Origin of the sequence: Streptomyces albipurpureus (assembly GCF_023701525.1) — a bacterium.
In the GTDB taxonomy this organism is placed as follows: Bacteria; Actinomycetota; Actinomycetes; order Streptomycetales; family Streptomycetaceae; genus Streptomyces; species Streptomyces albipurpureus.
The window spans coordinates 157,052-213,506 of sequence record NZ_JAMQAW010000010.1; the positions used below are offsets into that span (position 1 = coordinate 157,052).

The following is a 56,455-nucleotide window of genomic DNA, read 5'->3' on the forward strand; positions in this document are numbered from 1 at the left end:
TGATCGGTCCGGTGCCCCCGGGCCGATGGCCTCGCCGACCGGTCCGATCCCGAAGCCGCAGGTTTGGGTGCTCGTATACGGCGGCGATATACACACCACGTACAGTGCTGCGCATGTCCATCGGTCACACCCTCCTCGCGCTCTTGGAGTCCGGACCGCGCCACGGTTACGACCTCAAACGCGCTTTTGATGAGAAGTTCGGACACGACCGCCCCCTGCACTACGGGCAGGTCTACTCGACCATGTCGCGCCTGCTCAAGAACGGCCTCGTCGAAGTCGACGGCATTGAGGCCGGAGGCGGGCCGGACCGCAAGCGCTACGCCATCACCGAAGCCGGGATCACCGATGTCGCGACCTGGTTGACCCAGCCGGAGAAACCAGAGCCCTACCTCCAGTCGACCCTGTACACCAAGGTCGTCATAGCGCTGCTCACCGGCCGTAGCGCCGCCGCCCTGCTGGACACCCAGCGAGCGGAGCATCTGCGGCTGATGCGCGTTCTCACGGACCGCAAACGGCGCGGAGACCTCGCCGACCAGTTGATCTGCGACCACGCCCTCTTCCATCTGGAGGCCGATCTGCGCTGGTTGGAGCTGACGTCCACCCGACTGGACCGGCTCGCCGCCGAGGTCCGCCCATGATCCCTGAGGGGTCACTCCTCATCGCCGAGGACCTTCACAAGACCTATGCCCACACCCCGGCGCTCGCCGGGGCCTGCTTCTCGATCCACCCCGGTGAGGTCGTCGCGGTGCTGGGCCCCTCCGGCTCGGGAAAGTCGACGCTGCTGCACTGCCTCGCGGGAATCGTCCAGCCGGACGCCGGACGGGTCCGGTACGCCGGACGGGATCTCACCGCCCTCTCCGACGCCGAGCGCAGCGCCCTGCGACGTACCGATTTCGGCTTTGTCTTCCAGTTCGGCCAGCTCGTACCGGAGTTGAGCTGTACGGAGAACGTGGCGTTGCCGCTGCGGCTCGCCGGGATCCGTCGCAAGGCTGCCGAGCAGGTGGCCATGGAGTGGTTGGAGCGGCTGGAGGTCGCCGACTCGGGGAGCAAGCGTCCTGGTGAGATCTCCGGCGGTCAGGGCCAGCGGGTGGCCGTCGCCCGGGCTTTGGTCACCTCCCCGCGGGTGGTGTTCGCCGATGAGCCGACGGGAGCCCTGGACTCCTACAGCGGCGAGCGGGTCATGGAGTTGCTGACGGAGGCGGCCCGGTCGTCGAACGCGGCCGTCGTCCTGGTCACCCACGAGACCCGGGTCGCCGCCTACTCGGACCGGGAGATCGTGGTGCGTGACGGGCGGACCCGCGATCCCGACCACTCTCTGTAGTCTTTGGGCCCTACCGTCCAGCCTCTCCCCACGCATTCCCAGCCTGCGATCCGGACCCCGCCATGACGCTCAGCGATACCCGAAAGGCCGCCTCCCCCACCCCCCAGGACAGTTACGTCCGCATCCGGAGTTGGCTGCGCGATCTGGCGTACGGTCTACGGTTCGCCGCCTTCGGTGGACGTGAGGGCTGGATCCGCAACGCGCTGACCGCCGCGGGGGTCGGACTGGGGGTCGCCCTGCTGCTGATCGCCTCGTCGGTACCCCACATCATGGACAACCGGGATCGGCGCGCCGAGGCTCGCGCCCCCTCCCAACAGCAGTACTACGGGCCCGATGGTGAGCGGCCCGGCGAGCCGTCGGACACCTCGGTGCTCTGGGCGGACGCCTCAACCGAGTACCGCACGGATATCGTCAACGGTCTGATCCTGCGCGCGGACGGCGCCCGGCCGAAGCTTCCCCCTGGCGTTGACCGGATGCCGGGCGCCGGCGAGATGTTCGCCTCACCCGCGCTGGCCGAGTTGCTGGCGTCCGATGAGGGGCGGCTGCTGGCCCAGCGCATGGACTACCGGATGATCGGCGCCATCGGGGACACCGGCCTCCTCGACCCCGGCGAGTACTTCTTCTACGCGGGCAGTTCCACACTGACTCTCGGTGACGGCGTGTGGAGGACCGCCAGTTGGGGTGGACCCGCGGCCGAGTCACTGCCGTACGACCCCGTCCTCATCGTGGTGATCACCCTTGCCTGTGTGGTGCTGCTCGTCCCGGTGGCCGTGTTCATCGCCACCGCCGCGCGGTTCGGGGGCGATCGCCGGGACCGCAGACTGGCGGCGCTGCGACTGGTCGGGGCGGATGCCTGGACCACCCGCCGGATAGCCGCGGGTGAGGCACTGTTCGGCTCCGCGCTGGGGCTCACGGTCGGACTCGCGGTGTTCGCGCTGGCTCGGCTGTTCGCCGGCTCGGTACGCGTCTGGGAGCTCAGCGCCTTCCCCGCGGATGTGGTGCCGCTCCCCCGTCTCGCGGCGGCGCTGCTGCTCGCCGTGCCCGTGACATCGGTGGCCGTCTCGCTGTTCGCGCTGCGTTCGGTGGTGGTCGAACCGCTCGGTGTCGTACGCAACACCGCGCTGCGCCGCCGCCGGTTCTGGTGGCGCCCCCTGGTGCCCCTGGCAGGACTTCTGCTGCTGCTGAACGGGAACACCTTCAACAGCCGCGATCCATCGGCCGAGGTCAGTCCGTTCCCCATCGCGGCCGGTGCGATCCTCACCCTTCTGGGCATCACGGCGATGCTGCCCTGGGTGGTCGAAGCCCTGGTGGGACGGCTTCGGGGCGGTCCTCTGTCCTGGCAGTTGGCCACCCGAAGACTCCAGCTCAGCAGTGGGGCGGCCACCCGGGCGGTGAGCGGGATCATGGTCGCGGTCGCTGGGGCCATCGCCCTGCAGATGCTGTTCGCCGGGATGCACGACTCGTTCAACAGGACCCTGTTCGAAAACCGCGTCTGGGACCAGCTCAATGTCAGCTCCGAGTACCCGAGCAAGGCGCTGGCCGATCGGATGACCGAGGAGTTGGGGCGGTCCAGGGGCGCAAAGGATGTGATCGCCACGATCAGGACGGTGGTGAGCCATCCCAACCGGGAGTCGACCGCTGGTCTGACCGTCGGCGACTGCACGGCACTGAGGAAGCTGGCCGAGATCACCTCCTGCGCGGACGGTGACACGTTTGTCGTCCACGCCCATGAGGACCGCAGACAGAATGACTGGATCGACACCACCGCCCGCAAGGGAGGAGTGGTCCTGCTCGGCGACGAGGAGCGGGCCGCCCCTTGGACTCTGCCCGTGCGCAGCCCCACGGTGCTCGGTAACAAGAATGCGGAGGGTTGGGAGAACACGGGCGTCTACGCCACCTTCGGGGCGATCGACGTCAGGGATCTGGCGTCGGGGATGACCCTGGCGCTGGTGCCGTTGAACGCCGGTGTCCCCGATGCCCCCGAACACATACGCAACGCGGCTGCCGGCATTGATCCCGCCCTACGGATCTGGTCCGTCCGGATGACCGAGCGGGACGCGCGGTACGAGAGCCTCCAGACCGGTCTACTGGCTGCCGCGAGCGCGACGCTCGGGCTGATCGCGGCCTCGATGCTGGTCTCCCAGATCGAGCAGTTGCGGGAGCGCAGGCGGCTGCTCTCCGCGCTGGTGGCGTTCGGAACCCCGCGCACCGTCTTGGCCTGGTCGGTGCTGTGGCAGACCGCGGTACCGGTGGTGCTGGGCACGGTGGTGGCCGTGGCGGGCGGGCTGGCGCTGGGGGCGGCGATGCTCGCCCTGATCGGCAAGGAGGTCACCCGCTGGTGGATCTTCCTACCGGTCGCCGGGGTGGGCGCGGGTGTGATTCTGCTGGTGACGCTGGTCAGCCTGCCGCCGCTCTGGCGGATGATGCGCCCGGAGGGCCTGCGCACCGAATGAGCGCTCGGTGCCCCGATCCGATGTGGCAGCTGGCGGAATACGGGACTCAGCGCACGATCCGCACGGGCAGCGGACGCAGGGACTCCCGCAGCGCTCCGGCGAACTCGGCGAACTCCCCCTGCCGGGCCGCGCCCATCCGCATGGCGAGGGCGATCCTCCGGGTGGGCGTCGGCTCCGCGAAGGACGCGATCCGCAGCCCGCCTCGTCCGGCCTCGACCGCGACGGCAGTGCGCGGCAGCAGGGTCACTCCCAGTCCACCGGCCACCAACTGCACCAGGGTGGACAGCCCGGCGGCGGTGGTGGTCACCGTGGTCTGGTCCCCGCGCCCGGCCTCTCGGCAGATGTCGAGCGCCTGGCCTCTCAGACAGTGGCCCTCGTCGAGCAGCAGCAAGGGCAGCCCCCGAAGGGTTTCTGGGGATATGTCCGATCGATCGCCCAGGGGGTGGCCGTCGGGGGTGACCAGGACGAAGTCCTCGTCGAAGAGCGGAAACTGGGTGAGCCCGGGCAACCCCAGCGGCAGCGCGAGCAGCAGCAGATCGAGCCGGCCCCCTGTCAGCCCCTCCAGCAGGGAGGCGGTCTGCTCCTCGTGCACCTGAAGATCGAGATCGGGATAGGTGTCGTTGACCAGCCGAAGGACCGTCGGCAGAAGATAGGGCGCGACGGTAGGAATCACCCCGAGCCGCAGCACCCCGGTAAAGGGCGCGCGTACCGCCTCGGCCTCCTCCATCAGCGCACCGACGGCCCGCAGAACGGTCGTGGCGCGGACGGCGAGCCGCTCCCCTGCCGGGGAGAGCAGGACCTTGCGGGTCGTGCGCTCCAGCAACTGCACCCCGAGGGTGTCCTCCAGCGCCGATACGGCTCCGGAGAGCGCGGGCTGGCTCATCCCGATGGCCGCGGCGGCGTCCCGGAAGTGCAGATGCTCGGCGACCGCGGCGAAGGCCCGCAGCTGGGTGAGGCTGGGCTGCTTGCCCCGCGGAGTGCCGGCCATTGATAGTGCTCCTCGATCAGTCCGGCTGAGTTTAATCGACATTTCACCCAGATCAGACCGGGGGGTGAATCCACCAGCCGGATGTGCGCCGTTCACTTCCGCTGGTCAGACCCACGGACTGACTGCCGCGTGAGCGTGACGCGCTGCCGTTTCGGGCCCACCCGGCAGGAACCCTCACGCACATGCCGGGTGGGCCCTTTTCACCGCCTCCCAGACAAGCAGGAGTCTGGGTGGCGGGAGCCAGAGGCTGGTGACAACACCGAGGGCCGCAGAAGCGCTGCGGGCAGGGTCGCGATCATCGCCTACCCGGTAGCGGTAGTGGCCGTACGCGATGTGAAGCCGGTAGGGGCTTCCGTACGGGGCGCACACTCAAAGCCCAGTCCGGCTGTCTGCGTTGGCCTTGATCACATCGGCCCTCATCGCGTCCGACTGCTCGGCGGGCGCGAGATCCTCGGCGGGGGCCTCCCACTCCACTCCACCGTTGAGGGGACGGAGCTGGTAGTGGGGACCTACCCGACCCATGACCCGCCCCACTCGACCCTTCTTGCGGATGTCCCGGACCACATCGCCGATTTCAGCCGCGATAGGGCGTTCTTCAGCTCCCGCCGAGCCTTCCACGGCGATACGGTCGTCCATGTCAGTCCTCCCAGACTGGCCGCACCCCCGGGCCGTTCACGCGGCTGCGGGGGTCCTTGCCTGTGCGGTGTTCCGCCCTCGCTCTAGGCAACCGCCTGGCTACACACAGCGGTACCGTTGAAGCGGCACCAGAGGGAAAGAGTCGTAAGTGGTGCATCGACATGAGGAGTTGATGACGCATGACTGCCCGGGAAGCCAACGATCACCTGGGGCGACTACACCGCGAGGCCGGATGGACTCAGCGCCAGTTCGTGCAGGCGGTCAACCGGATCGGTACGGAGCGCGGCACCCCGCTCATGTATCAGAGACCGTCCGTCAACCAGTGGATCAACGGCCATCTACCCAAGGGTGAGACCCGCCCGCTGATCCTGGAAGCGCTGTCGCGGAAGCTGGGACGTCCCATCACTCATTCCGAGGCAGGGTTCCCCACGCCCCCGCAGTCGTTGACCAGCCACCCGAATACGGTCGAAGGGCTAATAGACCTGGGGCGGCAGGACATGGAGCCTTCTCGCCGGAGCATTGTGGGTGCAGGCTTGTTCTCCGTTGCACTGGCTATTCCCGATTGGCCGGACGTCCTAGGCCGCATGGAAGCTGTGCAGTCGGACAAGTCCCTGCGTATCGGCATGGCCGATGTTGAAGTAGTGACCGAGATGACAGACCAATTGAACGCGATCTACAACAGGCGCGGCGGTCGAACCTCTCGCCCAATGGCAGCGGCCTTTTTAACCAATACCGTCATCCCGTATCTTCGCGCGAATGCTTCCGAAGAAGTCCGCAAGTCTATGATGACTGCTGCCGCATTCCTCTGCTATGTGACTGGTTGGATGGCGGTAGATGAAGGACTTCACGGTCTCGCGCAGAGGTACTACACCAAGGGATTGGAACTGGCAGGGGCGAGCAGCGACTACCTCACGTACTGCCATATCCTGCGAGGAATGTCAGTTCAGGCAGCAGACCTGGGCCACGGCCCCACTGCCACGCGCCTAGCTGATGCAGCCGCCTCCGCTGCCCCTACGACAGGGCCGCTCATGCGCGCTTTCATGGCGGGCCAGCAAGCGCATAGTTATGCCCTTGTAGGTGACCGCGCAGCCGCGATGCGTAGCATCAAAGAGACGGAAAGAGCAATGGATGCGGCCGGGAGCGGGAAAACCCAATTGGGCGGATACACTCCAGCCACTTTGGCATACCACAGCGCCCAGGTTCGCTACTCACTGGGGGATGTGGCAGGTAGCGTTGAATCCCTCAAACTGCACTTCAAATTGAGAGCACCCACTGACTCACAGGTGACCGAGCTTCGATTCCAATCCATGCTGGCCGAGAGACAGCTGGAGCTAGGCTATTTGGAGCTGGCTTGCAGCACTTGGAGTGAGGTGCTCGCAAAACACCCTAGCCTCCAATCTGGCGCAGTGGATCAGTTTGTTGCGGAGATCAGCCGCCGCCTCCGCCCCTACCGCTCGAATTCGGTCGCGAAGGCAGTCCACGAACGTTCCCTACAAGCCGCCTAGAGCTATCATCCCAAAGAGGGAAAGTACACGACTGGGCACTCTAGAATCCCTACTGATTCAACAAAATCGAGGTGCGTCTACCCCCATTCCGATGTGCTCTGGAATGGGGTTTCATAGCCTAGACAGGTCAAAGAAATGCCCGGAAAGCGCCGAGGCGGCCGAATGACCCTGGCTGCTTCACCGGCTATGCCTCCGGGGCTTGGGCGACAGCCCTACTCGGGCACCCGCACGACGGACAGCGTCGCCATCCCGTTGTACTCAAGGGCGATCGGGTCCAGCTCTACGCTTTGGACCAGGACACTCGGGAAGTCCTTGAATCGCGCCAGGGCGTCAGCGATGGCCTGTGTCATTGTCTCCGCCTCGAATGAGCAGGTGAACCAGGAGCGCTCAGGGGACTCGACCAGCGAGATCCTCCCGTCGTGAAAGCTGGCCAACTGTGCCAGCGCATCAGACTGCTCTTCGGTAACAACATCCTGCAAAACCAGGTTGAAGTACCAGCTGCGCGCAAGCGCGGTGTTGCCTGACGAATCCATCGATGTACCTCGCTTCTTCGCTCGGGTTCTGCGGCGTGCAGGACACCGTGCGCCGCTGGTTGCACGGACAGCACAGCACGTACCCCACTTGTGCCCGCCTGCTGTGCGCGTCACTTTGAGCCCAGCCGCCTCCGCCCTCTTGAGCGCCGCCTCGACATCCTTCTTCTGATGCCGATTGCCGAGTGCCATAGCCCTGGCGCTACGCGCCAACCGCGAGGAGGATACGAAAACCGCGCCGAATCCGCCCGATCGAGCGACCTCCGGCATCCCCGGCACCACCGCGACCCCAGGCATTGATCGGCCCACCGGATCACACTGACCACATTGATCAATTTCATCCGCGATCAAGGGTATGACAGGGTGCATTTGTCCAACACCCTCATGTACCTGGAGTAACACGTGCTCACTGTCGGCGACCAGTTCCCCCCCTACGAGCTCACTGCCTGTGTCTCCCTGGAGACCGGCAAGGAGTTCGAGGTCATCAACCACAAGTCCTACGAGGGCAAGTGGAAGGTCGTCTTCGCGTGGCCGAAGGACTTCACTTTCGTCTGCCCGACCGAGATCGCCGCCTTCGGCAAGCTCAACGATGAGTTCGCCGACCGCGACGCCCAGATCCTCGGCTTCTCCGGCGACTCGGAGTTCGTCCACCACGCCTGGCGCAAGGACCACGCCGACCTGCGTGACCTGCCCTTCCCGATGCTGGCGGACTCCAAGCACGAGCTGATGCGCGACCTGGGCATCGAGGGTGCCGACGGCTTCGCCCAGCGTGCCGTCTTCATCGTGGACCCGAACAACGAGATCCAGTTCACCATGGTGACCGCCGGTTCCGTCGGCCGTAACCCCAAGGAGGTCCTGCGGGTGCTGGACGCCCTCCAGACCGACGAGCTGTGCCCGTGCAACTGGACCAAGGGCGAGACCACCCTTGACCCCGTCGCGCTGCTGGCCGGTGAGTGACGGATGTCCCTCGACGCGCTGAAGTCCGCCATACCGGACTACGCCAAGGACCTGAAGCTCAACCTCGGTTCGGTGATCGGCAACAACGACAAGCTCTCCCAGCAGCAGCTGTGGGGCACCGTTCTCGCCACCGCCATCGCCTCCCGTAGCCCCATCGCCCTGCGCGAACTGGAGCCCGAGGCCAAGGCGAACCTCTCCCCCGAGGCGTACACCGCCGCCAAGGCCGCCGCCGCCGTCATGGCGATGAACAACGTCTTCTACCGGACCCGGCACCTGCTGTCGGACCCGGAGTACGGCACCCTGCGCGCCGGTCTGCGGATGAACGTCATCGGCAACCCGGGCGTGGAGAAGGTCGACTTCGAGCTGTGGTCGCTCGCGGTCTCGGCCGTCAACGGCTGTGGGCAGTGCCTTGACTCGCATGAGCAGGTGCTGCGCAAGGCCGGTGTGGATCGCGAGACGATCCAGGAAGCCTTCAAGATCGCGGCCGTGGTGCAGGCCGTGGGCGTCACCCTGGACTCCGAGGCGGCGCTGGCCCAGTAGCCGGCAGCCCACACCGTCCATCCAGAAGAAGGACCCCGCCGATGTGCGAACGGCGGGGTCCTTCCTCTTTCTGGATGGACGCCCGGCCTTCCGACCCGGTGGGTCAGCTCTGGAGCCTGGCCATCAGGGCCTTCAGATCGGCGACCATGGACGCTTTGATCCCCGCGATGTTGGTGGGCACGGCGCCGCCTTCCTCGCTGTACCCGTCAAGGGAGACGGTCAGGCTCAGCACGGCTTGGCCGTCCAGTACATGGAAGGTGGGCTCCACTCCGGTGCGTAGTTGGAAGAACGCCTTCTCGCCGAGCCCCTCGACGCGCTGCAGGGAAGTGGAGGGCTCATCGGGACCGAGTTGCGGCATCAACCCGGCTTCGAACTCCGGCCCGGGGTCGATCCTCTTGTGCAGGGTGTATCCGACGGTGGCAGTGGCCGGGAAGCGGCTCTCCGCCCCGCCCCCCGGAAACGAGAGGAAGCAGCCAGCCCGATGCTGGTCCTGGTGGACACGGGTGTGGGGGCTGGGGGACGTGGCTGCGCCCAGCTCCATCGTCAACGCCTTGAGCTGCGCGTCCACACAGAGGTTGCGGCTGACTCGCCAGTCGCCGGCATCAGGTTCCGGCTTCGGTGCGTCGTACACGTAGAGCCCGCCGGCCCAGATCGCGGACGCGGCCACCGCTCCGCCGATCGCCCAGAGCCAGGGCCGAGATCCCGCACCACCGGATGGCCGGGGCTCCCTGGGGGTGAGCGTTTCGGAGCGCTGTTCGGGGATCGCCCTCGTATCGGTGAAGGGCTGGTCCCCGTCGAACAGTTCTGGCTCGGATATCACGGCACTTCCCTCGTCGGCGGCTCCACCGGCACCGCTGGCGAGGAGCCCAGTGCCGTGGCGCCATGGGGTGAAGGCGTACCTTTCAGCACCTGTTCCTTGCTGTACGCCCTCAGATAGCCCACCACTGTATTGGTCACGGCGACGAGCGGGACGGCGACCACCGCGCCACCGATCCCGGCCGTCATCCCGCCCACCGCGACCGCGAGCACCACCGCCAGCGGATGCACCCGTACGGCACGGCCCAGGATGAAGGGCTGCAGCACATGGCCCTCGATCTGCTGTACCGCGAGCACCACGATCAGCACCATCAGCGCGCTGAACACCCCCTGGGTGACCAGGGCGACGACCACCGCCAGTGCGCCCGAGATCACGGCACCGACCAACGGGATAAAGGCGAACAGGAAGATGAAGACGGCGAGTGGAACAGCCATCGGAACGTCGAGGATATAGATGCCGAGGCCGATGAAGATGGCATCGATCAGGGCCACCAGCACCGTGCCCCGCACATAGGCGGTCAGGGTGCGCCAGGCGCGCGGGCCGGCGCCGGCAACGCCGTCACGGGCCTGTGCGGGGACCAGTTTGAGGGACCAGTTCCAGATGCGCTTTCCGTCGTAGAGCAGGAAGAGCGTGGAGAACATCGCCAGCAGCATCCCGGTGAGGATCTCCACCATCACGGTCACACCCTGGAGGCCCGCCGAGGTGATCTCCTCGGTGTTGGTGCCGATGGTGTCGCTGAGGTTCTTCGCGATGTCATTGATCTGGCTCTCGGTCACATGGAAGGGGCTGTCGAGCAGCCAGACCTTCAACTCGTCGATGCCGTCCCTGACCCGGTCGGAGAGATCGCCCAGATTCTCCAGGACCTGCCAGACGACGAACCAGCCGACCAGCCCCATGATGACGAAGCCGGCGATCGCGGTGAGCGCGGTGGCCAGCCCGCGCGGCAGACCGAGCCTTCGGAGCCGGGCCACGGTCGGTTGGAGCAGTGCGGTGATCAGCAGCGCGGCGACGAAGGCCAGCACCACCAGCTGCACGGCGCTGATGATCCGCATCAGCACCCAGAGGGTCCCCGCGAGGACCAGCAGTCGCCAGCCGGCCTCGGCCGCCACCCGCATACCCCACGGAATCGCCGCCACCGGATCGGGTCGGGGCAGCACCGCGGGCGCGTAGGAGGGCGGAGCCGGAACGTTTCTCGCAGCAGCCGGAGGGCCATCGCCCTCCGGCCTGTTCCGCTCGTCGGGCTCATCCATGTCGTCGGGCTCGTCGGGGCGTTCGCGACGTTCGTTCAATCGCTCGGACATCCTGGTGAGTCCCTCGCCCCATCCGGCGAGCCACCCTGGCACTTTTGACATGACTGTCCTTCTTCCCCCCATAACTCCTCCCGAGACCCCGGAATCGACGACGGTACACGCAACGGAGCCCCCCACCGTGAGGACGGTGAGGGGCTTGCCGAGGTTGAGCGGCCGTCAAAGCGAGCCGGCGGGCTCTCTGAGGCTTAGTACCAGCGGTTGGCCTGCCAGAACGACCAGGCACCACAGGGGCTGTCGTATCGCTCGTTCATGTACTTCAGACCCCATTTGATCTGGGTCGCCGGGTTGGTCCGCCAGTCGGCGCCGGCCGAGGACATCTTCGAGCCGGGCAGGGCCTGGACCAGTCCGTACGCGCCCGATGACGGGTTCTGCGCCAGATAGTTCCAGGTGGACTCTTTCTGGACGATGTTGCTGAAGCACTGGAACTGGTCGCCCGGAATCATCTGCCGGGCCATCGCCTTGACCTCGGCGACGCTGTACGAGCTCTTGACGGTGAAGCTGGAGGAATCGCGTACCGAGTCCCGGCTTGCGCGGTCCGCCTTCTTCTCGGCTTCGGCCTCTGCCTTGGCCTTGGCTTCGCGTTCCTTCTTGGCCTTGGTGTCGGCGGCTTCCTTCTTCGCCGTCGCCAACTGGGCGGCCTGGACGCGCGCGGATTCCTCGGCGGACTTACGAGCGGACGCCTCGGCGGCTGCCGCCTGTGCGTCTGCCTGCTCAGTCAGTGAGGAGACCTGGACCTGGGCCTGCTGACCCATGGGTATATCGGCGAGGAGGGTCGCGTCGGCTGCTGCCGTCTCCAGGCTGTCACCCGAGGGCTGGGCGTTACCCGAGGCGACACCTACGACGGCTCCGACGGTGGTGACCGCTGTAGCCGAAGCCACGGCGAATCCCCGGACCGAGATCCGGCTCACACGGTTTCCTTCCAGCATCGCCCGCACAGGTGACCCCGCGGGCGAATCGTGCCCCTGGCACTGGCCTCCACTGTCTTCGGTCACAGGAGGCGCGGGCCCGTGGTCAACTCCCCAGGGGAGAACCGGTAAAGCTCGCGGGCGGCATACGACGACAGTTCTTGAGTTGTGTGTTGCTAAGCACCACGGGTGGTGCCGATGTCGTATGCGGGGCCTGACGGAAGCAAGACTCTGCCCGAACAGAACGCCGCAAGGCAATTATTCGTTACGTGGGATAGCTCACACCCCGTTTGGCGCAGGACCTTCATGGAAACGTCAGCACAGCAGAGCGCCGCCCCGCTACGCTGCTGCGCTTCTGCGGGACGGCGCCAACTGGTCTTTTCCCTACTAGATCTGGCCTTCCTCCAGCATTTCGGTCACCAGCGCGGCGATCTGCGAGCGCTCGGAGCGGGTGAGCGTGACATGCGCGAAGAGCGGATGCCCCTTCAGCTTCTCGACCACGGCGACGACTCCGTCATAGCGACCGACCCGAAGGTTGTCCCGCTGCGCCACGTCGTGGGTGAGGACGACGCGGGAGTTCGCCCCGATGCGGGACAGCACCGTGAGCAGAACGTTCCGTTCCAGCGACTGGGCCTCGTCGACGATGACGAAGGCGTCGTGGAGCGAACGGCCCCTGATATGGGTGAGCGGAAGGACTTCCAGCATCCCGCGCCCCAGCACCTCCTCGATGACCTCACGGCCGGCGACGGCTGAAAGGGTGTCAAAGACCGCCTGCGCCCAGGGGCTCATCTTCTCGGCCTCGGTGCCGGGTAGATAACCCAGCTCCTGTCCACCCACCGCATAGAGCGGACGGAAGACCATCACCTTCTGGTGCTGCCTGCGCTCCAGGACGGCCTCAAGGCCCGCGCAGAGGGCCAGCGCGGACTTTCCGGTGCCGGCCCGGCCGCCGAGCGAGATGATGCCGACCTCCGGGTCGAGCAGCAGATCGAGGGCGATGCGCTGCTCAGCGCTGCGGCCGTGGATGCCGAACGCCTCCCGATCGCCGCGGACTAGCCGGACGTTGCCTTCGGAGGTGACCCTCCCGAGTGCCTTTCCGCGCTCGGACTGCAGGACCAGTCCGGTGTGGACGGGGAGTTCCGAAGCCTCGGGGACATAGAGCGTCTCCTCGCTGTAGAGCAGATCCACCTGGTCGGCGGAGAGTGACAGCTCCGACATCCCGGTCCAGCCGGAGTCGGTGATGGCCAGCTCCGCGCGGTACTCCTCGGCCAGCAGGCCGACCGAGGACGCCTTGATGCGCAGGGGCAGATCCTTGGAGACGACCGTGACGTCATACCCCTCGGCCTGGAGGTTCCTCGCCACCGCCAGAATCCTTGAGTCATTGTCACCGAGCCGGAAACCGGCAGGGAGGACCCCTGGATCGGAGTGGTTGAGCTCGACCCGGATCGTGCCGCCGAGGTCGCCCATCGGAATGGGGGCGTCGAGGCGACCGAACCGGATACGGAAGTCGTCCAGCAGGCGTAGCGCCTGGCGGGCGAAGTATCCGAGTTCTGGATGATGCCTCTTGGCCTCCAACTCCGTGATGACCACGATCGGGAGCACCACTTCATGCTCGTCGAATCGCGTCATGGCGCTTGGGTCGGCCAGCAGAACGCTGGTGTCGAGAACGTAAGTGCGCCTATCGGGCATCCGGCGCTTGGTGCTTTTCACCACGGAAGGACGTACCCCCTCGGATGAGGTCGGCGGTGCAACGCCGTCGCGGGCCTCGGTGTCTGGCGCCGAAGGGCGGCAGACAGGTCTCCCCGCCTTTGGCGGAGGAAGGGCCGGGCTGTAGGCCACCTTGCAGGGGCCGAGCACCGGCCCCTCACCAGGTCCGCACGAGGAGTGCGATCCATCGTGTGCAAAGGGCCTCCCGGGTGAGCGGTCACGGCCACTCACTGAGATACGACGTTCGTGGATCGGACGTCGACCTGCAAGGGGTATTCCCTCGAACACGCGTGACCATGCCGCGGAGGGGGACGACACCTGGATGAACAGTCGGTTATCGGCTCCGGCACGGGCGGCGTTCGAGTACCCCGCCCCATGGGCGTCAGGGGCCGCCGGACCCTGGGAGAGTCCCGGCGCCGGCGGGTCGGCCGCAGGAGCCGGCTGATTCAGCTCCCCGGGTGAGGGGAGCCGGGCCACAGGACCGCGGGGAGAGGGCCCTGGCCCGCACCGAATAGCTGACAGATGCACGGATCAGCTGTTCCAGGGGCGGGGTCCCTGTCGTGGATGTGCCCATGCGCCCCCGCGGAGCGCACGCACCACCGCGTGGGGCCGGGTCAGCTGCCGTAGCGGCGGTGGCGGGCCGCGTAGTCGCGCAGCGCCCGCAGGAAGTCCACCTTGCGGAAGGCGGGCCAGAAGACCTCGCAGAAGTAGTACTCGGAGTGGGCGCTCTGCCAGAGCATGAAGCCGGAGAGCCGCTGTTCACCGCTGGTACGGATGACGAGATCGGGGTCGGGCTGTCCGCGGGTGTAGAGATGCTCGGAGATGTGCTCGACATCGACGGTCTCGGCGAGCTCCTCGACGCTGGTGCCCTTCTCGGCGTGCTCCAGCAGCAGCGAGCGGACCGCGTCGGCGATCTCCTGGCGCCCTCCGTAACCAACGGCGACGTTGACCAGTATGCCGCCACGGATACCGAGGGTGGCCTCCTCGGCTTCCTTCAGTACGGACTGGGTGCGGGCGGGCAGCAGATCGAGGGTGCCCACGTGGTGCACCCGCCAGCGGCCATCGGCGGCCAGTGCGCGTACCGCGTCCTCGATGATCCCGAGCAGCGGGATGAGCTCCCCGTCGGGACGGTCGAGGTTGTCGGTCGAGAGCATCCAGAGCGTGACGACCTCGACATCGGTCTCGGCGCACCAGCCCAGCAACTCCTGGATCTTGCTGGCACCCGCCTTGTGGCCCGACTCGGGGGTGTTTCCGGACGCCTTGGCCCAGCGGCGGTTGCCGTCGAGGATGACTCCGATGTGCTTGGGCACCTGGTCATGGTCCAGTCGGCCTTCCACCCGGCGTGCGTAGAGCCTGTACACCAGGTCACGCAAGTTCACAGAGTTCACCTCTCGGTTCTGGCGGGCGTATCAAGCCCTGTGTGCCGGGGGTCCGGGGGTCCATTGCCGGGGTCCGTCTTCCTGAGCGGCACGGCGACCGGTACCGGCCCCCGCCATGCGGCAATTCGCCCGCGCCGTACGGCATCCCCTGAAGCGGCCACATTACTGCGCATGGGGCACAGTGGCCCAACCCGGTCTGTCACAAGTCCGTGATAAGCAGGCTGGTGTGACTGATTCCTCCGCGGTTCCTTCCCCCACGCTCTATCACGCCTCCACCGATCGCTATGACGCCATGGAGTACCGGCGCAGTGGCCGCTCCGGGCTCAAACTGCCGGCTATCTCCCTCGGCCTCTGGCATAACTTCGGTGACGACCGCACTCTCGATTCCCAGCGCGCCATCCTGCGACGGGCCTTCGATCTGGGAGTGACCCACTTTGATCTGGCGAACAACTACGGTCCGCCGCCCGGTTCGGCCGAGCTGAACTTCGGCAAGATCTTTGCCCGGGATTTCGCCCCTTACCGCGATGAGCTGGTCATCTCCACTAAAGCCGGCTATCTCATGCATCCGGGTCCCTACGGCGAATGGGGATCGCGAAAGTATCTGCTCTCCTCCCTCGATGCCTCACTACGCCGTATGGGTCTTGAGCACGTGGACATCTTCTACTCCCACCGCTTCGACCCGGACACCCCGCTGGAAGAGACCATGGGTGCGCTGGCCTCCGCCGTACGACAGGGGAAGGCGTTGTACGCGGGCGTGTCCTCGTACAACGCGGAGCAGACCGCCCGGGCGGCGCGGTTGCTGCGGGAGATGGGGGTGCCGGCCCTGATCCACCAGCCGTCCTACTCGATGATCAACCGTTGGATCGAGGACGACGGGCTGCTGGGGACGCTGGAGGCGGAGGGCATGGGCTGCATCTCCTTCGTACCGCTCGCCCAGGGGCTGCTGACCGGGAAGTACCTCAAGGGCATTCCTGAGGGGTCGCGGGCCACCCAGGGGAAGTCGCTCGACCCGGGGCTGCTCTCGGACGAGGTCGTACGGCGGCTCAACGGGCTGAACGACATCGCCGCCCGGCGCGGCCAGAGCCTGGCGCAGCTGGCGCTGGCGTGGGTCCTGCGGGACGCGCGGATGACTTCGGCCCTGATCGGGGCGTCGAGCGTGGCGCAGCTGGAGGAGAATGTCGCCGCACTGAGCGGGCCACGACTGACGGATTCCGAGCTCGCGGAGATCGACACCTTCGCGGTGGACACCGAGGGCACCAACATCTGGGCCGATCGGGGCTGACCGGGGTGTGTGCCTCGTCGGCGTGGTCTCGGGCCGAGGTGGGTGCCGGATGAGCCGGGGCCGGCCGGTCAGAGGCCGGCAGGGCGGTTGCGGGCTCGTGATCATGCTCGCGGGCCGGGCTGCGAGAGCGGGCCGGAATCGGCACGGGCGGGGCCGGGGGCAGGGCCGGATCGAGGCGTGAATCCCGGGCCGGAAAAGAAACCGGGCCGGTCCGTGGGGGGGGGATACGGACCGGCCCGAGGGGGGCTTCCACCATAACGCTTGGTAGGTGGTGCTGCGCGCCACCGGCGCGCGGGTGACTCCAACGGGTCTCGGACAGCCCGGCGCGCCCCGCTTACTGGTGCCGTCGACGGCCGGTCGCAGCCCGGTCCCCGGCCCCGGTGAGTGCGTCGATCCTGGCCCCGGAGTGCTCTGCACTCGGGCGGTTCACCGTGGTCCGCGGTGGGAATCCCCTGGGTCGCCGTGGTGCGGCTTCGGGTGGGCAACCCCGACGGGTGACCCCCACCAGAGGCGCGAGATTGACGTACTGGGGCTTTTGTCTGACCGGCCGGGACGGCTGGGACTCCTCGGCTCGCACTGCCGGTGGATCATGGCGGTCAGCGGCGACAGATCCGCACCGCCCGAGCCGCCCGAGCCGCGGGATAAACAGACAGACAGACACAGAACGAATGTGACAGGTCCGCCTGGCACGCGAGCCGGGGCCTCGCGGACCGGCTTGAGAGCTCGGGCAGTGGGGCGGGGACACGGCCGAAAGCGCCGGAGAACCGGTCGGCGCGCGGGGTGGGGCGGGACAGGGCGGAGGCGCTCCTTCGAAGGAGCGCCGGAGTCCGGGCTGGGGAGCGGTTCACCGCTTCGAACCAAACCGAGCTGGCCCCAGTGCCCCGGGGCGGCTCAGCACCATCGGTCAGGCCGCACACCCCTTGGTCTTGTTGTCGATGATCTGCTGCATAAACGTCAGGCCCCAGGTGCCGAGGGGCTCCAAAGCCGTATTCAGGGCTTCCCCCAGCTCGGTGAGGGAGTATTCAACGCGCGGCGGGACCTCCCGGTACACCTCGCGGTGGACCACCCCATCCGCTTCCAACTCCCGCAGCTGTTGGATCAGCATCTTTTCGCTGACTCCCGGCAGCTGGCGCCTCAATTCGCCGAATCGATGGGTCTTCTCATGGAGCGCCCACAGGATGAGGGGCTTCCACTTTCCACCGACAACATCAACGGCGGCATCGAGGCCGCAGTGGTAGACGGGTTTGGCCTTGGACACGGCAACTCCTCTTGTTCTTCTCCGTACTTACTCCTTGGGCAGTACACCACTTCCCCGAGGGAAAGATCATTCGATAGGACAGAAGCTGTCCTATATGACTCCTAGAGTCGTCTTATGGCAACGCGCAAAGTCACCTGGCAGCAGTCCAACGCCCGTACCTCCGCGCGCCAAGGACTCACCGCCCCCACCCGCACCACCGCGGCCAGGATCACCACGGCCATGCTCGCCGCACACGCACAGGTGCTGTCGGCGGCCGAAATCTGTGTGCCTACGGACCCGCCACCGCACGGCATCTCGCCAAGTGGCCGGCCGCGCCGCACGGGTGGGCGAAGGATCTACTGCAGTCATGGGCGAGGCAAGGGCGCGTCGAGAGTGTGCTGTACGAGGGCGAGAGCGCCTGGGTGACCACTGATGACCTGGAGTTCCTGGACGAGGAGCCGACAGGGGTGCGACTGCTGCCGTACTTCGACGCGTACACCATCGCGTCCCAGCCGCGCGAGCTGCTCTTCCCCGGGCCGGCGTACCAGCGGGCGCTGGCGGGCGGACAAGCAGGGAACTGTCCGGTGGTCCTGGTCGATGGGACCGTGGCCGGGGTGTGGCACCAGAAGCGGACCGGGAAGCGGATCGCGGTGACGGTGGAGGCGGTGGGGGACGCGCTGGATCGGGCAGCTCGCCCGAAAGGAGTTGGCGGAGCAGGTGGAGCGGGTTGCCGAGGTGCTGGAGGGGCAGGCGGAGCTCACCGTCGGCAAGGTCATGGTGGGGCCGCACGCCTGAGGTCGCCCCGAGCGGCAAGGGTGCGTCGGTTCACTGCGGGGCCGGCCGGGCGGACCTCTTTGTCTCGACGGCCTCCCCCTCGGCGGCCTCTCCCTCGGAGTCCGTTTCCCCGACGTCCGTTTCCCCGATGGGTCAGTGGATACGTCGTAGCAGGGTGATGCCGTCCCGCTCGGCGACCCGGCGGTAGTCGCGGGACCGTTGCGCGGCCGTGAGTTCCGCGGCCTGCTGCTCCGGCGGATAGGGCCAGTGGCCCATGCGGTAGGGCCACGCGTCGGGGGCCTGGGCGTCATGGATGATCCATTCGGCGGTGGGCCTGGGCAGCCGGCCCTTGTCGTACTCATAGAGCCGTGCGTCGACCGGGAAGGCCGGGAAGAGCACCACCTCACAGCGAGCGGTGAGTTGGGGCACCAGCCGGTTGGATGCGGCGACCGACGCGCCGTCTGGAATCCTCGCCAGCAGGGCGCGGGCCGCCTCGATGTGCGCGGTGGTGCGCCAGGTGGCGCGTTGCGCGAGTTGGGCGAGCGGAAAGGACGGGAGCATGACGACCGTCACGGCCAGGACGGTGACCAGCGAGGCCCGGACATGGCGGGCCCCGAGGGGATGCGCGCTCCCGCGCCAGCCGCGCAGGGCGTCGATGAGCCCGGCGAAGACGATGGGCATCAGGACGGCGCTGTAGTGGAAGGAAGTGCCCCAGTGGAAGCCGTTCTGCGACAGCATCCGCCAGGCGAGGGTGGGCACAGCGAGCAGGGCCAGGGGTGAGCGCAGCGCGAGCAGCGCGGAGGGTGCGAAGACCAGAACCAGGGTCATCGCCTTGATGTCCGGTCGTAGCGCGTCCAACGGGGCGAAGGCGATGGTGGTCCAGAGGGATGTGTGGACGTCATCGCCGAGGTTGTCGCCATGGGCGTAGCCACCCGCCGGGTTGAAGGCGGGCAGCAGATACCTGATCTCGACCATGGACGCGAGCACCCCGGCCACCGCGGTGAGCGCCCCCAGTCGGCGCGGGCCCTTCCAGGCGATGAGACAGCCGAGTGCGGCAAGGGTGAGGCCCAGGTCTTCCTTGATCAGTACCAGGGGCGCGGCCCAGGCGACGGCTGAGCGCCAACGCCGCTCCCCCAGCGCGACCAGCGCATAGGAGAGCAGCGGCACGGCGAGCGCCACTTCATGGAAGTCAAATGCGGCAGCGGACGCGATGCCCCAGCTCAGTCCATAGCCGAGGGCGACACCGTGGGCGCAGCGCCGACCCAGCGCCCGGTGCGCCCAGGACGTCAGCGGTACGGCGGCGATGGCGAGCAGTGCCGACTGCGCGAGGAGGAGGCAGAACGGGGAGGGCCAGAGCCGGTAGAGCGGGGCGAGGGCGGCGAGCGCGGGGTGGAAGTGGTCGCCGAGGAGGTTGAAGTTCTCGCCGCGTAGTGGGACCACCGGGGGTTGGAGCCGGGAGTAGGCGCGGACGGCCTGCTCGAAGATGCCGAGGTCGTATCCGGTGGTGCGCATCAGGAGGTGCCGACGGACGGCGACGGTGGCGTAGAGCAGAAAGAGGACCGCCGCCCAACTCCAGGGGAGCAGCGCGGCAGGGAGGCGGAGGGCTCGGGGGGTGGGCCGCGGTGCGGGGTCGGTGGAGGCGTACCGCTGCGGTGTGGCTTCCCTCGGCTGCTTGAGTGGGGTGCGGTCTCCGGCCGGGATGATGGCCCTCAGCAGTCCGCCACGCCACCCTGCCGAGTTGTCCAAAAAAGTCCGCATACATCCGGATGCTAGACGGGTGCGGGGGTCGGTAATACCTCACGAGCGGGCGTGTCCCGGGGTGCGCTGTATGTACCTGGGGGCCTCACTCGTGTGCCGATCTGGGCCGCGGACCAGCTCGATACGCCCGCCCGGGCCTCGCTTCCACCGCCACTCTGTGGTGGCTGGGGCGGCGGATCAGTTACTCAGGCCGAGGGCTCCAAGCAGCAGACCCGAAAGCGCTCCTGTGATCATGAAAGGGCCAAACGGAATTGCGCTCTTGCGGTTGGCACGACCGAGAGCCATCAGTCCGAACCCGTACAGCGACCCGAAGAGGAACCCGGCGAACGCCCCCACGAACAGCACACCCCAGCCGTACCAGCCGAGGAGGACCCCGAGACCGAGCGCAAGCTTGACATCGCCGAAACCCATGCCTTCGGGGTGGATCACAAACAGCAGGCAGTAGACAGCGCCCAGAGCAACTCCGCCCAGCAGGGCCTTGGGCCAGGAACCGGCCGCGCCGGGCAGCAGGCCTGCCAGACCGAGCAGTACGGCAGCGGCGAACGCCAGCGGGAGGGTGAGTTGGTCGGGCAGCCGGTGCACCCGTACGTCGACGAGCGCCAGCAGCACGGCGAACGGTGTGAGCAGCAGCCATACGGCGAGTTCGGGTCGCTGTCCGGTGGCTGCCGCGAGGGCGACGCAGGTCAGCATGGTGACCAGCGCGGTGATCAGCGCGGTCGCCCGGGGGCTCGGTGGCTGGCTCGCACTCCCTTGGCTCAGTTGCTCCGCTCCTCCATCCGCGCCAGCCCCGGCACCGGGGTCGGGGCCGGGCTCTGAGCCGCTATGCGCCGGTGCCTGCCGGGCTGTTCCGGTCTCCGTCTCCTGGGCTGTCGCTGAGTGAGGTCCGGCTGGGTTCGAACCGCCGGTCGATGCTTCGATCCCCGTGTCCGCCGGCGCAGCTGGTTCGCCACGGGGTCCCGCGCGGTGCCGATCCCGGGAGCTCGGCGGAGTTGCGGCGGCGGTGGCGGAAGGCGCCGCAGCGCAGGCCCGGCAGCGTGGACCGCCCAGCCAACCGCGCCACGGTCCGGTGAAGGGATGACCGGCGGGGCAGCTGTCCCGCCATGGCTCCGAGGCCGCGACGGACAGCCGATACGCGGCACGGGGCACAAGGAGTCCGGTGGCGATGCCCCAGAGGGCCGCGACGGCGATCAGCGTGACGTACACGGCAGAGAGCCTATTTCGCGGGACGGGGCCGGGTCATGGGCCCTGGGCCCAGAGCTGACCGGGCTCGTTCGACAGGGGGCCCAGGCATTGGGATCAGTTGGCGGATTCGGGATGCTCCCGGCTCGGAGGGGACGCCTACGGACTCCGGATGAGCCGGACAGGACGTCCTCATGCCCGTCCGCGACGCCTGCCTGGGCCCACCGGGGCGATCGGGGACCACGGTGGGCGTTCGGACCGCTACGGTCTTCGCCTATGCGACGAGGACACCAATGGCGGGACGGTCATGGCACGTTGTGGCTGCCGGAGAGCGCGGCAGTGCCCGTGGAGATCGCGGCGAGCAGGGCAACGCGGCGCCGCGGTCTGCTCGGTCGGGACGGCATCGAGGGGGCGATGCTCCTGACGAAGGTCAGCGGGGTGCACACCTTCCGCATGCGTTTCACCATCGATGTGGCCTATCTCGATCGCGCCTTGCGGGTGGTGGATGTGCATACGCTGCAGCCGGGGCGACTGGGTAGACCCCGGCTGCGGGCTCGGCATGTGTTGGAGGCGCAGGGCGGGGCGATGGCGGGGTGGGGAGTGCGCCGGGGTGTGCAGTTGCGGATCGAGTCAGCCGACTGAGCCTCCGACACCCGGTGTCCCGTGTGGGCCACTGCATCGCTCTGAGCACGCACTGCACGGACTACAAGCACTGCCCCAACTGCATGAACCGCATGAACCGCAGGGACTGGAGGATGATCGGCCGCTCGGCGCAGCTCAGCTGGATCACCGCGTTCACCCTGTGAAGCTGATGCGAAGCCGGGGACCCAACACCGACACGGCACTCGCGTCAAAGCCCGACGCCCAAGACCGACCCAGCACCCGCGTCAGGCCCGATGTCCCAGCCCGGACAGGCGCCCGTGTTGGGAGGGAGAGGCCTGGTGCTCGCCCTGCCTATCTCGCCATGCCTATCTCGGGCGCGAGGCGAACAGGACGACGGTGGCCAGCGCCTTCGGTGCCGCCGGGGAGAGTGCGTACGGACTCACCCTGTCGCCCGCGCCCTCAGTGGGTGCGTGGTTTCCAGGGGGTCCTTGAGGCGGTGCGTCTGCGCCGGCTGCGTCGACTCAGGACTCCCCAGATGACCAACCACAGCACCAGCATCGTCCCGAGCACCAGACCCACGACCCCCACGATCGTCAGCATTTCCGCGCGATCGTCGTCATCATCGAGGAGTGCGTTCTGCTGGGCGGCGGCACGTTCGACCTTGGATATGCCGAATCCGGCGGCCATGGCATCGCCGTCGTACTCGGGCCCGTCCTGCGGTTCGCCCGCGATCCCCACGCGCAGGGTCACCGGCAGCGGTTCGGTCAGCCGTTGATCGAGCGATATGCGGATGTAGTACCAGCCGGAGAACCGCATCGCGCTTCGGTCATCCAGGTCGGATACGCGATTGGCGAAGGCAGTCGGGGCGGTACTCAGGGAAAGGGTGGTGGGGTTGCCCCGATAGTCGCCTTCGGCATCCTCGACAAAGCCACGAGCGGTGTTGAAAACCGTCATCCGCAGGCCCGCTGCTGCGGATGCCCCGGTGACGGCGGAATCACCGAATTCCCCGTCGAGAAAGAGCTGCTGTCCCCAGTCCAGGGGCACTCGATAGAACCGGCTCTCGCCTGGGTTCAGCCGGTCGTGCCAGACGCCGTGCCCGACCGGGGTCGCGTCGTTGAAGCCCGACCCACCACTCGCGCCCTGCGTCGGCCCCTTGACCTGCTCGGGCAGCCGTGAACGTTCGGTCGTGGGCTCGGACGGCATGACGGCACCCGCCTTCAGCCCGGGCTCGGTCATGAACTTCAGTTCCACGGGCCAACGGTTGGCGTTCGAGCTTCCCGAGGAGCCGATCCATTCGACCGAGTAGACATAGTCGCCCGCGCTCTGGCACTCACGACCCTTGCCTATCCGGCGGGTGGAGTAGTCGGCGACGGGCAGCGGGGTCGCACCGCCGAAGGTGATGTCGTTGGTGACGCTGCACTGGGCCCCCTGCGGCGAACGCAGGGAGACCCGAATGCCGTCGGTGGCCCCGACTCTGCCCCCGGGCGGTGGGGCGAGTACGGCCGAAACATAGGCGTTGGACTTGTCGTCGAGTCCCACGCGGTAGAACTTCCGCTCACCTGCCGAGATGGTGTCGATGTAGGTCCCGGGGGTGAGCCGCGGCCCTTCGGCACCGGCCGATGTGGCGCCCTTCACCTGCTGGGCGTCGGCGGCCGTCTCATACGAGTTGAGCCAGTCCGGGGTCATGGCCGCGGCGGGGAGTGCCGGCTGAACGAAGGCAAGCACCAGCCCACAGGCGATCCGCGCCCCAAGAGCCCTCACGCCCGCCGTCGTGCCGCCCCGTCCCATTTTCCTGCTCCTCAGACCATCAGTCGATCAGCTCACTCCATCGACAGCCGGCCCGCAGCGTACTGCGGGTCGCGCATGTCACGTATAGCTGATGTCACATACGACTGACGGGTTGTCGCATACTCAACCGGCCCCGCCAGTGGGGAAGGAGACTTCAACCCGGCGGTTCTTTCGACGCCCCTCTTCGCTGTCATTGTCCGCGATCGGGTAGTCCTCGCTGTAACCACGTACCTCATAGGTGATGCCGCCGTCATTGAGTTGCTGGCTCAGCACCCCGTGCACGGCGTCGGCCCGTTTCTTGGAAAGCACCTGCCCGTGTTCACGCGTACCGAGGTCATCGGTGAATCCAAAGACCCGAAGGCGTTTGGCCTGGTGCTTGCGGATCTCCGCGACGATCACGGAAATCCTGCTGTTCGCCTGCGGGCTGAGCTTGGCGCTGTCCTTCCCGAAGAGCACTTCGGCCTGAAGTGCGAACTTCAGCGACGAAGGCCTCTCTTCCCGACGCTCCTCGCCCCCCTCGCTCTCCACGATCGAGACGATGTCCAGAACACGCGCCCCAGCGAGCGTGGCGCCTTCGCGCATCCGCAGGCCTGGGTTGTTCCCATCGACCTTCGGCGCCGCGGCGGTCGGCTCGGTCCCCGGGGGGACACTGGGATCGTCCTTGGCCGAAGCGTCCGAAGCCGCGCTGAGCTGAAACCCGGTGAGCATCAGAACGACCACGAGGGACACCGCCAGCGGGGGGCGGGAGGTTCTACGCATCGGGGCGGTCTCCTCACTCATCAGGAGAGCTCAATCGTGGCGGTGGGCATCAGGGGGATCTGGATCTCGACAGATTTCGTCTCTCCCGGAGGGGACGGGAACTGTGCGAAGAAATCGACGCTCTGGCCGGCAGTGAACATGCTGAGCCCGGTCGTGGTTAGGGGATATCCATCGGTGTCGCGCAGTACGTAGTAGCGCTTCTTGGCCTTCTTGTCGACCAGGGTCATGCCGCCGAGCGAAGGGCCGGTCCGGGTGACTTCGTTCTCCGCACCGTTCCACTGCACCGGGGTGGTGATCCCCTTACCCGTGGTGTTCTTGATGACTCCGGAGACTGTGAGGAAGCCGCCCTGGTCGCGCACAGCACTGGTGAGGGTGAACTGGAATCCATTGCTGCCGTCGATCGTCGCCAGCGGCTGACCCGACTCCTGGCCATCGCCCCCATCGCTCTGCGCTGGCTGCTCCGGCTGCTCCGGGGCGCCTGAACCGGACGACTGGGTACCGGTGTTCTTCTCGTCCGCACCGTCGCCGTCACCGCCGCAGGCCGTCAGAGAGAGCGACAGTGCCGCCACCAGGGCAGCCGCAGCTGCTCTGCGGGTTCTCGCTCCATGCCGAATGCTCATCAGTGCTGTTCCTTTGCGTTCGGTCGCGGTCAGTCCTCGGCCAGCCGGACGGTGAAGAGTTCGGACATGTCGGGAAGGGAGTCCAGACTTTCGGGGTCAAGCTCGAAGTCTTCACCGTCGCAGTCGAGCGTGCCCGTCAGAATCGGTTCGTCCGGGGGCGAAGTGCTCGGGTTGGGCTCGACTTCCTCGCCCTCGCTACCCTCCGGCGGGGGCTCCTCGTCGGGAGCCTCAAAGGTGCATCGGGGCAGCACAACAGCGGTGGCGGTGGCCTTCGCGCTCCAGCCTTCGGTGCCGGGCAGAATGTTGTCACCGAGGGGTTCCTGGGCTATGACATACACGGTGTAGCCCCAGCGGTCACCGCCGAGTGGGTCGCAGCCGTCCAGCGCGGTGCCGTTCTTCTGAGCGAAACTCGCTGCTGCCGCGCAGCCACCAGCCGTTGAGCCGAAGAGCTCGCCGTCGAAGATCTTCCTAAGGAAGTCCGGGTCGGCGATGCCATTCACCAACTCGTCCCGGAACAGTTCGCGGGCCTCCTGCGCAGCCGCTAGCGCAGCGGCATCCGCCCCGGATTGGGTGTCGTTACGGCTGGCCCCCGCCTGGCCCACCGCGAAGAACGCCAGCGCCAGGGCAATCAGGCCCACCACCATCGCCACATAGAGAGGCGCGGCTTGCCCGGTGTCCTGGCCGCGGAGGGGGATCGAACCGGCTACTCGCCGCCCCCGCCGCCACCACCCAGAATCTGCGAGACCTGGGTCTTCAAGCCATTCGCGATATCGCCGGCCACTCCGGAACCCACCAGCGCGGCGATGATCGCCGCCACCAGCACGATGACCCCGACGTACTCGACGGAGTCCTGGCCTTCGTCGCGGCGCTTCCTCGTCGCCTCCGCAACTGACGCCGTGCGGTGGGCGATGAACAAACGGGCCTTGACCAAGGCCTTCAGCGTCGCGTTCTGCATCGTGCTCCCCTTCGACGCCGACGGCCCGATCACCGGCCGGCTCATACGACTTCATGGCACCGCCCGCTGTGTCGTGACCCTGCGTATCGACACAGTTGGCAGAATGAGAAATGTACGCCGCGACAACGCTGCCGTGAATGGGTCCGAGGGCCCAACTACGGGCCCAATGGCAGATTTGATCTCTTCCACCAAACGTGCCGGTGGTATCCGTGTCCTCACTCATTCGGGACCGGCCTCCCTCCGGACCACACCGCGCCATACCGCGATCGCCTCACCTCTGCCGTTGGCATTCAACTTGGCGAAGATGCGGTTGATGTGATTCTTCACTGTCTTCATGCTGATGAAGCAGGACTCGGCGATCTGCTGATTCGACAACCCGGATGCGATCAACTCCATCACCTCCATCTCCCGACGACTCAGCCCGGTCAACACGCCTTGCGGTCGGCCCGCCACATCAAGCACCGAAGACGAATGTCCCACAGACGCTTGCGTGAGCGAAGACTGTTGCGAAAGATTTCCGACGACTGGGTCATATCGACGTGACCTCAACCTCGCCTGTACTGCGAGGATCTGGCTCCTACGGCGATATCTGGAATCACTAGATCCAGATTCCATATGCGAAGGAACGGAAAGATCGGCGGAGCGAGGCAGCGGGCCCAAGGCCTCCGGCAGGGTGCCTTCGGTCCGACCAGATGGTGATTCGCCACGCAGACCAGCCAGCAGTGCCTCCGAGACGGAGGGGGAGAAGGCCGCCCGACCTTGCCCGATGTCATGAACGGCCGAGATCAGCTGTTCGACATCGAATTCGCCATGGACAAGATATCCGCCGGCGCCCAACCGCAGCGCCTCATGCACGATCGCGCTCTCGTCGCTGTAGGTCATCATCAGCACCGGGACCAGTGGCACCAAGTGCGGCAGTGCGGAGATGCCGTCCACCCCCGGCATGCGAACGTCCAGGAGAACGACATCCGGGCGGTGGCGGACCACCGCTTCATAGGCCTGTCGACCATCACCAGCCTCCGCCACCACCTCAAGCCCCGCACTCCCCTGCAACAGGGTCGTCAGACCCGCCCGCACGACCGGATTGTCATCGACGATCACGATCCGTAGAGCGCCCGGGGGTGGCTGGGCGGAGGCGGGCCGTTCTCTCCAGCCGTGGTTGTGGTCATCCGACATGGCCATGGGCCTCCTCTCGGCGATGAGTCGTCGAAGGAGCGAGTAAGGGCGGGGGCAATGGAGCACCGGGCAGCGGGAGTTCCAGCCGTACCTCGGTGCCCTTTGCTTGCTGGCCCCTACCGATCCGAATGCGTGCGCCGATAGCGGCTGCTCGTTCGACCATGCCAACCAGCCCAAAGTGTCCGGACTTACGGAGCCCTTCGAGTGAAGTCCCTGGTGGCAGCCCTGGGCCGTCGTCATACACACTGATGCGCAGGGTGCCGCCGATGACGCCTCCCGAAACCTCCAGTCGCCCCGGGCCTCCGTGGCGATGTGCGTTCTCCATTGCCTCCGACGCAATCGTCAACACCTGACGGGCCGTGGTGGGCGGCAGCGCGGGAGCCGCCCCTGCGCCGAGGGTGTGAAAGGTCGCTCGTACCCCACTTCGGCGAGCGAAGTCCACCGTTCGGGCTCCTAGCTCGGCAAGCACGTCCACGCCGCTGCCTTCACCAGCTGCGCCGCTGACATCCGAGCTGTCCAGACCAGCCGAACGTCGCAGATCAGCGAGGAGTTCGCGGGATTCGGCCGCCGCTCTACGGGCCGAGCGGGCCACCAGTTCCGCCTGGCCGCGGATCGTGATCGGGTCCGATCGGTCGGCTGAGTGGGCCAACCCGTCCGCGGCCAGGGCCAGGCCGTGCAGGGTCTTGGCCACGGAGTCGTGCATCTCCCGGGCGAGCCGGGCACGTTCTTCCTCGACCGCCCCGCTGGCGGCGAGTCGGGCGCGGGCCTCGGTCAGGGCCGCGCTCGCCGCGCCGAAGCCGAGCATCAGATTGCGCAGTGTGCTGCCGAGGACACCCGCCAGGGCGCAGAGCCCGGGCAGAAACAGAGCGGTGAAGCGGGCGTCGGAGCCGTCGTTCAGAGCGTAGGCGCCCGCGACGATCAGCGACTGGAGTACGGCGAACGCGGTGGCCCCTCTCCAGCCGGAGATCAACCCGGCGAGCAGGGGGGTGCAGATGATGACATACGCGAGCGGGGAGTCCGGGGATGCGGTGATCAGCAGCAGTGCGCCGCAGACCATGTCGGCGCCGAGCAGCCAGGGGTGCCGCAGCAGTACGGGCCCGAAGCGCTCCCAGTCCCGTAGCAGGGCGTACGAGGTCATAAAGGTCACCAGCACCGCGGCTCCGACCAGCCAGTTCGCGGGGCCCGATGCGGTGCCGGCGAGGGCGAAGGGAGCAGCCAGCGCGATCATGGCGAGACGGAAGCCGAAGACCTGGCGGCACAGCGCCTGGAGGGCGTTGACCTGGAGCGGGAGGGAAGGGGTGGGGGTGTTGGAGTCGCCTAAGAAGGCCCTGCGGGTCAGGGTCCTGCCCGCACGCGTCATCCGTGCCAGGGCCTGGTGGGTCAGCCCCCGGCCCGTCGAGAGGCTGGGGAGCCTTCTGGTGCCTTTTACCGCCTTCGCCGTCTTCGTCGGAGCGCTGGGGTTCGGAGCGCCGCCGAACGGCCTGCCCCGCGATATGCCGGGCCGCGATATGCCGGGCCGCGATGCGCCGGACCGCGATGTGCCGGGCTGAGCCGGTCCTGGCTGGGCCGGGCCGAGTTCGGGGCTGGCGGCCTCATGACTGCCGGGGTGAGCCAAGTCGGGCTGACCGCTGCTGACGGCACGCGGTTCGCGGGCGGCACTCGGGTCCGTGTCGCCCCCGCGCGGGTGCATGCGCTGAGCGATCGCGTTGCGGACGAGGGCCCTTCGTTCCGAGAACATCTGGCGTGTCACCTCCTGTCTGCGCTGGAGCGCGCCGGGTGGGCCGGTGTGAATCAACCGCCCAGGACCTCCGCGAGGTCCACCCCGGATCCGTAGTAGAAGCTCATCACAATCAGGATCATGGTCGCCGGCAGCATGATCAGCGTGACGACGAGAGTGGATTTGGGGACGGCGCGTGCGGCGTCCCGGCGGGCGTTCTGGGAGTCAGTGCGGCGCATGTCCGTGGCGATCTGGATCAAGGTGTCGACGATCGGCGCACCGAGTTCCTCGCCCTGCTGGAGCGCGGTGACGAACATCGACACCTGGTCGGAGTCGTTGCGTCGGCGGAGTTGCTCGAAGGCGTCGCGACGGCTGACGCCCATGTCCATCTGCCGCAGGGTGATCCGGAGTTCATCGGCCCAGGGGCCCTGGTACTTCTCCGCGACCCGCTCCAGGGCCTGCCGGAAGCCCAGGCCGGCTGAGACGACGACGGCGAGGACATCGAGGAAGTCCGGCAGGGTCCGCTCGATGTCGGCGCGGCGACGGCGAATCGCCGCCTTGATGATCACATCGGTCCAGAAGAGCCCGAAGACGAAGAGGAGGATCGCCAGGACGAACTGACCGCGCGCCAGCATGGAGAGCGCTGCCAGCACGCCGAGGAATCCGTAGACGGCGCGGCGGGCCGCGTACCGGTCGACGGTCATGCCTCCCGGGTTGCCGGCCATGTCGAGACGACGGCGTACGGCATCGACCCGGGCGGGGCCCATGGCGCGGAGCACCGCGGGGGCGTATCTGATGCCGAGGCGGTCGATGACCGAGCCGACGGCGGTGGTCCGGGTGGAACCGACCTCCAGGGCGAGTTGGAGGTCGCCGGGGAGTTTGGCGTCCGCGCGGTACATCCGTACGCCGTGGAACACCCCGTACACGGATATGGCCAGGAGCAGAGCGAGAAGCAGTCCCATGTGTGTGGCCCCCTCAGACCTGGATCCGCGAGACGCGGCGGATCAGAAACGCACCCAGTACATAGAGACCGACGGCCACCAGCGTGGCGGCCTGGCCGGTGACCGAGCCGGTCATCTTGTCCAGCGCACCCGGGGTCATGGTGTTGATCATCAGGAGAAAGCCGAGTCCCAGGAGGGGAACGGCGATGGCGGTGACCTTGATCTGGGAGAGCATGGTGGTGACCTCTCTGCGGGTCTCCTTGCGCTCCTCCAGGGACTCGGTCAGATTCCGGAGCGAGGTGACGACCTGCCCGCCCGCGCGGTTGGCGAGGATCAAGGTGGTGACCAGGACCATCAGTTCGCGGGACGGCAGCCGGTCGGCGAGCTCACCGAGCGCGTCGTCCAGGCTCTGTCCGACGGCCAGCTGATCTGCGACGATGCTCAACTCGGAGCCGGCCGGGTCGTCGAGCTCCTCGGCGGCCATGGCGAGCGCGGTGCGCAGGGCGAGGCCCGCCTGGGTGGCGTTGGCGAGTACCCGGGTGAACTCGGGGAGTTGGCCGATGAACGCCTCGGTGCGTTTGGTGCGCTGCCAGTTGAGGAAGGCGTTGGCTCCCCAGAGACTGGCGACGGCCGCGATCAGCCCGAAGAACGGGGCGAGGATCGCGCCGACGGAGAAGTAGACAGCCAGCAGGGCGGCGATCACATAGACGATGTACTCGCCCACGGTGAGGTCCAGACCCGTTGCGGCGATCTTCCGTTCGACGCTCTTTCCTATGCGGGTGGCGCGCAGTCGCCGGTCGATGCCGCCGAAGCGCCGTCGCCGGCCGTGGTGGGCGAGGGAGGCGCCGTGCTGTGCCAGCCGGTCGACCAGTGCCTGCTGCTGCGCCCGGCCCGAGGAGTAGGCGTGCACGCCGATGACTCCGAGCACACCGGCGAGCAGCATCACTCCGGTCGTCAGAAGCGGGAGGTTGTCCATGTCGGGTGAGGCCTTTTCGGTGGGCTCGGGGGAGGGCTATGGATAGCTGCTCGCGATAGCTGCTCGCGGTGCGGGTTTGGGCGGCCAGCGCAGAAGAGCGGCTGGAACGGGGGACCGATCAAGGGTGATCCCCCGGGACGAACCCGCGGGAGGTCGGGGGCCGGCGGGGTCAGGTACCGGTCATATGGCGGTTCTCCTCACCGCGAGCTGCTCCTCGCTGTCGGCCACGCCGAAGACCGCGGGAAGGGATTCATTCTTCATATAGAGCCGGTCGGCGACCCGGCGAGGCACCGGGTAGTAGCCGAACCGGCCGTGGACCCGCCCGTCGGCGGTCATGGGCTGGGTGAGGAAGCGGCAGACGGAGACGATCCGGTACTCCTCGCGTCCGTGCGAGTCGACCACGGCGATCTCGGTGACCCGACGGGACCCGTCGGCGTGCCGGGTGAGCTGGACGATCACATCCACCGCGCTGTTGATCTGGTCCTTGATCGCCGCGAACGGGATCTCCACCTCGGCCATGGACGCCAGGGTCTGCAGCCGCATCAGCGCGTCCTCGGCGCTGTTGGCGTGGACGGTGGCGAGGGAGCCGTCGTGGCCGGTGGACATGGCCTGGAGCATGTCGAGGGTCTCACCGCCACGGACCTCACCGACGATGATGCGGTCGGGGCGCATACGCAGGGAGTTTCGGACGAGATCGCGAATGGTGACCCGTCCCTTGCCCTCCACATTGGGGGGCCGGCTCTCCAGGGTGATCACATGGGGCTGTTGGAGTTGGAGTTCGGCCGAGTCCTCGATGGTGACGATGCGCTCGCCCTCGGGGATCAGTCCCGAGAGGGAGTTCAGCAGGGTGGTCTTCCCGGTGCCGGTGGCGCCGGAGACGATCACATTGAACTTGGCCCGTACGAGCCCGGCGAGCAGCAGGGTCATCTGCTCGTCGAGCGAGCCGATGGCGATCATCTCTTGAAGGGTGAAGGCCCGGGGGAAGCGGCGGATGGTGAGGATGGGGCCGCTGAGGGAGAGGGGCGGGATGATGACGTTGACACGCTCCCCGGAGGGGAGGCGGGCGTCGACCATGGGATTGGCCTCATCGACCCGGCGGTTGACGGTGGAGACGATCCGCTCGATGGTCTGCATCAGCTGTTCGTTGGAGGAGAAGCGCAGGGGCAGCATCTCCAGTCGGCCACTGCGCTCGACATAGACCTGCTCGGGGCCGTTGACCATGATCTCGCTGATGGAGGCGTCCTCCAGGAGAGGCTCCAGGATGCCGAGGCCAAGGGCCTCGTCGACGACCCGGCGGATGAGCTGGGAGCGCTCGACGGTGGAGAGGACCGGCCCTTCGCGGCTGATGATGTGGCCGAGCACCCGCTCCAGCCGGACCCGCCGGTCGGCGGCGGCGAGCGAGGACATCTCGGCGAGGTCGATCTCCTCCAGGAGTTTGGCGCGGTAGACACCGACGAGTCGGTTCTCCTCGCCATGGCCGTTGACCGGCTCGGGACTGTTGATGCGCGCCCGTAGACTCATGTCGTCATCTCCCCAACTCCCCCATGCTGTGCTGTGGTACGTGGTGCGTGGTGTGCCCGGTGGGGTGCTCCCCTCAGTCGCAGGGCATGGTGACGGACCTCCACGCGGGGTCGAAGTCGAACACGGGCAGGACCCGCGGTATCTCGATCCTGACCGTGACGGTGACCTCCTCGGCGCACGTCCCGGGCTCGACTTTCGGAGTGAGCCAGTCACTCACGGCCGCGTTCGCGGCTTGCGCCGCCGAAATGTCGCCTTCGGGCATCGAGGCCGCTCGGGCGCCCGCGCGGGCCGCGGTGCCCGCCTGCTGGGCGGTGTAGGCGACGACGCCGAGCTGAATGGCCGCAAGCGCCACAAAGAGCAGCAGGCTGATCATCCCCGCGTACTCGATCGCCGCCTGTCCTCGGTCCGTACGCCTGCTGGGGCTGCTCATGGCGGTGCCTCCTCCCAAGGCGCGGCGGCATCGCCGTCGACGGTGACGTCAAAGCTGACTCCGGGGAAGAGCAGTGGCACGGGCAGCCGTACCGAGGCCCGGTAGAGGTCCCCGTCGCCGCCGCACTTGAAGGTGGGCCCCCGCCAGGCCGAGGGGAGATGCGCGTCCCCCGCTGCCCGGCAGGCTCCGTCGCCGCCCACGGTCCCGGCCCGTACGGCCTCGTCCGCGGCGTTTCCCGCGAGGGCGAAGGTGTAGCCGGTGAGGGCCGCCTGCCAGAGCAGGGCGAAGGTCACCAGGATCAGGGGAATGGTGCCGGTGAACTCCACGGCGGCCTGGCCCCGGTCGTCGCGCAGTCGCCGAAGCCCTGCGCGGGTCCTCCCCGGGCGGCGCACCAGGGCCGGCCGCCGGGGCTGCCGCCGATCCGTCCTCGTACCTTCCCGCCGGCCCGTCATCGTGATCGCGTCCTACGGAGCCCGATCGAGCCGCGGTCCCCACGGAACTTCCCCTGGCGCTGCTGCTCCCCTTCCGGCGCGGACACCAGCGAGAGCTCCCCGGCGAGTTGCCAGAGCGCCTGCTTCACGGCCGACTTGGCCTCCAGGTCCTGCATCCGGCCCGCGTCGACGACCGGCTGTAGCTCCTTGAACCCCGCCGGAACCGTGGTCCGGGCGATCCGGGTGCCGGTGATGCGCTCGATCAGGGGCGGTTGGATCTCGGTTGAGCGGTTGTACCGGTTGACCACGGCGACCGTCTCCTCCGCCTTGCGGATCTGGAGCCGGTCCCAGAGCCTGATCATGCGTTTGGCCGCTCGGACCGCGATCACATCGGGGGTCGTCACCAGCACGGTGGTGTCGGCCATCTCGATGGCGGCGGCGTTCGCGCTGTTCATCTGCGTACCGCAGTCGATGATCACGACCTCGTAGCGGTGCCGCAGCGCGCTGACGATCTGCCGTATGGCCCGGTCGTCCACCTCCTCGCCGCGCTCACCGTCCATCGGCGCGAGCAGCAGCCCCAGCCCCGTGTGATGGGCGAACAGCGCGTCTTGCAGCACTCGTGGCGAGATGTCCTGGATACCGGCGAGGTCGACGATGGAGCGCCGGAACTGCACATCCAGATAGGAGGCGATGTCTCCGGCCTGGAGGTCGAGGTCGGCCAGGGCCACCGAGCGGCCGGACGCCTGGGCGGCCAGTGCGAGCTGCACCGCGGTGACGGTGGCGCCCACCCCGCCCTTGGCGCCGCTCACGGTGACGACCGTGCCGCCGGGGCCGGTGAAGACGTCCCCGCTGTGTCCGAGATGTCGCCGCACCCCGGTGGACCAGCCGGCGGCGGCCTGAACCCGCTGGGCCAGTTCCTCGTAGGAGAGGGGGAGCCCGATGAGTCCACGGGCCCCGGAGTCCATGGCGGACGAGTAGAGGGCGGGGTTGGCGTCGACGGTGACCAGGATGACGCCCACGGCGGGAAAGCGCAGCGCAACCTCCCGAATCAGCTCCAGTGCCGGCACGGGTCCGATCCGCTCATGGACCAGGACGACCTCGGGCAGTTCGTCGAGTGACTCGGCGGCGAGCCGGGCGAGCAGGTCGAGGAGTGAGGTCGAGTCGGCTACCGGGTTCGCGGGTTCGGTCTCCGGCAGCTGGCTGAGCAGGGTGGTGATGGACCGGGCCGCGTCGAGGTCACCGACGGCCGGGAGGATGCGTATGGTCATACAGCCCTCACCTGTTCTTGTCTTCGTCGAGGGTGTACGAGCTGTCCCCGGGGCGCAATGTGGCCGGGCTGCCCTTGGCCAGCAGGGCCAGTCGAACGTTCTCGGCGAAGGACTCCGCGTACGCGACGCGTTGGGCGTCCGTGGTGTTGAGGGCGAAGGTGATCGGGACCGCCTCTCGGGTGGTGCTCCGACGGTCGCCCTCCTTGCGTTCCAGCGGGGTGAGTCGGCCCACATCGATGACCTCGGCGTTGGGGACGATGATCCGGGACTGGTCCGGGTCGCCCTTCTCTTTGCCGGCGAAGGTCGCGAAGATATTGACCAGATCACCGGGGGTGATCTTGCCGGCGACACCGGTGGCGGCATCGATCATGATGGCGATCTCCTGCTCACCCGCTTCGAGCTCGGGCCGCTTGACGATCATGTCCTCTTGGAGCAGGGAGCCCTTGCGGAGTTGCGTAACGGCGATCTTCCCCCGCACCACGGACAGTTCCGTCACAGCACTGCTCGGCAACCAACGCTTGGGTATCCGCACCTTGGTGAACTGGGCGGGCCGCAGAGCCGTATAGGGGGTCACATCGGATTTCAGCTTGTAGGCCGTGACCTCGGGACCGACTTTGGAATTCACGTTGTTTATCACGGAGATCACGCCGGCGAACGCGGCGAGGGCGCACAGCACCGAGAGGAGCAGAAGGAGAACGCCACGGCGTTGGCGTGAATTCATTGGCTGGACGACCTCGTTCGCAGATCATGGGCTGACGGAGCGGACAGAGTGAGAGGACGGATTCGGGAAGCGGACGCCCCGGCGCAGGGCCCCGCGGTGAACGGGCGCACGACGGCTAGCTGTCGACCGCGTATCGGCGCTGCCCCGGACGGCCGCGCGCACCACGGCCGGCACACCTCGCTCGGCTGGCGGGCAGCCCGGAGCCGGTGGGCGTTCCACGACCGGCCCGTCCCGCTTGGGCGGCGGGGGCCCTTCCCCTGGCCAGGAGGCGCAGACAGTACGCACTCCCCCGCCGAGGTGAACCCGATCTGCTCGCGAGCGGCGCTGCCCCCCGCGGGCCGGTTCACGATCCGCGGTGCGCGACTGTTCCACGGTTCAGTAACCGGGAATCCCGAGTCTGGTTCTCGGTCGCGGCGAGCGGCGCCGAGCAGAAGCCGCATCGGTCACCGATGATGTCAATTCCGCACCACGTGCACACCTCTCTCCTTACGGACGAGACCAGCTGATAGAGGATGGAGATGTCCGGCAGGAAAGCGGCGAATTCCATCAGCTTTGCGGTACCCCACCAGCCGGGTGAGTCGGCTGGGAGTTCAATCTCCTCCAGACTCTGCGTGCGCCATTGCGGAATCAGTGTTTCGCTGACCCAGTCCGACTGCAACTGCCCCTTGGCGACGACCAGCCGGGTGGCGAAGTCAGGCCCGGACAACTGCCCCGTCCCAATCCTGATCAATTCGGGACGCGGATTGGCAAGTACCCCGAACTGCGAGCCCGGAACCCAGGACTTGGCATGGGACTTCAGACTCACGGGGACCCGGTCCAGTTTGGTCACGGAGTTCAGCAGCGCACCCGCATAGACATAGTGGGACAACAGCCGCGCGGCGGAGGCGACAACCCCGGCCCCGAAGTCACAGATCGACAACTGGCGCAACTGACGCACCAGTACGGCGATGGCCAGCGGCGGGAGATCCAGTTTCAGCAGCGCGACGCGGTTGGTCTCCAGCACGGACCGCACGGTGTGCAGCCGTCGTTCGTGAGCGAGGGAGATCGAGGACGGGTAGAGGGCGATGACATAACCGTGCTGCTCCAGCAGGACGGTCATGTCCGCGAGCGCGAGATCGAGCGGCTGGGCGTCCGGCGCGGCGAGCAGGGCCGCCGTCGGGGTGTGCTGGTCCATCGGCGGTAGCACCAGGTCTGCGCTGGTGACAGCTATTGCGGTCGGCACGCTGGTTCCCCGTTCAGCCCCGGCCGCCGGGGGTCCCGTGACCGCAGATACGTACTGCTCGCTGCTCCTGCATCAGCACTTTATCCGCGACTTTGGTGGCAGAGAACACCTTCGTGAACCCAGAGCCTCAGCTTGTGCACGCTCCGCACACACCAAAGGGGGTGAAAAGCTGACGATCCACCATGCGGCCCCTACGGACCCGTCAGGGGGTCTACGCTCCGCTGTGGCCGAAAACAGATGACCACGCCGTAGGACGAATCAGCGTCAGAGGGCTTGACAAGCCTATTGGTCTGGACCAGCTTTACGACCAACGGTGGCCACCGTTCGTATCTCATTTCTTCCTCCATCCCCCCAACTCCCCCACTGGAGGCAGTAAGTGGACCCCAACACGCGCAAAAAGAGATGGCTCGGCGGTGTGCTGGCGCTTGCCGTCGGCGCCGGTGTTGCCATCGTGGGCACCACAGGAACTGCACAGGCGGCCGACGTCAATGTCGCCAAGAACGCCGGCTTTGAGTCAGGCCTCTCCAACTGGACGTGCTCCGGCGCCTCCGGCACGAACGTGTCTACGCCCGTTCGCACGGGCGCTTCGTCGCTCAAGGCCACTCCGGCCGGTCACGACAACGCCAAGTGCACCCAGGCCGTCACGGTCAAGCCCAACTCGACCTATGCGCTCAGCGCATGGGTGCAGGGCGGCCTCACCTACCTCGGCGCCAGCGGCACCGGCACCACCGATGTCTCCACCTGGTCGCCCGGTTCCACCGGCTGGACCCAGCTGAACACGACCTTCCGCACGGGTGCCAACACCACGTCCGTCACCGTCTACACCCACGGCTGGTACGGCACTCCCGCGTACCAGGTCGACGATGTGAACGTATTCGGTCCGGACGCCGGTGGCGGCGGCCCCGAAGAGCCGGTGATCCCCCCCACACCCACCGCTCTCGCGGTCGGCGCCGTGACCCCCTCGTCCGTGGCCCTGAACTGGACCGCGTCCGCCGGTGCGACCGGCTACAACGTCTACCGCGACGGCACCAAGGTCCAGTCCTCGACCGGCACCTCGGCGAACGTGACCGGCCTCACCCAGGACACGCTCTACCAGTTCCAGGTGACGGCGACCAACGGCGCGGGCGAGTCCGGCCGCACCGCCAACGTCCCGGGGCGCACCTCCAAGGGTTCGGTGGAGCCCAACCCGAACGTGCCCAAGCACGCGGTGACGGGCTACTGGCAGAACTTCAACAACGGCGCGACCGTGCAGAAGCTGCGCGATGTGCAGTCGGAGTACGACATCATCGCCGTGGCGTTCGCCGATGCCACCACGACCCCGGGTGAGATCGTCTTCAACCTGAGCCCGGCCGTCGGCTACGCCTCCCCCGCCGACTTCAAGGCGGACATCGCCGCGAAGAAGGCAGCGGGCAAGTCGGTCATCATCTCCGTCGGCGGCGAGATCGGCAATGTCACCGTCAACAGCGACGCCTCGGCGACCGCGTTCGCCAACAGCACCTACGCGCTGATGCAGGAGTACGGCTTCAACGGGGTCGACATCGACCTGGAGCACGGCATCAACTCCACCTACCTGACGAAGGCGCTGCGGCAGCTCTCCGCCAAGGCGGGCCCGGGCATGGTGCTGACCATGGCCCCGCAGACGCTGGACATGCAGTCCACGTCGTCCGAGTACTTCAAGTTGGCGCTCAACGTGAAGGACATCCTCACGGTCGTCAACACCCAGTACTACAACAGCGGCGCGATGCTCGGCTGTGACGGCAAGGTGTACTCGCAGGGCTCGGTGGACTTCCTCACCGGTCTGGCCTGCATCATGCTGGAAGGCGGCCTCGACGCCTCCCAGGTCGGCCTCGGCACCCCGGCGTCCACCCGGGGAGCGGGCAGCGGCTACGTCAGCCCGACCATCGTGAAGAACGCGCTGGACTGCCTGGCACGCGGCACCAACTGCGGAACCTTCAAGCCGGCCAGGACCTATCCGGCCCTGCGCGGTGCGATGACCTGGTCCACCAACTGGGACGCCACCGCCGGGAACGCCTGGTCGAGCGTGGTCGGACCGCATGTTCACGGACTGCCGTAGCGGGTAGCGGCATAACCTGTCGTACGCACCGTCCAACCCCACGCCCAGGTCGTACGACGTAACCAGCAGCGTCACCGTTCTTCGGTGGCGCTGCTGTCCGTTTCCCCAGCCGTCTCGGGGCGCTCCGGCCCCTGCCCGCGAGCGGCCCGCTTCGGGCGCACCGCGTCCGCGAGCCGAGGATGCCCGCTCGGCGCATTTCGGGGGCGGACCGTAGCCGATAGCCGAGGAGTTCCGCTCGGCGCGCTGCGGTCGCATGCGGGCGCGCCTCGGGCGCGCCGTCCATGACGCCGGTACGCCGTCGAGCGCCCGCGTCCGCTCTCCGGGCACCCTCCTCCTCCCCGGCTGGAACCTAGCTCTTGACCGGTCCATGCCATGCCAGCACGATGTGCCCCACCTATCCGCACCTCTATGTCGCACCTGGCCGAGCACCCGGTCGTGCTCGTCAGGCCTCGCACTCCACAACCCAGGAGGGACCATGCGACTTCGCGTACGCGGCCGTGGCAGTGGCCGGAAGACCACCACCATCGCCGTACTGCTGGCACTGGCACTGGCAGTGCCCCTCACCGCGGGCTCCGCCCAGTCCGACCCGCGCCCCCTCGACACCGCACCGGCCGCTGCCGCGGAGGAACAGATCCGGCAGTACGAGATCGCTGGTGTGAGCACCGTCGCCGCCCGTAACGCCATCGCCGCCACCGGCGTCTCCATCGACGAGGTCGACGCCCGCTCCGCGGTCGTCAGCGCCAACACCGCTCAGGCCAAGCGACTGCGTACGCTCGGCTACCGGCTCACGGCATTGGCCGCGCCGCCGGCGAGAGCGAGTGGGGCCGCGGTCGGGGCCTTTGACTTCCCGTCGGCGGACTCGCGCTACCACAACTACGCCGAGATGACCGCGCAGATCAATCAGCGGATCGCCGCCTCTCCCAGCATCATGAGCAAGCGGGTCATCGGCCGCAGCCACCAGGGCCGCGAGATCATCGCCATCAAGATCAGCGACAATGTCGCGGTCGACGAGAACGAGCCCGAGGTGCTGTTCACCCACCACCAGCACGCTCGTGAGCACCTCACCGTGGAGATGGCGCTCTATCTGCTGCGCGAGTTCGGCGAGGACTACGGCACCGACTCACGCATCACCAACGCGGTCAACAACCGTGAGATCTGGATCATCCCCGATCTCAATCCGGACGGCGGCGAGTACGACATCGCCTCCGGCACCTACCGCAGCTGGCGCAAGAACCGGCAGCCCAACACCGGTTCGTCCTATGTCGGCACGGACCTCAACCGAAACTGGAACTACCGGTGGGGCTGCTGCGGCGGATCATCCGGTTCGACCAGCTCCGAGACCTATCGCGGGCGCGCCGCCGAGTCAGCACCCGAGGTCAAGGTCGTCGCTGACTTCGTCCGCGGCAGGGTCGTCGGCGGCAAGCAGCAGATCCGTACCGGCATCGACTTCCACACCTACAGCGAGCTGGTGCTCTGGCCCTTCGGCTACACCACCGCCGACACCGCGCCGGGGATGACCCAGGACGACCGGAACGCGTTCGCCGCGGTCGGCGGGAAGATGGCCGCGAGCAATGGCTACACACCCGAGCAGGCCAGCGACCTCTATGTCACCGACGGTTCGATCGATGACTGGCTCTGGGGCAATCAGCGGATCTTCGGCTACACCTTTGAGCTGTATCCCCGTACCTCCGCCGGCGGTGGTTTCTACCCGCCCGATGAAGTGATCGAGCGAGAGACCAGCCGCAACCGGGACGCGGTGCTCCAACTGCTGGAGAACTCGGACTGCATGTACCGGTCCATCGGAAAGGAGCAGCAGTACTGCACGGCCTGATCCCTGCGCCCGCCTCTCCCCCCGCCGTTGAGCAACCGCCGTTGTGCAACCGCCGCCGCACAGCCGCCGCCGCACAACCGCTGCTGCCAGCGGACCTGTTGGTGGGTACGCTGCACACCGGCATCACGGCAGGGGGAGAGGATGACCGATTCGAGGGCATTGCTGAAGCCGCTCAGCGGGGATGATCCCCAACGGCTGGGACCGTACTGGCTGCTCGGTAGGTTGGGAGCCGGCGGGATGGGCCGGGTCTATCTGGCCCGCTCAACCACGGACACCCGGCTGCTGGCGGTGAAGTGCCTGCTGACCGAGGGTTCCATCAGCGATACCGACCGCCGGCGGTTCGCCCGCGAGATCATCCTCGCCCGCCGTATCGACAGCCGCCATACGGCAAAGGTCAGGGGCGCCGATCCCGAGGCCGAGCGGCCCTGGATGGCCATCGACTACATCCCCGCGCCCTCGCTCGCCGAACTGGTGCGTACGGGCGGGGTGCTGCCGTCAGTGGCGGTCCGCTGGATCGCCGCCGGTACGGCCGCGGCGCTGTTCACCCTCCATCAGGCGGACATCATCCACCGGGATGTGAAACCGCAGAACATCCTGCTGCCCATGTCCGGGGCACGGGTCATCGACTTCGGCATATCCCACGCCACTGATCTCACCAGGACCCCCGGAACCTTCGGGACGTTCCATTTCGTCGCGCCCGAGCAGGCGGACGGAATGCTCTCCACCGCGGCCTCCGACATCTACTCCTTCGGTGCGACCCTCTTCCATCTCGCCGTTGGCAGGCCGCTCTATCCGGAGGGAGATGACGCCTTCCAACTGCTGGCCAAGATCCGCTGCGGGGACACCGACACCACGGGGCTGCCGGCCGATCTGAAGGATGTCGTACACCGCTGTCTGGCCCTGGACCCGAGGGATCGACCGGGGGCCGCCGAACTGCTGGTGGAGTTCGCCACCGAGTTGGCGGCGCCGGCGGCCTCCCAGGCGGGGCAGCACTGGTTGCCCGCGAAATGGGCGCGGCTGCTGGCGGAGTACGAGGAACACGGCGCCGCCCTCGCCGCCGCGGTGCGGACGGCATCGCCGGCAGCGCCGCCCGCACCGGCTCAGCTCCAGGAACTGCTGGCAGTGTCGAGGGCTGCCCAGCGGTCGGCTCAGCTCCGCCGGCCCAGGACCCTGCCGTCCCCATCGCCCCCGACCCGGGCCAGAGCCGCGTCACCAGCCCCTACGGGCCCCGCTGGGCGCCCCGCTTCGCCACGCCATGCCAAGGCTCCGGTCGTCTCCCCCGATCCTGCCGTCCCCCTCACTCCTGTTGTTCCTCCGGTCGCCCCTGCGCTCCCCGCCGCCGGGCCAGCGATCCAGCAGGAAGCACCGGGCAGCACCGCGCCCACCGGAGTGCTGCCGCAGCCGGCCGAGGCGCGCACCACGGCCGGCCCCGATCCGGCCGGTGAGAGCGGGCCGGTCACCGCGGACCCCGGTCAGGGGACCAGCCAGGGGACCAGCCAGGGCGGTCCAAACCATCAAGGCCGTACAGACCGTCCAGAGCGTCAGGACGCGGCCGATCGCGTTCCGGGGGCGGACCACCCGTCGCGGCTCGATCAGATGGTCCGTCAGCGCCAGCCCCTCGTGCGGCATGTGATCCACCGCTACCCGGCACCTCCCGCGGAGCCGATACGGATCTACCCCGCCCAGCCCGTCGCCCGTCGGGGCCAAAGCGACGCCAGGACCCGCTGGCTCATCGGCTGCGGGATCGTCCTCCTGCTGGTCATCATCGGTTTTGTGGCCTCTCCCGCGAGTTCCCACGACAGAGGGGGTGGCGGCGGACAGCGGGACAGCGACAAGGGCACTGCCGTCCCTCGCATCGGGATGATCAGCGCGGCAGGGCACACCGCTGTCGGCGACTGCCTGGGCAGCGCCACCGCGTCCGCTGGAGTGGTCCCCTGCGACTCGGCCACGGCCAGATGGCGGGTCACCGCGACCCGCACGGAGAGGTACGACGGGCTTCCGGCGGCTGACTGCCCCACGGGCCCCGACCGGCAGTCAGCCGAACTCGTCGACACAGCGCGCATGCGGACCCTGCTCTGTCTGCGGCTCCTCTGAATCAATCGCCGCTGCCCAAGGTCTGGGCGGGGGAGAGGACCGCGGGGTGGGGCGTGCCACCGGATCCGGGCGAATCCGGTGGCACGCCCCACCCCGCGACAAGCAGTCACCACAGATCAGATGAGCGGAGCCGAAACCGGCGGCGGTCGGTTCAGCTCAGCACTGCGAGGGCGTCGATCTCGATCAGCAGCCCGGCCGGCAGGCCGACATAGACGGTGGTGCGGGCGGAGGCGGGGGCCTTGAGGCCCTGCTCCTCGAAGTACTCGTTGTAGATCTGGTTCATCTCGGCGAAGTGGTCGACGTCGGTGAGGTAGACGCGCATCATCATCACGTCGTCCCAGCTCGCGCCACCCTCCTCCAGGATCGCCTTCACATTGGCGAAGGTCTGGAGGGTCTGCTCGCGCAGGGTGGGCCCGGCCGGGGTGGGTGCCTGGCCCTCGACGGCGGGCAGGAACCCGACCTGCCCGGCGACCTGAAGGATGTTGCCCTTCCTCACACCGTGGGAGAACTTGGCGGGCGGGGCGGTGTGGGTGGCGGGGACGAGCGCGATCTTCTCGGTCATGGAGCTTCCTTCGAGGCGTTCGGGGTGGGGTGGTTGAGCTCAGTGAGGGGTGACTGAGCCGGAGTACTCCCGGCTGATGACATCGGCGGTGCGACGCACCAGCGGGAGCAGGCTGAGGAGTTCCTCGGCGGTGACGACCACGTTCGGCGCGGAGACCGACATCGCGGCGACCACCCGACCGGCCGCACCGCGGATGGGCGCGCCGATGCAGTTGATGGATTCCTCGTGGCCGCCGAGGTCGGTGGCCCATCCCTGTTCGCGTACGGCGGCGAGTTCCTTGAGGAACGCCGCGGCGTTGGGTGTCGAACGGGATGTGTACATGGGGTAGTCGAGCTTCTCGGCGATGACCCGCCGCTCGGACTCGGGCAGATCGGCGAGGAGGAGTTTGGCGACCGCCGCGACGGTGATCGCCACGGGCTTTCCAATGCGTGAGTACATCCGCACGGGATAGCGGCTCTCCACCTTGTCGATGTAGAGAACTTCACTCTCCTCGTAGACGGCGAGATGGACGGTGTGCCCGATCTGCTCATTGAGAGTGATGAGATGGGGGTGGGCAATCTCGCGTACGTCGAGATTCTCCACCGCTTCCTGGGCCAGGGCGAAGAGCCGTGCGCCCAGGCGGTAGCGCTGGTCCTGCTGGCGGTAGACGAGCCCGTGGTCGTGGAGGGTACGCAGCAGTCGTAGCGCGGTGGATTTGTGTACGCCGAGGCGTTCGGCGACCTGTCCGAGGTCGGCGGGTCCCTGAGCGAGCAGCGGCAGGATGCTCAGCGCGCGGTCGACGGTCTGACTCATGGTGTGCGTACCTCCTCATGGACGGCTGAGGTCCAGCCGGGGCCGAGACGAAGTCTCTCCCAGCCGGCGTCGTCGAGTGCCGCGAGACGGTCCGCGTGGGCGGTGGCCGGCGGTTGCCCGACGTCTCCGGGGACGGTGAGTGCCGCGGCGGCCAGCAGATGGCCGTGGCGGATGCGCTCCTTGATCGGCAGCCCGCGCAGGGTGCCGGAGAGGAAGCCGGCGGCGAAGGCGTCCCCGGCGCCGACCGCGGCGATGATCTCCACCTTGGGGGCGGGCACGAAGGTGACGGTGTCCGACCGTCCGCCGATGCTGCCCAAGGGCCTGCTGGAGGCATGACCCGCACCGAACGCACGGGAGTGCCGGGTGCTGCTCGGGGCCAGCAGGACCGTCTCGGCCGCCGTGCCGTCTCGGCCGGTGTCCGGGCGGGGGGCCGGTGGGGTGCCGCCGTCGGGGGAGGCCGGGGCGGCTGGGCGGGGCTCGGCGGCCTGGTCGGTGCGGCTCGTCATACCGCCCAGCGCGGTGTTGCCGGACGCCGTGGCAGTGGCGTCGGCCGCGGGGGCGTCGGTGGTGCCGCGGGGCCGGTCCGATCCGGCGCCGACGGCCAGGGTGCCCGGCGAGGTCTGGTCTTCCGGCGCCTGGTCGGCGGTGGTGGTCCGGGCGGGAACCCGGTCATCACCGTCGCCTTCCGCGGCGAAGACGATCGCGCCCCTACCCCCCTGTTTGACCACCAGCATCGCGGGCTCCGGCAGCGCCTCCCGGATGGCCTCGGCCCCCCGCAGGCCCCAGGCGGCTTCGGCCTCGTCCTCTCCGACGAAGACAAGATCGGCTCCACGGGCCAACTCAAGGAGCACCCGCGCACCGGAGGCGTCGCGCCAGAGCCCGGGGCGGTGGTTGATGTCGAAGGAGACCAGGGGGCGGCCGGCGCGGGGCGCGGTGAGTTCGTGCATCAGCGCCAGGCAGTCGGCGGAGAGCGCGGCGGTGATCCCGGACAGGTGCAGTACCCGGGCGCTGGTGACATCCGCGTACGGCACGGTCTTGGGCGACATCGCGGAGGCCGCCGAGCCGGCCCGGTAGTAGACGACTTCATGGGTGGCGGCGGAGCGGTCGGTCGCGGTGCGGAAGTAGATGCCGGTGGGCCGACGAGGATCGCGGCTCACCGCGGAGGTGTCCACCCCGTAGGCGGCGATCGCCTCGATCAGATGGTCGCCAAAGCCGTCCACGCCGACCCTGCTGACCCATCGCACCCGGTGTCCGATCGCCGCCAGCGCGCAGGCCACATTGGACTCGGCGCCCCCGATGGCACGGGCGAAGGAGGGGACGTCGGCGAGGCGTCCGGGCCGTGATGGCAGAAAGGTGACCATGGACTCACCGAGGCAGATGACGTCAGTCGTGGCCACAGTTGCCGTTCCGGTCGGGCTGGTCACCCTGGGGCTCCTCGCGGGGTGGGGGTGGTCGAGTCCATTGACCCGACACTGGGCCGGATGTTAGACAACATCGAGCAATATGCGCAATGACTGTTGCAAGTAGTGCAACGGCCGTCTCAATGAGGAGGCTCTATGCCCGCCGACCAGCTCGCCCTGCTCCGGCACGAGCGCGTCGACCACCGGTTCAAGGCGCTCCCGCCGGACGCCGTGGGCCTGACGGTCGGCGAATTGGCGGCCGAGCGCCTCAACCTCTTCACCGGTGGCTTCACCACCCCCGTACTCGCGCTCTCCGCCGAATCCGTCGAGCACAACCTCGGCCTTCTCCAGACCTTCTCCGAGCGCCATGGGCTCTCCTTCGCCCCGCACGGCAAGACGTCGATGGCGCCGCAGCTCTTCGCCCGCCAGTTGGAGCACGGCGCCTGGGGCATCACCGTGGCCGTGCCCCACCAGGCCCGGGTCGCCCGCGCCCACGGCGTCCAGCGGATCTTCCTCGCCAATGAGGTCGTCGACAGCGCCGCCCTGTGCTGGCTCGCCGACGAGCTGGCCGATCCCGACTTCACCTTCATCTGCTACGTCGATTCCGTGCGCGGGGTCGAGCTGATGCACGAGGCCCTGACCAAGGCAGGCGCGGCCCGTCCCCTGCAGGTCGTGATCGAACTCGGCGCGGGTGAGGGCGCCCGGACCGGAGCGCGTACCGAGGCCGAATGCGCGGCGGTCGCCGACGCCGTCGCCGCCGCTTCCACCCTGCGGCTCGTCGGGGTCGCCGGCTACGAGGGCGAGGTGCCCGACGCCGACCCCGACAACGTCCGCGCCTGGCTGCGCCGGATGATCGCGCTCGCCGTCGACTTCGACCGGGCCGGACGGTTCGCCGGCACCGGGGAGATCGTGATCAGCGCGGGCGGCAGCGCCTGGTTCGACGCGGTCGCCGATGTGTTCGCGCAGATCCCGGAGCTGTCCCGGCCGGTGCTCAAGCTGCTGCGCTCGGGTGCGTACGTCTCCCATGACGACGGCCACTACCGCCACCTCACACCCTTCAACCGGGTCCCCGACGAGGGCGCGCTCCAGCCGGCCTTCCGGCTGTGGGCACAGGTCGTCTCCCGCCCCACCGCCGAGCAGGCGTTCATCAACGCGGGCAAGCGGGACGCCGCCTACGACCTGGACCTTCCGGAGGCCCAGGTGGTCCGTGACAGCCGTACCGGCGCGATCCGGCCGGCCGATGGCATCACCATCAGCGGGCTGTCCGACCAGCACGGCTGGGTACGTACGACTGAGGAGGCCCGACTGGAGGTCGGGGACTGGATCGGTATGGGTCTGTCCCATCCCTGCACCGCCTTCGACAAGTGGCAGCTGATCCCCCTGGTCGAGGCCGATGGCACCGTCAGCGACTACATCCGTACATTCTTCTAGGCCCGGGAGCGGCGGAACCATGGATCTCGTCATCCGTGACACATGTGTCATCGACGGCACGGGCGGCCCCTCCTACCGCGCCGACGTCGGGATACGAAACGGCCGGATCGCCGCGATCCGCCGGGAGGGCGACCCCGCGCTCTCCGGCACCCGAACCCTCGATGCCAGCGGACTCGCCCTGTCCCCCGGCTTCATCGACATGCACGCCCACAGCGACCTCGCGCTCCTGCGCGACCCCGCCCACGAGGCGAAGGCGGCCCAGGGCGTCACCCTGGAGGTGCTGGGTCAGGACGGGCTGTCCTACGCCCCCGTCGACGACCGCACCCTGGAGGGCGTACGCCAGGCGATCAACGGCTGGAACGGCGGCGGCCCCGGCGACGATTCGGTGGCGTTCGACTGGCGCACGGTCGGCGAGTACCTGGACCGCCTCGACCAGGGCATCGCCGTCAACGCGGCCTATCTGATCCCCCAGGGCACGGTACGGATGTACGCGGTGGGCTGGGACGACCGGCCCGCGACCGCGACCGAGCTCACCCGGATGAAGCAACTCGTCGCCGAGGGGCTTGAGCAAGGCGCGGTGGGCATGTCGTCCGGACTGACCTACACACCCGGGATGTACGCCCCCGACGCCGAACTCACCGAGCTGTGCCGGGTCCTCGCCCCCTACGACGGCTACTACTGCCCCCACCACCGCTCGTACGGGGCCGGTGCCCTCCAGGCGTACGAGGACATGGTCCAGGTCACCCGGGAAGCCGGCTGCGCCCTGCACCTCGCCCACGCCACCATGAACTTCGGGGTGAACAAGGGCAGGGCGGCCGATCTCCTCGCCCTGCTCGACCGGGCCATCGACCGTGGCGCGGACATCTCCCTCGACACCTATCCCTACACCCCCGGCTCCACCACACTGGTCGCGGTGCTGCCCAGTTGGGCGAGCGAGGGCGGCCCCGAGGCGACCCTGGCACGGTTGCGGGACGAAGCGGTGGCCGAACGCATCCGCCACCATCTGGAGGTGATCGGCTCCGACGGCTGCCACGGGGTGCCGATGGAGTGGGAGACGATCGAGATCTCCGGTGTCGTCGACCCCGAGCTCGATGCCCATATCGGTTCGACCATCGAGGAGAGCGCCCGGTCGCGGGGAGAGTCGCCCTGGACGACGGCTCGACGGCTGCTGATCGAGGACCGGCTGGGCTCCACCATCCTCCAGCACGTCGGCCATGAGGAGAACGTCCGGGCGATCATGCGCCACCGGGTGCACACCGGGGGCAGCGACGGCATCCTCCAGGGCAGCAAGCCCCACCCGCGCGCCTTTGGCACCTTCCCGCACTACCTCGGCCGGTACGCACGCGAGTTGGGCGTTCTCTCGCTGGAGGAGACCGTCGCCCATCTCACCTCCCGTCCCGCAGCCCGGCTACGGCTGCCGGACCGCGGGCTTGTGCGCGAGGGCTACCGAGCCGACCTGGTCATGTTCGACCCCGAGACGGTCGCGGCCGGCTCGACCTTCGACGCCCCGCGCGCCCTGCCCTTCGGGATTCCCCATGTGCTGATCGACGGCCGGTGGGTGATCAGGGACGGGGTGCGTACGGACGTACTGGCGGGCCGCTCGGTCCGCCGCACCCTTGGCCGCAACCAGATGTAGTCAGCCCTTGGGGAGCAGCTTCGAAGCGACGTCCTTCACCGGGGCGAGCACCCCGCCGGGCGGCGGCTTGAGGAGGTTCCGATCGACCTCCCCGGTGGACTGCGGGGTGGCGCTGGGGGCGGCGTGTGCGGTGGTGAGCGCGGGGATGGCGAGCACACAGACGACGGCGGCCACGGTGGCGGCCTGGAGATAACGGGTCATACGCTCTTCAACGCCCCGACGGGTCGGGGGTCACGACTCCGCCCGCACCTTGAGGCGCACGCCCGGGTGCGGCTGGCCCGTGATCCCGTACCGCACTCGGCGGTGGTGCGCCCGGCGCGCGGTACTCGTGGCCCCGCCGGGACAGGGCAACGGATGCCCGGTATCCCACCTGCCCCGCCCCGATACCCGCCGTCGCGCGCGCCCCGGACGTTGCTCCACTACGGCAAAGGGCGGGCACTTTGGCCGCTATCCGTTACCGCCCCAGGGTTGCGGCGTTGTAGCAGCGTGAAGGCCGCAAGTCCTGTGGTCGAGTTCTGATCTGCAAGGAGAACTGATGTCGCGTATCGCGAAGGCCGCTGCCGTCGTCGCCGGCTCGGGTGCCATCCTGGCCGGCGGTGCCGGTCTGGCTGTTGCCGACGCCGGAGCGCACGGTGCCGCTACCCACTCCCCCGGTGTGATCTCCGGCAACGCCGTCCAGGTGCCGGTCAACATCCCGGTGAACCTCTGCGGCAACACCGTGAACGTGATTGCGCTGCTGAACCCCGCGTTCGGCAACACCTGCGTGAACGCCTCCGGCGGCGGCGCCTACGGCCACTGAGCCGTATCTACCCCGAGCATCGAGGCCCCCTTCCGACGGAAGGGGGCCTCGGTCGTCATGCGTACCGGTACCAGCGTGTGTGATCCAACAGCTCGGCCGGTGTGATCTGCCAGGGCGGCAACGGCTCATCCAGCGCGAAGACCCGCCCGCTCTGCGGATCGGACGCGGGCAGCTTGGTCCGCGGCAGATAGTCCGCGTCCGGATGCGCGCTCTGCCAGCGCAGCCAGAGCAGATCCATATACGAGTGGTGCAGCCAGAACACCGGGTCGTTGGGCGAGGTCGCCCCCAGCATCAGCCCGCCCACCCACCGGTGGACGCGATTGTGGTTGCGCCAGCGCACCGGATCGTCCATGCCGCCTTCCGTCCACCCCTCGATGAGATTGCGGAAGCCGGTGCGCACGGTCGAGTCCCAGGGCTCGGCGTCATAGACCGGTGCGTCGAGAGCCGCGGCGACGTCCTCCTTGGTGGGCAGCGACACCGGGTCCGAGGGGCGGCCGAGGTTGCGGGTGAGATATCTGCCGTCCGTGACCCGGGAGTTGATCGGCCAGTTGCCCCCTGAATGGGCGAAGGGGCCGCTCATCACTTGGCGGTCACCGACCCTTCCCGTCCCGCCGAGGAAGTCGTCCGCCCACAGCGATGAGGCGGGCGAGTTGTCGACCGTCCAGTCCCAGTAGGGGATGGAGACGCCCGGGTCTACCTTCTGGAGCGCCCGCTCGAAGTCCAGCAGGAACGCACGGTGCCAGGGAAAGAACGAGGGCGTCATATGGGCTGCGCGTGGACCGTCCTCCGCATCGGGAACGTAGTACTCGCCGTGCATCCGTACGAACTCGTCATAGCGCCCGGAGCGTTTCAGCTCCAGCAGCGCGTCCACCAGCCGTCGCTTCTCCGTACGGGTCAGATTCCGCTGGTTCTTGCGGGTGTACACCGGTGCCGAACCTCCCCGGTTCAGTGGGTCTGCGGGGTGGTGTGCCCCGTGGGCGGGGTGGACGCCAGTTGGGCGGCTCCCAACTCGTCGACCGCGGCCCGAGCCACTTCGCGCAGCGTCGGGAAGGACTCGTAGTGGTTGACCAGGCTCAGATAGCTGCCGTCGGCGCGTCGCATCACATGGAGCGGGCGGCCGTCGATCCGGACTTCCACACTGGGCAGCGCAACGGCCACCGCCGGCCGGGTGCGGGGCCCCCGCACGGGCACCAGGACGGTGGCGGAGCCTTCGATGCGGCGGCCCCGGTACATCTCGGCGAACCGTTCCAGACCGGGCGGCCCGGCGACCCCCCGGCGCGGGGCGTTGGCCGGTCTTCCACGGGCGATGATCGGCGCGAGTGCGCCGGCCGTGCCCGCGACAACACCGAAGGTGAACGCGGTCCGCAGCAGTATGCGGCGGCTGAGGAAGCGGGTGGTCGTACGGTCGGGAAGTGGCATGGGTGTGCTCTTTCGACGTGGCCGTGCATCGGTCTGTCAACGAGACGAGCGGGAAAGGGTTGCTCGTCCGGGTGGCCGGTCGGGGACGAAAGCCACCTCGACCTGATCACCCGACGACGGCGCCCTGGTGGACGGGCACCCGGCGGTCCGTGCACCCCAACGGGACGGGGGCTGTGCGGGCATCCGCTGGGGAGTGCCTGGTGGGGCGCCGCGGCGCCGTACTGGACGACCAGGGCCTCGACGGCGGTCACGACCCCCTGCCGACGCCCCCGCCGCGGCACCGCGGCCGGGCGGGAGACCTTCGGGTGATCGACTTCCTGGGCAGGAGATGCCTCCCTCTCCGCCGCGATCCCCGCGCTTCGTCCGCCACCGCTCCGTCGCTGCCCCGACGGACCGCTGAACTACCGCGGTGTTGGACCGCCGCGGTGCGTCAGCCGTCCGGTAGCCAACGATCCGGCTGGTCGTCGAGGAGGGTCAGCGTTCCCCTGTCGGCGGCAACGACCGGTCGACGGTCGGAACCGGCTCAGGGCGATGAGAAGCGAGAAACGCGATGAGAGGCGATGTGGGGCGGCGAGAAACGACTCAGGACAGTCAGGCGCGGCAAACCATCATTTCCCCCGTTGTGTTGGACATTCGACGTACTGGACATCCAGCCCTCACCCAGTGGTCCGGCGGGCCGCCCTACCCCAGGAGGTGGTGACCATGAAGGTCCCGATGCAGCCGTCCCCGCTGACGCTCGCGGACGTCGATCTCGACGATCCGTCGTTCTGGCGGCTGCCGCGCCCCCAGCGACTGGAATCCTTCGCCCTGCTGCGGCAACTGGACTCCCCGATGCGCTTCGGCTCCGAGCCGGGCTTCTACGCCCTGGTGAAGCACGCCGATGTACAGGAGGCGAGTCGCGCACCGCGAAACTTCGCCAGCGCGCCGGGGGTCACCACTCCGGAGCCCGCCGCCTGGGCCAAGGCCGTCTTCGGCAACTCGATGGTCAACATGGACGGCGCCGAACACGCGTCGCTGCGCAGAATCGTCGCCCGGGCCTTCACTCCCCGGTTGCTGGCAGCCGCCGAGGCCAATGTCCGCGAGGTCGCCGGGCGGATCGTGGCGGAGATGATCCGTGATCGGCCCAAGGACTTCGTGGCCTCGGTGGCCTCACGGATGCCGTTCGAGATCATCTGCGATCTGATGGGCGTTCCGCAGGCGTACCGCGGCGAGATCGCCCGGCGGATCGATGAGGCGTCGCAGAACGTCGGGGTGAAGCGTGCGAGGCTGCGGGTGCCCGGCCGGGGGCTGAGGGCACTGGCCCATATGCAGCTGATGATGGTGCGACTGGCACGGGAGCGCCGCCGGCATCCCGCGGACGATCTCATCTCGGCGCTGGTGTGTGCGGATGTCGAAGGGCAGGCGCTGACGGCCCGGCAATTGGGCGCCTTCTTCTCTTTGTTGCTCGTCGCGGGGGTCGAGACCACCCGCAATGCGATTGCTCATGGTCTGGCATTGCTGAGTGAGCATCCCGATCAGCGTGAGCTGCTCCTTTCGGATTTCGAACGGTACGCCGACGGTGCGGTGGATGAGATCGTGCGCCATTCGACGCCCATCATCCAGTTCCGCCGTACCGTGGCGACCGCATGTGAGTTGGGCGGCCGGGAATTCAAGCCCGGCGACAAGGTGGTGCTCTTCTATGCCTCGGCCAATCGGGATGAGCGGGTGTTCGATGATCCCGATGCGTTCGATATCAGACGCCATCCGAATCCCCATTTGGGGTACGGGGGTGGCGGGCCGCACTTCTGTCTCGGGGCTCATCTGGCCCGGCAGGAGATGAAGGCGCTCTTCCATGAACTGCTCACCGTGCCGCGTGGACTACGGGCGGTGGGGGCGATGGAACTGGTGGATTCCAGTTTTGACAACCGGGTCAGGGCGTTGCCCTTCGCCTTTGAACCGGCGGAGGGACTCAGCGGCGCTCCCCTCCGGTGAGTTCACCGTTCACGGCGTCCTGGACCTTCGGGGGCCTGGCTTCGACGGCCGGTGGTTCCGCCGCGGTGGCGCCCTGCGACCCCGGGGCGCTGTCCTCCCCCGGCCTGGCCCCGGAGGGGCAGGCCCGGGGCCGGCCGGGTGTACGACTAAGGGCCGCCTCGCCGTCTTGCGCGCCCTCTGGAGACCATGCGGTGTCCGCTAGCTGCGCAGTTGGCTCACCGGGAGGAGGATGTGGCCGGCGGAGAGCAGGGTTTCCTCGTCGCCCAGGAAGGCCTGGAGGGTCTCTTCGGTGATGGGCTCGCCCGGAGTCGCGGCGGCCCAGGGCTGGGCGGCGACAATGAGGTGGACGTGCCCGCGCTGGTCGGCGGCGGCGAGCCACTCCTTCGGTGCGGGGCACTGCGCGCTCAGATACGGCATATTGAGAACCGCGTGCCCTCCCTGGATCAGCAACCTGATCGGGGAGTTGACGGACACGGCCGTCGCGTCGGTCATATCGGCCCCGCCCTTGAGCCCGACTTCCTCGATGAGAGCGCGAATGGCGCTCTCACTGGCGCCATCCGCGCCCGCCCCGTCACCCAGCGAATAGACCAGCAGATACGGCATGTCATGCCCGGCCTCGGGGTCGCCGGTCCAGGCGACTACGGAAAGGGTGCCCAACTGGGCGCGCTGGAAGGTGCTTTTGGTGGAGTTCGCAGTGGTCATGGATCGGCACCTTAGTGCCCGTTCCACCCTTGTCACGTCATACGTTCACCTGGATGGTGGAAAGTGGAGTTGCCATGCCATGGTGGTGCTACCGAGTGTGCAGTGAAGGCGCAGAATGACGGCGCTCTCGGGAACTTCGAACACAAGCCAGCCCTGGCTCTGTTCACCTGCCGCAAGCGTGTTCCATTTCAGGGGAAGTCCGGTGGTGATCCGTTCCGTTGCCACGGCCGCCGGATAGCTCTTTCCCTGGTCGTCCACGACCCAGGCCTTCGCTCGGGAAGCGTCATAGGGCTTGCCGCCGACATTGGCGAGGGTGACATCGACACCGAGTCGGCGGTTTCCCCCGGTGGGCCGTTGAGCGGCGGCCCTGGTGGCGATCGCGGGGTCGACGAATCCGAGGACCGAGACGCGCAGGTGCTCGCCGAATGCCCGTCCGTCGATATCGACCGAGTCACCGACCCAGGAGACCGCCCGGCGCCCCCTCTGGTCGGTGACGGCCCGTTCGGCCGCTGATGTTCGCCCGGTGTGTGGTGACTGGCCATCCCCGTCGTCCAGGACACTTCGACAGGCGGTGGCGGTCCCCATCACCAGCGCCGTCAGAAGCAGCGCGGAAGTGATGTGTCGTCGCATCGATCCCCTTAGGACAGGCCCGGGCAAGCCCTCGGCAGCCTTGAGTTGGCTCTGGGTGAGCCCTGGCGGAGTTCCACGGCACCCGCGGCAGCCACCGGGCGTCCTGGAACGTCTTATGAGGATCAACGAGCCATGGCCCACAGAGGAGCAGGCCGCTTTCCGTATTATTTCGGTCTTCTCACTGGAATTCCCCTACCAAGGCCCGTGTCGTGGGCTTCTGTCGCCCGGAGGGGGCACTCGATGGCGATGGGGGCGCGTATGGCCAGCGCACGCCCCAAAGCCGCGCTCTGGGGGCGCACCCCAAGTGGTGTTGCGGGCTTGGAGCGCGATCAACGGCAGGCGGAGGGCATCACGGCTCGAAATATCGTTCCTTCGATACCCCGAGGCCGGCATCGCTCAGTGACTTCCGGTGTGGGACGGCCGTTGGCCGACACATGGCGAGGACACCCGGGCCTGCCCGATGGCAGCGCGTTCAGACGCTTCACCCCCCGAGCACACTTCCGCATCCCCATCCGGACCCCCGGCCGATGGCTTCGCCCACCGGCGAGATCCCGATCTTCGAGCAGCTCTCCCAGGAGTGGGCGGCCGCGGGCCGCACCTTGCCGGGGGTACCGGATCTGGAGTGGGCCCGGCTGAGCCAGTTCCCCGTCTACCAGCGGACGGCGTCGGACCTGCGCGCCGGTTCGACGCCGCCCAGGGGCTGGTTCCAGGGCAGGCACCCGGCCTGAGCCCGCTCCGGGCCGAGCCGGGGGCAGGGGGTCCGGGGCGCCGTTGTCGGTGGCCCGGCTCCGCGGCGCCCACGGTAGGGGCGAGGATCAGCCCTCCCGTACCGCGGCCGCTTCGTCCGTCGCTCGGGCGGGCGCGGTGGGCTGTGGCACGAAGAACGCCCGTCGGCCCCGTAGCCGTCCACGGGCTGCCGCGACCAGTCGACGCGCGGTGAAGGTCGCGCCGTGCACAAAGCGCATCGACGGCCCGAAGGAGGGCGCGCTCAGCAGGCCGGCGAAGAACAGCCCCGGAGTGGAGGACTCGAACCCGGCGCTGAGGTCGGGGGCGCGTCCCGTGCCGAGGGTCGCGATGGCCTCCCGCAGGGGTGCGGCCAGAAGCGGCAGCCGATCGAGGTCGGGGGTGAATCCGGTCGCCGTGATGACATGGTCGGTCTCGATCACGGGAGCGGTTCCGTCGGGCGCGGTGAGCGTCAGCCGTACCCGTCCGTCGCACACCTCGCCGCTGTGCAGGCGGTGCCCCAACATGGCGGGCACCTGGCGCTCGTAGCGCTCCTTCAGCCACCAGGCGCCCGCGGGACCCAGCGCGGTCCGGGCAATGTGCTCACGGATGGTCGTCGGCAACCTCCGTACGGCCCAGGGCATCTCCGAGTAGGCCCAACTGGTCCAGCCGCTGCCGAGGCCACTGAGCGGGGTGCGCGCCGAGCGCAGCACTCCGCGGTCCAGGGGCAGCGGGACCGTGTTCCAGTTCAACCGTTCGGTACGGGCGATCAGACGGGGGCTCGCCCCCTGTTCGGCGAGCAGGGTGGCGGTCTCCAGAGCGGCCTGGCCGGCACCGATGACGGTGACCTGCCGGCCGTGGAAACCGGAGAGGTCGCCGTGGTCGCTGCTGTGGGAGACATGAGTGGCGGGGAGTTCGGCCAGGGGCTCCGGCACTCGGCGAAAGGGCATCACGCCCACGGCCAGGACGACCGTACTGGCCTCGATGCTCTCCCCGTCCTCGGTCCCCACCCGAAAGCCGCCGCCGGCTGAGGCCGTGGTGACCAGGGTGACCGTCCGCTCGTCGATCTCGGGAACCGCTCGGGCGGCGAACCACAGGCCGTAGTCGGTGAATGCGCCGATCGGCAGCGGACTGCCGTGTACCGCTTCAAAGCCGCGTTCCGCGCTGAAGTGGCGGAGCTCATGGCTGCCCCCGGGGTCGGAGAGGTTCGACGCCCAGGGCTCGGACTTGAGGAACATGCCGCTGGGCATGTGGTCCCGCCAGGACGCCATGGGATGGCCGAAGACGCGGATCCTCATCCCGGCAGCCGCCGCGTGGGCCGCGATGGACAACCCGTAGGGTCCGGCGCCGATCACTGCCATGTCGTACATGGTTCGTTCCTTCACAGGGAGGGGTCAGGCGGAGTCAGGAGAGAGACGGAGGCACTGCATCGAGGCTGGGGTTCAGGGGCGCACGGTGGCGGAGTCCGGTTCGCGTGGTCGAGGAGCGGAAGGTGCTACGGGGGCGTGGCCGGACCTCAGTCGCTGGATGGCCTTGGCCAGACCGCGCCCCAGCCAGGCGTGGACCATGGCGAGGAAGGGAAGCGGATCGTCGCCGGCGAACCATGCGGTCTCGACACCCGGTTGGGGAACCCGCCATGGACCGGGCCGGTGCCGGGTGCCGGCGCTGCCCCCGCGAGGAGCTGGCTCAGCGCCCCCGCTGGGGCCGAGGTCCGCGCATCGGCCCCGCTGAGACTCCCGGGCCACCATGGACTCCCCCTCCCGGTCCCGGTCAGCGGGCCGTCGGCGCTCGCCCACCGACACCAGCGCGGAGAGCAGGCAGTAGTTCTCGGCGACGAAGACCCGTCCTGGCCTGCCCACAGACTCCGGCACCTGCTGCCCGGTGAGATCGAGGTACTGCGCCCGTACGACATCCAGCCCGCCCAGGTCGGTGAAGAGGCGGAACTGGGCACCCGGCCGAGGATTGACGTCCAGCAGTTGATAGGCGCC

At 68.2% G+C, this 56,455-nt stretch carries 53 protein-coding genes and 2 pseudogenes (1 of these 55 only partly in view); 18 read left to right on the top strand and 37 right to left on the bottom strand.

Annotated features, from left to right (window positions below):
- The first annotated feature begins 113 nt into the window (after window positions 1-113).
- From NBG84_RS12730 to NBG84_RS12740, 3 genes are all read left to right on the top strand, one after another.
- Window positions 114-638, top strand: a complete 525-nt coding sequence (locus NBG84_RS12730) for a PadR family transcriptional regulator (RefSeq protein ID WP_250919492.1) — start codon at window positions 114-116, stop codon at window positions 636-638.
- The gene (locus NBG84_RS12735) at window positions 635-1,321 is read left to right on the top strand and encodes an ABC transporter ATP-binding protein (protein ID WP_250919493.1); all 687 of its coding nucleotides are present in this window, start codon (window positions 635-637) and stop codon (window positions 1,319-1,321) included. Before NBG84_RS12730 ends, NBG84_RS12735 begins: the two co-directional genes overlap by 4 nt.
- Window positions 1,322-1,383: 62 nt before the next feature.
- Window positions 1,384-3,774, top strand: coding sequence for an FtsX-like permease family protein (locus NBG84_RS12740; RefSeq protein ID WP_250919494.1), 2,391 nt, complete (start codon window positions 1,384-1,386; stop codon window positions 3,772-3,774).
- Between the two features lie 46 nt (window positions 3,775-3,820).
- Here the strand turns inward: NBG84_RS12740 and NBG84_RS12745 are convergent, their stop codons facing one another.
- Both NBG84_RS12745 and NBG84_RS12750 read right to left on the bottom strand, forming a co-directional pair.
- Window positions 3,821-4,762, bottom strand: coding sequence for a LysR substrate-binding domain-containing protein (locus NBG84_RS12745; protein ID WP_250919495.1), 942 nt, complete (start codon window positions 4,760-4,762; stop codon window positions 3,821-3,823).
- 369 nt (window positions 4,763-5,131) lie between these two features.
- Complete coding sequence (locus NBG84_RS12750) at window positions 5,132-5,398, bottom strand: hypothetical protein (RefSeq protein ID WP_250919783.1); 267 nt, start codon at window positions 5,396-5,398, stop codon at window positions 5,132-5,134.
- Window positions 5,399-5,577: 179 nt separating this feature from the next.
- Here NBG84_RS12750 and NBG84_RS12755 point away from each other — a divergent pair, with 179 nt between their 5' ends.
- Window positions 5,578-6,903, top strand: coding sequence for an NsdA family TPR-like regulatory protein (locus tag NBG84_RS12755; protein WP_250919496.1), 1,326 nt, complete (start codon window positions 5,578-5,580; stop codon window positions 6,901-6,903).
- Between the two features lie 212 nt (window positions 6,904-7,115).
- On the opposite strand, the gene NBG84_RS12760 is transcribed toward NBG84_RS12755, so the two are convergent.
- Both NBG84_RS12760 and NBG84_RS12765 read right to left on the bottom strand, forming a co-directional pair.
- Complete coding sequence (locus tag NBG84_RS12760; protein ID WP_250919497.1) at window positions 7,116-7,436, bottom strand: hypothetical protein; 321 nt, start codon at window positions 7,434-7,436, stop codon at window positions 7,116-7,118.
- A pseudogene (locus NBG84_RS12765) lies at window positions 7,351-7,625 on the bottom strand (hypothetical protein). Before NBG84_RS12765 ends, NBG84_RS12760 begins: the two are co-directional and overlap by 86 nt.
- A 210-nt stretch (window positions 7,626-7,835) precedes the next feature.
- Here NBG84_RS12765 and NBG84_RS12770 point away from each other — a divergent pair.
- Window positions 7,836-8,390, top strand: coding sequence for a peroxiredoxin (locus NBG84_RS12770; RefSeq protein WP_250919498.1), 555 nt, complete (start codon window positions 7,836-7,838; stop codon window positions 8,388-8,390).
- 3 nt (window positions 8,391-8,393) lie between these two features.
- On the top strand, window positions 8,394-8,930 hold the full coding sequence (locus tag NBG84_RS12775; RefSeq protein WP_250919499.1) for an alkyl hydroperoxide reductase: 537 nt from the start codon (window positions 8,394-8,396) through the stop codon (window positions 8,928-8,930).
- A gap of 103 nt (window positions 8,931-9,033) precedes the next feature.
- Here NBG84_RS12775 and NBG84_RS12780 read toward each other — a convergent pair whose 3' ends face one another.
- The 5 genes from NBG84_RS12780 to NBG84_RS12800 form a co-directional block, all read right to left on the bottom strand.
- The gene (locus tag NBG84_RS12780) at window positions 9,034-9,750 is read right to left on the bottom strand and encodes a hypothetical protein (RefSeq protein ID WP_250919500.1); all 717 of its coding nucleotides are present in this window, start codon (window positions 9,748-9,750) and stop codon (window positions 9,034-9,036) included.
- Entirely contained in the window at window positions 9,747-11,099 is a 1,353-nt protein-coding gene (locus tag NBG84_RS12785) for an AI-2E family transporter (RefSeq protein ID WP_250919501.1), read from the bottom strand. Before NBG84_RS12785 ends, NBG84_RS12780 begins: the two co-directional genes overlap by 4 nt.
- A gap of 143 nt (window positions 11,100-11,242) precedes the next feature.
- Window positions 11,243-11,965 (bottom strand): aggregation-promoting factor C-terminal-like domain-containing protein, encoded by a 723-nt coding sequence (locus NBG84_RS12790; RefSeq protein WP_486679374.1) that lies wholly within the window; start codon window positions 11,963-11,965, stop codon window positions 11,243-11,245.
- 384 nt (window positions 11,966-12,349) lie between these two features.
- The gene (phoH2, locus tag NBG84_RS12795; RefSeq protein ID WP_250919503.1) at window positions 12,350-13,672 is read right to left on the bottom strand and encodes an RNA 5'-3' helicase PhoH2; all 1,323 of its coding nucleotides are present in this window, start codon (window positions 13,670-13,672) and stop codon (window positions 12,350-12,352) included.
- Window positions 13,673-14,280: 608 nt separating this feature from the next.
- On the bottom strand, window positions 14,281-15,045 hold the full coding sequence (locus NBG84_RS12800; RefSeq protein ID WP_250919504.1) for an isoprenyl transferase: 765 nt from the start codon (window positions 15,043-15,045) through the stop codon (window positions 14,281-14,283).
- 226 nt (window positions 15,046-15,271) lie between these two features.
- On the opposite strand from NBG84_RS12800, the gene mgrA reads away from it, so the two are divergent.
- Complete coding sequence (gene mgrA / locus NBG84_RS12805; protein WP_308312049.1) at window positions 15,272-16,327, top strand: L-glyceraldehyde 3-phosphate reductase; 1,056 nt, start codon at window positions 15,272-15,274, stop codon at window positions 16,325-16,327.
- A gap of 904 nt (window positions 16,328-17,231) precedes the next feature.
- On the opposite strand, the gene NBG84_RS12810 is transcribed toward mgrA, so the two are convergent.
- Window positions 17,232-17,585: a winged helix-turn-helix transcriptional regulator gene (locus tag NBG84_RS12810; RefSeq protein WP_250919505.1), complete on the bottom strand. Its 354-nt coding sequence runs from the start codon at window positions 17,583-17,585 to the stop codon at window positions 17,232-17,234.
- Between the two features lie 134 nt (window positions 17,586-17,719).
- Here NBG84_RS12810 and NBG84_RS12815 point away from each other — a divergent pair.
- Window positions 17,720-18,359, top strand: a pseudogene (locus NBG84_RS12815) (DNA glycosylase AlkZ-like family protein).
- Between the two features lie 132 nt (window positions 18,360-18,491).
- Here the strand turns inward: NBG84_RS12815 and NBG84_RS12820 are convergent.
- Both NBG84_RS12820 and NBG84_RS12825 read right to left on the bottom strand, forming a co-directional pair.
- Window positions 18,492-20,096, bottom strand: coding sequence for a DUF2079 domain-containing protein (locus tag NBG84_RS12820; protein WP_250919506.1), 1,605 nt, complete (start codon window positions 20,094-20,096; stop codon window positions 18,492-18,494).
- A gap of 177 nt (window positions 20,097-20,273) precedes the next feature.
- Window positions 20,274-21,299: a prepilin peptidase gene (locus NBG84_RS12825; RefSeq protein ID WP_250919507.1), complete on the bottom strand. Its 1,026-nt coding sequence runs from the start codon at window positions 21,297-21,299 to the stop codon at window positions 20,274-20,276.
- 252 nt (window positions 21,300-21,551) lie between these two features.
- Here NBG84_RS12825 and NBG84_RS12830 point away from each other — a divergent pair, with 252 nt between their 5' ends.
- Window positions 21,552-21,917 (top strand): DUF192 domain-containing protein, encoded by a 366-nt coding sequence (locus NBG84_RS12830; RefSeq protein WP_250919508.1) that lies wholly within the window; start codon window positions 21,552-21,554, stop codon window positions 21,915-21,917.
- 420 nt (window positions 21,918-22,337) lie between these two features.
- On the opposite strand, the gene NBG84_RS12835 is transcribed toward NBG84_RS12830, so the two are convergent.
- The 7 genes from NBG84_RS12835 to NBG84_RS12865 all read right to left on the bottom strand — a co-directional run bounded on the left by NBG84_RS12835 (window position 22,338) and on the right by NBG84_RS12865 (window position 28,536).
- Entirely contained in the window at window positions 22,338-23,666 is a 1,329-nt protein-coding gene (locus NBG84_RS12835; protein WP_250919509.1) for a hypothetical protein, read from the bottom strand.
- A 123-nt stretch (window positions 23,667-23,789) separates the two neighbouring features.
- Entirely contained in the window at window positions 23,790-24,425 is a 636-nt protein-coding gene (locus tag NBG84_RS12840) for an OmpA family protein (protein ID WP_250919510.1), read from the bottom strand.
- A 20-nt stretch (window positions 24,426-24,445) separates the two neighbouring features.
- Window positions 24,446-25,045: a hypothetical protein gene (locus tag NBG84_RS12845; RefSeq protein WP_250919511.1), complete on the bottom strand. Its 600-nt coding sequence runs from the start codon at window positions 25,043-25,045 to the stop codon at window positions 24,446-24,448.
- A gap of 29 nt (window positions 25,046-25,074) precedes the next feature.
- A complete protein-coding gene (locus tag NBG84_RS12850; protein ID WP_308312065.1) occupies window positions 25,075-25,740 on the bottom strand; it encodes a pilus assembly protein TadG-related protein in 666 nt (221 codons plus the stop codon).
- An 8-nt stretch (window positions 25,741-25,748) separates the two neighbouring features.
- Complete coding sequence (locus tag NBG84_RS12855) at window positions 25,749-26,000, bottom strand: hypothetical protein (protein WP_250919513.1); 252 nt, start codon at window positions 25,998-26,000, stop codon at window positions 25,749-25,751.
- Window positions 26,001-26,219: 219 nt separating this feature from the next.
- Window positions 26,220-27,101, bottom strand: coding sequence for a response regulator transcription factor (locus tag NBG84_RS12860; RefSeq protein ID WP_308312050.1), 882 nt, complete (start codon window positions 27,099-27,101; stop codon window positions 26,220-26,222).
- A 64-nt stretch (window positions 27,102-27,165) separates the two neighbouring features.
- Window positions 27,166-28,536, bottom strand: coding sequence for a sensor histidine kinase (locus NBG84_RS12865; protein ID WP_250919515.1), 1,371 nt, complete (start codon window positions 28,534-28,536; stop codon window positions 27,166-27,168).
- Window positions 28,537-28,594: 58 nt separating this feature from the next.
- Here NBG84_RS12865 and NBG84_RS40590 point away from each other — a divergent pair, with 58 nt between their 5' ends.
- Window positions 28,595-28,726 carry a hypothetical protein gene (locus NBG84_RS40590; protein ID WP_285366655.1) on the top strand — a complete coding sequence of 44 codons (132 nt, stop codon included), beginning with the start codon at window positions 28,595-28,597 and terminating at the stop codon, window positions 28,724-28,726.
- 241 nt (window positions 28,727-28,967) lie between these two features.
- Here the strand turns inward: NBG84_RS40590 and NBG84_RS12870 are convergent, their stop codons facing one another.
- The 8 genes from NBG84_RS12870 to NBG84_RS12905 all read right to left on the bottom strand — a co-directional run bounded on the left by NBG84_RS12870 (window position 28,968) and on the right by NBG84_RS12905 (window position 36,403).
- Entirely contained in the window at window positions 28,968-29,855 is an 888-nt protein-coding gene (locus NBG84_RS12870) for a DUF5936 domain-containing protein (protein WP_250919516.1), read from the bottom strand.
- Window positions 29,856-29,868: 13 nt separating this feature from the next.
- Entirely contained in the window at window positions 29,869-30,810 is a 942-nt protein-coding gene (locus tag NBG84_RS12875) for a type II secretion system F family protein (RefSeq protein ID WP_250919517.1), read from the bottom strand.
- 180 nt (window positions 30,811-30,990) lie between these two features.
- A complete protein-coding gene (locus tag NBG84_RS12880) occupies window positions 30,991-32,331 on the bottom strand; it encodes a TadA family conjugal transfer-associated ATPase (RefSeq protein WP_250919518.1) in 1,341 nt (446 codons plus the stop codon).
- Between the two features lie 73 nt (window positions 32,332-32,404).
- On the bottom strand, window positions 32,405-32,761 hold the full coding sequence (locus NBG84_RS12885; RefSeq protein WP_250919519.1) for a TadE/TadG family type IV pilus assembly protein: 357 nt from the start codon (window positions 32,759-32,761) through the stop codon (window positions 32,405-32,407).
- Window positions 32,758-33,213, bottom strand: a complete 456-nt coding sequence (locus NBG84_RS12890; RefSeq protein WP_250919520.1) for a TadE/TadG family type IV pilus assembly protein — start codon at window positions 33,211-33,213, stop codon at window positions 32,758-32,760. Before NBG84_RS12890 ends, NBG84_RS12885 begins: the two co-directional genes overlap by 4 nt.
- Entirely contained in the window at window positions 33,210-34,460 is a 1,251-nt protein-coding gene (locus tag NBG84_RS12895) for a CpaE/TadZ family protein (RefSeq protein ID WP_250919521.1), read from the bottom strand. Before NBG84_RS12895 ends, NBG84_RS12890 begins: the two co-directional genes overlap by 4 nt.
- Window positions 34,461-34,467: 7 nt before the next feature.
- Window positions 34,468-35,181: a Flp pilus assembly protein CpaB gene (gene cpaB / locus NBG84_RS12900; RefSeq protein ID WP_250919522.1), complete on the bottom strand. Its 714-nt coding sequence runs from the start codon at window positions 35,179-35,181 to the stop codon at window positions 34,468-34,470.
- 343 nt (window positions 35,182-35,524) lie between these two features.
- Window positions 35,525-36,403: a hypothetical protein gene (locus NBG84_RS12905; RefSeq protein WP_250919523.1), complete on the bottom strand. Its 879-nt coding sequence runs from the start codon at window positions 36,401-36,403 to the stop codon at window positions 35,525-35,527.
- Between the two features lie 376 nt (window positions 36,404-36,779).
- On the opposite strand from NBG84_RS12905, the gene NBG84_RS12910 reads away from it, so the two are divergent.
- The 3 genes from NBG84_RS12910 (at window position 36,780) to NBG84_RS12920 (ending at window position 42,402) form a co-directional block, all read left to right on the top strand.
- Complete coding sequence (locus tag NBG84_RS12910; RefSeq protein WP_250919524.1) at window positions 36,780-38,477, top strand: chitinase; 1,698 nt, start codon at window positions 36,780-36,782, stop codon at window positions 38,475-38,477.
- Between the two features lie 475 nt (window positions 38,478-38,952).
- Window positions 38,953-40,308, top strand: a complete 1,356-nt coding sequence (locus tag NBG84_RS12915; RefSeq protein ID WP_250919525.1) for a M14 family metallopeptidase — start codon at window positions 38,953-38,955, stop codon at window positions 40,306-40,308.
- A 141-nt stretch (window positions 40,309-40,449) separates the two neighbouring features.
- A complete protein-coding gene (locus NBG84_RS12920; RefSeq protein ID WP_250919526.1) occupies window positions 40,450-42,402 on the top strand; it encodes a serine/threonine-protein kinase in 1,953 nt (650 codons plus the stop codon).
- Window positions 42,403-42,553: 151 nt separating this feature from the next.
- On the opposite strand, the gene NBG84_RS12925 is transcribed toward NBG84_RS12920, so the two are convergent.
- From NBG84_RS12925 to NBG84_RS41080, 3 genes are read right to left on the bottom strand one after another with little or no spacing between them, the layout of a single operon-like run.
- Window positions 42,554-42,964 (bottom strand): RidA family protein, encoded by a 411-nt coding sequence (locus tag NBG84_RS12925; RefSeq protein WP_250919527.1) that lies wholly within the window; start codon window positions 42,962-42,964, stop codon window positions 42,554-42,556.
- 39 nt (window positions 42,965-43,003) lie between these two features.
- Window positions 43,004-43,756 carry an IclR family transcriptional regulator gene (locus NBG84_RS12930; protein WP_250919528.1) on the bottom strand — a complete coding sequence of 251 codons (753 nt, stop codon included), beginning with the start codon at window positions 43,754-43,756 and terminating at the stop codon, window positions 43,004-43,006.
- A complete protein-coding gene (locus NBG84_RS41080) occupies window positions 43,753-45,180 on the bottom strand; it encodes a sugar kinase (protein WP_250919529.1) in 1,428 nt (475 codons plus the stop codon). The genes NBG84_RS12930 and NBG84_RS41080 overlap by 4 nt, the downstream gene beginning before the upstream one ends.
- A 132-nt stretch (window positions 45,181-45,312) precedes the next feature.
- On the opposite strand from NBG84_RS41080, the gene NBG84_RS12940 reads away from it, so the two are divergent.
- Together NBG84_RS12940 and NBG84_RS12945 are read left to right on the top strand one after the other, a co-directional pair.
- On the top strand, window positions 45,313-46,587 hold the full coding sequence (locus NBG84_RS12940) for an alanine racemase (RefSeq protein WP_250919530.1): 1,275 nt from the start codon (window positions 45,313-45,315) through the stop codon (window positions 46,585-46,587).
- A gap of 19 nt (window positions 46,588-46,606) precedes the next feature.
- Entirely contained in the window at window positions 46,607-48,223 is a 1,617-nt protein-coding gene (locus NBG84_RS12945; RefSeq protein ID WP_250919531.1) for an N-acyl-D-amino-acid deacylase family protein, read from the top strand.
- Here NBG84_RS12945 and NBG84_RS12950 read toward each other — a convergent pair whose 3' ends face one another.
- Entirely contained in the window at window positions 48,224-48,424 is a 201-nt protein-coding gene (locus NBG84_RS12950; protein ID WP_250919532.1) for a hypothetical protein, read from the bottom strand.
- A 334-nt stretch (window positions 48,425-48,758) separates the two neighbouring features.
- On the opposite strand from NBG84_RS12950, the gene NBG84_RS12955 reads away from it, so the two are divergent.
- Complete coding sequence (locus tag NBG84_RS12955) at window positions 48,759-49,022, top strand: chaplin (protein ID WP_250919533.1); 264 nt, start codon at window positions 48,759-48,761, stop codon at window positions 49,020-49,022.
- A gap of 55 nt (window positions 49,023-49,077) precedes the next feature.
- On the opposite strand, the gene NBG84_RS12960 is transcribed toward NBG84_RS12955, so the two are convergent.
- Window positions 49,078-49,947 (bottom strand): tyrosinase family protein, encoded by an 870-nt coding sequence (locus NBG84_RS12960; RefSeq protein ID WP_250919534.1) that lies wholly within the window; start codon window positions 49,945-49,947, stop codon window positions 49,078-49,080.
- A 20-nt stretch (window positions 49,948-49,967) separates the two neighbouring features.
- Window positions 49,968-50,441: a tyrosinase cofactor gene (locus NBG84_RS12965; protein ID WP_250919535.1), complete on the bottom strand. Its 474-nt coding sequence runs from the start codon at window positions 50,439-50,441 to the stop codon at window positions 49,968-49,970.
- A gap of 702 nt (window positions 50,442-51,143) precedes the next feature.
- Between NBG84_RS12965 and NBG84_RS12970 the strand changes: the two genes are divergently transcribed.
- Window positions 51,144-52,412 (top strand): cytochrome P450, encoded by a 1,269-nt coding sequence (locus NBG84_RS12970; RefSeq protein ID WP_250919536.1) that lies wholly within the window; start codon window positions 51,144-51,146, stop codon window positions 52,410-52,412.
- Window positions 52,413-52,610: 198 nt separating this feature from the next.
- Here the strand turns inward: NBG84_RS12970 and NBG84_RS12975 are convergent, their stop codons facing one another.
- Together NBG84_RS12975 and NBG84_RS12980 are read right to left on the bottom strand one after the other, a co-directional pair.
- Entirely contained in the window at window positions 52,611-53,114 is a 504-nt protein-coding gene (locus NBG84_RS12975; protein WP_250919537.1) for a DUF5949 family protein, read from the bottom strand.
- Between the two features lie 45 nt (window positions 53,115-53,159).
- A complete protein-coding gene (locus tag NBG84_RS12980) occupies window positions 53,160-53,744 on the bottom strand; it encodes a DUF4352 domain-containing protein (protein ID WP_250919538.1) in 585 nt (194 codons plus the stop codon).
- Between the two features lie 527 nt (window positions 53,745-54,271).
- Between NBG84_RS12980 and NBG84_RS12985 the strand changes: the two genes are divergently transcribed.
- A complete protein-coding gene (locus tag NBG84_RS12985; RefSeq protein WP_250919539.1) occupies window positions 54,272-54,472 on the top strand; it encodes a hypothetical protein in 201 nt (66 codons plus the stop codon).
- Window positions 54,473-54,559: 87 nt separating this feature from the next.
- Here NBG84_RS12985 and NBG84_RS12990 read toward each other — a convergent pair whose 3' ends face one another.
- A complete protein-coding gene (locus NBG84_RS12990) occupies window positions 54,560-55,837 on the bottom strand; it encodes an FAD-dependent oxidoreductase (protein ID WP_250919540.1) in 1,278 nt (425 codons plus the stop codon).
- A gap of 72 nt (window positions 55,838-55,909) precedes the next feature.
- On the bottom strand, window positions 55,910-56,455 hold the end of the coding sequence (locus NBG84_RS12995; protein WP_250919541.1) for a carboxylate--amine ligase. 927 nt of this gene lie beyond the right edge of the window; only the last 546 of its 1,473 coding nucleotides appear in the window; its start codon lies beyond the right edge, outside the window; the stop codon is at window positions 55,910-55,912.

Excerpts from the sequence above, each read along its gene's own strand:
- NBG84_RS12730 (WP_250919492.1), top strand. The coding sequence starts at position 114 with ATGTCCATCGGTCACACCCTCCTCGCGCTCTTGGAGTCCGGACCGCGC.
- NBG84_RS12735 (WP_250919493.1), top strand. The coding sequence starts at position 635 with ATGATCCCTGAGGGGTCACTCCTCATCGCCGAGGACCTTCACAAGACC.
- NBG84_RS12740 (WP_250919494.1), top strand. The coding sequence starts at position 1,384 with ATGACGCTCAGCGATACCCGAAAGGCCGCCTCCCCCACCCCCCAGGAC.
- NBG84_RS12745 (WP_250919495.1), bottom strand. The coding sequence starts at position 4,762 with ATGGCCGGCACTCCGCGGGGCAAGCAGCCCAGCCTCACCCAGCTGCGG.
- NBG84_RS12750 (WP_250919783.1), bottom strand. The coding sequence starts at position 5,398 with ATGGACGACCGTATCGCCGTGGAAGGCTCGGCGGGAGCTGAAGAACGC.
- NBG84_RS12755 (WP_250919496.1), top strand. The coding sequence starts at position 5,578 with ATGACTGCCCGGGAAGCCAACGATCACCTGGGGCGACTACACCGCGAG.
- NBG84_RS12760 (WP_250919497.1), bottom strand. The coding sequence starts at position 7,436 with ATGGATTCGTCAGGCAACACCGCGCTTGCGCGCAGCTGGTACTTCAAC.
- NBG84_RS12775 (WP_250919499.1), top strand. The coding sequence starts at position 8,394 with ATGTCCCTCGACGCGCTGAAGTCCGCCATACCGGACTACGCCAAGGAC.
- NBG84_RS12785 (WP_250919501.1), bottom strand. The coding sequence starts at position 11,099 with ATGTCAAAAGTGCCAGGGTGGCTCGCCGGATGGGGCGAGGGACTCACC.
- NBG84_RS12820 (WP_250919506.1), bottom strand. The coding sequence starts at position 20,096 with ATGCGGACTTTTTTGGACAACTCGGCAGGGTGGCGTGGCGGACTGCTG.
- NBG84_RS12830 (WP_250919508.1), top strand. The coding sequence starts at position 21,552 with ATGCGACGAGGACACCAATGGCGGGACGGTCATGGCACGTTGTGGCTG.
- NBG84_RS12835 (WP_250919509.1), bottom strand. The coding sequence starts at position 23,666 with ATGGGACGGGGCGGCACGACGGCGGGCGTGAGGGCTCTTGGGGCGCGG.
- NBG84_RS12840 (WP_250919510.1), bottom strand. The coding sequence starts at position 24,425 with ATGCGTAGAACCTCCCGCCCCCCGCTGGCGGTGTCCCTCGTGGTCGTT.
- NBG84_RS12845 (WP_250919511.1), bottom strand. The coding sequence starts at position 25,045 with ATGAGCATTCGGCATGGAGCGAGAACCCGCAGAGCAGCTGCGGCTGCC.
- NBG84_RS12855 (WP_250919513.1), bottom strand. The coding sequence starts at position 26,000 with ATGCAGAACGCGACGCTGAAGGCCTTGGTCAAGGCCCGTTTGTTCATC.
- NBG84_RS12865 (WP_250919515.1), bottom strand. The coding sequence starts at position 28,536 with ATGACGCGTGCGGGCAGGACCCTGACCCGCAGGGCCTTCTTAGGCGAC.
- NBG84_RS12870 (WP_250919516.1), bottom strand. The coding sequence starts at position 29,855 with ATGGGACTGCTTCTCGCTCTGCTCCTGGCCATATCCGTGTACGGGGTG.
- NBG84_RS12875 (WP_250919517.1), bottom strand. The coding sequence starts at position 30,810 with ATGGACAACCTCCCGCTTCTGACGACCGGAGTGATGCTGCTCGCCGGT.
- NBG84_RS12880 (WP_250919518.1), bottom strand. The coding sequence starts at position 32,331 with ATGAGTCTACGGGCGCGCATCAACAGTCCCGAGCCGGTCAACGGCCAT.
- NBG84_RS12885 (WP_250919519.1), bottom strand. The coding sequence starts at position 32,761 with ATGAGCAGCCCCAGCAGGCGTACGGACCGAGGACAGGCGGCGATCGAG.
- NBG84_RS12890 (WP_250919520.1), bottom strand. The coding sequence starts at position 33,213 with ATGACGGGCCGGCGGGAAGGTACGAGGACGGATCGGCGGCAGCCCCGG.
- NBG84_RS12895 (WP_250919521.1), bottom strand. The coding sequence starts at position 34,460 with ATGACCATACGCATCCTCCCGGCCGTCGGTGACCTCGACGCGGCCCGG.
- cpaB (WP_250919522.1), bottom strand. The coding sequence starts at position 35,181 with ATGAATTCACGCCAACGCCGTGGCGTTCTCCTTCTGCTCCTCTCGGTG.
- NBG84_RS12915 (WP_250919525.1), top strand. The coding sequence starts at position 38,953 with ATGCGACTTCGCGTACGCGGCCGTGGCAGTGGCCGGAAGACCACCACC.
- NBG84_RS12920 (WP_250919526.1), top strand. The coding sequence starts at position 40,450 with ATGACCGATTCGAGGGCATTGCTGAAGCCGCTCAGCGGGGATGATCCC.
- NBG84_RS12925 (WP_250919527.1), bottom strand. The coding sequence starts at position 42,964 with ATGACCGAGAAGATCGCGCTCGTCCCCGCCACCCACACCGCCCCGCCC.
- NBG84_RS12930 (WP_250919528.1), bottom strand. The coding sequence starts at position 43,756 with ATGAGTCAGACCGTCGACCGCGCGCTGAGCATCCTGCCGCTGCTCGCT.
- NBG84_RS12940 (WP_250919530.1), top strand. The coding sequence starts at position 45,313 with ATGCCCGCCGACCAGCTCGCCCTGCTCCGGCACGAGCGCGTCGACCAC.
- NBG84_RS12945 (WP_250919531.1), top strand. The coding sequence starts at position 46,607 with ATGGATCTCGTCATCCGTGACACATGTGTCATCGACGGCACGGGCGGC.
- NBG84_RS12950 (WP_250919532.1), bottom strand. The coding sequence starts at position 48,424 with ATGACCCGTTATCTCCAGGCCGCCACCGTGGCCGCCGTCGTCTGTGTG.
- NBG84_RS12955 (WP_250919533.1), top strand. The coding sequence starts at position 48,759 with ATGTCGCGTATCGCGAAGGCCGCTGCCGTCGTCGCCGGCTCGGGTGCC.
- NBG84_RS12965 (WP_250919535.1), bottom strand. The coding sequence starts at position 50,441 with ATGCCACTTCCCGACCGTACGACCACCCGCTTCCTCAGCCGCCGCATA.
- NBG84_RS12970 (WP_250919536.1), top strand. The coding sequence starts at position 51,144 with ATGAAGGTCCCGATGCAGCCGTCCCCGCTGACGCTCGCGGACGTCGAT.
- NBG84_RS12975 (WP_250919537.1), bottom strand. The coding sequence starts at position 53,114 with ATGACCACTGCGAACTCCACCAAAAGCACCTTCCAGCGCGCCCAGTTG.
- NBG84_RS12980 (WP_250919538.1), bottom strand. The coding sequence starts at position 53,744 with ATGCGACGACACATCACTTCCGCGCTGCTTCTGACGGCGCTGGTGATG.
- NBG84_RS12985 (WP_250919539.1), top strand. The coding sequence starts at position 54,272 with ATGGCTTCGCCCACCGGCGAGATCCCGATCTTCGAGCAGCTCTCCCAG.
- NBG84_RS12990 (WP_250919540.1), bottom strand. The coding sequence starts at position 55,837 with ATGTACGACATGGCAGTGATCGGCGCCGGACCCTACGGGTTGTCCATC.